The sequence below is a fragment of the Cysteiniphilum sp. 19S12-1 genome, assembly GCF_052030685.1.
In the GTDB taxonomy this organism is placed as follows: domain Bacteria; phylum Pseudomonadota; class Gammaproteobacteria; order Francisellales; family Francisellaceae; genus Caedibacter.
Genome location: NZ_JBQAJM010000021.1, coordinates 1 through 44,846, shown reverse-complemented (window position 1 = coordinate 44,846; position 44,846 = coordinate 1). Strand labels below are relative to the sequence as shown.

The 44,846-nt window shown below is 39.8% G+C and carries 64 protein-coding genes and 3 tRNA genes; 39 read left to right on the top strand and 28 right to left on the bottom strand.

Translation table 11 applies throughout. The features are described from left to right. The first annotated feature begins 103 nt into the window (after window positions 1–103). Window positions 104–1,507, top strand: a complete 1,404-nt coding sequence (locus tag ACTS4L_RS08150) for a sugar porter family MFS transporter (RefSeq protein WP_440616822.1) — start codon at window positions 104–106, stop codon at window positions 1,505–1,507. Between the two features lie 7 nt (window positions 1,508–1,514). Here the strand turns inward: ACTS4L_RS08150 and crcB are convergent, their stop codons facing one another. Beyond that, entirely contained in the window at window positions 1,515–1,901 is a 387-nt protein-coding gene (gene crcB / locus ACTS4L_RS08145) for a fluoride efflux transporter CrcB (RefSeq protein WP_440616824.1), read from the bottom strand. A 294-nt stretch (window positions 1,902–2,195) separates the two neighbouring features. Here crcB and ACTS4L_RS08140 point away from each other — a divergent pair, with 294 nt between their 5' ends. Continuing rightward, the gene (locus tag ACTS4L_RS08140) at window positions 2,196–2,894 is read left to right on the top strand and encodes a response regulator (protein WP_440616825.1); all 699 of its coding nucleotides are present in this window, start codon (window positions 2,196–2,198) and stop codon (window positions 2,892–2,894) included. Next, window positions 2,891–3,910, top strand: coding sequence for a phosphate regulon sensor histidine kinase PhoR (phoR, locus tag ACTS4L_RS08135; RefSeq protein WP_440616826.1), 1,020 nt, complete (start codon window positions 2,891–2,893; stop codon window positions 3,908–3,910). Before ACTS4L_RS08140 ends, phoR begins: the two co-directional genes overlap by 4 nt. Here phoR and panD read toward each other — a convergent pair. The 9 genes from panD to rplM all read right to left on the bottom strand — a co-directional run bounded on the left by panD (window position 3,907) and on the right by rplM (window position 9,232). Then, window positions 3,907–4,284: an aspartate 1-decarboxylase gene (gene panD / locus ACTS4L_RS08130; protein WP_440616827.1), complete on the bottom strand. Its 378-nt coding sequence runs from the start codon at window positions 4,282–4,284 to the stop codon at window positions 3,907–3,909. The two genes, phoR and panD, sit on opposite strands and share 4 nt — an antisense overlap. Next, window positions 4,281–5,072, bottom strand: a complete 792-nt coding sequence (gene panC, locus ACTS4L_RS08125) for a pantoate--beta-alanine ligase (protein WP_440616829.1) — start codon at window positions 5,070–5,072, stop codon at window positions 4,281–4,283. The genes panD and panC overlap by 4 nt, the downstream gene beginning before the upstream one ends. Window positions 5,073–5,086: 14 nt before the next feature. Continuing rightward, on the bottom strand, window positions 5,087–5,911 hold the full coding sequence (gene panB / locus ACTS4L_RS08120; RefSeq protein ID WP_440616830.1) for a 3-methyl-2-oxobutanoate hydroxymethyltransferase: 825 nt from the start codon (window positions 5,909–5,911) through the stop codon (window positions 5,087–5,089). Further along, window positions 5,898–6,653: a DUF2520 domain-containing protein gene (locus tag ACTS4L_RS08115; protein ID WP_440651921.1), complete on the bottom strand. Its 756-nt coding sequence runs from the start codon at window positions 6,651–6,653 to the stop codon at window positions 5,898–5,900. The genes panB and ACTS4L_RS08115 overlap by 14 nt, the downstream gene beginning before the upstream one ends. Window positions 6,654–6,826: 173 nt before the next feature. Next, a complete protein-coding gene (locus tag ACTS4L_RS08110) occupies window positions 6,827–7,210 on the bottom strand; it encodes a hypothetical protein (protein WP_440616832.1) in 384 nt (127 codons plus the stop codon). A gap of 2 nt (window positions 7,211–7,212) precedes the next feature. Next, on the bottom strand, window positions 7,213–7,617 hold the full coding sequence (locus ACTS4L_RS08105) for a ClpXP protease specificity-enhancing factor SspB (protein WP_440616834.1): 405 nt from the start codon (window positions 7,615–7,617) through the stop codon (window positions 7,213–7,215). An 11-nt stretch (window positions 7,618–7,628) separates the two neighbouring features. Then, window positions 7,629–8,237, bottom strand: a complete 609-nt coding sequence (locus tag ACTS4L_RS08100; RefSeq protein ID WP_440616835.1) for a glutathione S-transferase N-terminal domain-containing protein — start codon at window positions 8,235–8,237, stop codon at window positions 7,629–7,631. Between the two features lie 158 nt (window positions 8,238–8,395). Next, window positions 8,396–8,788, bottom strand: coding sequence for a 30S ribosomal protein S9 (gene rpsI / locus ACTS4L_RS08095; protein ID WP_440616837.1), 393 nt, complete (start codon window positions 8,786–8,788; stop codon window positions 8,396–8,398). Window positions 8,789–8,803: 15 nt separating this feature from the next. Next, a complete protein-coding gene (rplM, locus tag ACTS4L_RS08090; protein WP_117001431.1) occupies window positions 8,804–9,232 on the bottom strand; it encodes a 50S ribosomal protein L13 in 429 nt (142 codons plus the stop codon). A gap of 259 nt (window positions 9,233–9,491) precedes the next feature. Between rplM and ACTS4L_RS08085 the strand changes: the two genes are divergently transcribed. Further along, window positions 9,492–9,579 (top strand) — tRNA-Ser (locus ACTS4L_RS08085). A gap of 1 nt (window position 9,580) precedes the next feature. On the opposite strand, the gene ACTS4L_RS08080 is transcribed toward ACTS4L_RS08085, so the two are convergent. From ACTS4L_RS08080 to ACTS4L_RS08045, 8 genes are all read right to left on the bottom strand, one after another. Beyond that, window positions 9,581–10,231, bottom strand: a complete 651-nt coding sequence (locus tag ACTS4L_RS08080; protein WP_440616838.1) for a YoaK family protein — start codon at window positions 10,229–10,231, stop codon at window positions 9,581–9,583. 81 nt (window positions 10,232–10,312) lie between these two features. After that, a complete protein-coding gene (gene rpmG, locus ACTS4L_RS08075; protein WP_119328291.1) occupies window positions 10,313–10,468 on the bottom strand; it encodes a 50S ribosomal protein L33 in 156 nt (51 codons plus the stop codon). A gap of 29 nt (window positions 10,469–10,497) precedes the next feature. After that, a complete protein-coding gene (gene rpmB, locus ACTS4L_RS08070) occupies window positions 10,498–10,734 on the bottom strand; it encodes a 50S ribosomal protein L28 (RefSeq protein ID WP_117001429.1) in 237 nt (78 codons plus the stop codon). A 195-nt stretch (window positions 10,735–10,929) separates the two neighbouring features. After that, window positions 10,930–11,715, bottom strand: coding sequence for an amidohydrolase (locus ACTS4L_RS08065; protein WP_440616840.1), 786 nt, complete (start codon window positions 11,713–11,715; stop codon window positions 10,930–10,932). Beyond that, complete coding sequence (locus ACTS4L_RS08060) at window positions 11,703–12,836, bottom strand: aminotransferase class I/II-fold pyridoxal phosphate-dependent enzyme (protein WP_440616842.1); 1,134 nt, start codon at window positions 12,834–12,836, stop codon at window positions 11,703–11,705. Before ACTS4L_RS08060 ends, ACTS4L_RS08065 begins: the two co-directional genes overlap by 13 nt. A gap of 28 nt (window positions 12,837–12,864) precedes the next feature. After that, complete coding sequence (locus ACTS4L_RS08055) at window positions 12,865–13,941, bottom strand: NAD(P)H-dependent flavin oxidoreductase (protein WP_440616843.1); 1,077 nt, start codon at window positions 13,939–13,941, stop codon at window positions 12,865–12,867. A gap of 137 nt (window positions 13,942–14,078) precedes the next feature. Further along, window positions 14,079–14,171, bottom strand: a tRNA-Ser gene (locus ACTS4L_RS08050). A 194-nt stretch (window positions 14,172–14,365) separates the two neighbouring features. After that, the gene (locus ACTS4L_RS08045) at window positions 14,366–15,544 is read right to left on the bottom strand and encodes a mandelate racemase/muconate lactonizing enzyme family protein (protein ID WP_440616845.1); all 1,179 of its coding nucleotides are present in this window, start codon (window positions 15,542–15,544) and stop codon (window positions 14,366–14,368) included. A 158-nt stretch (window positions 15,545–15,702) separates the two neighbouring features. On the opposite strand from ACTS4L_RS08045, the gene ACTS4L_RS08040 reads away from it, so the two are divergent. Genes ACTS4L_RS08040 through ACTS4L_RS08030 form a run of 3 tightly spaced genes read left to right on the top strand, consistent with a single transcriptional unit; the run spans window position 15,703 to window position 16,711 of the window. Next, window positions 15,703–16,020, top strand: a complete 318-nt coding sequence (locus ACTS4L_RS08040) for a hypothetical protein (protein WP_440616846.1) — start codon at window positions 15,703–15,705, stop codon at window positions 16,018–16,020. Then, window positions 16,020–16,226: a hypothetical protein gene (locus ACTS4L_RS08035; protein WP_440616848.1), complete on the top strand. Its 207-nt coding sequence runs from the start codon at window positions 16,020–16,022 to the stop codon at window positions 16,224–16,226. Before ACTS4L_RS08040 ends, ACTS4L_RS08035 begins: the two co-directional genes overlap by 1 nt. Then, on the top strand, window positions 16,220–16,711 hold the full coding sequence (locus tag ACTS4L_RS08030) for an aspartate/glutamate racemase family protein (protein WP_440616850.1): 492 nt from the start codon (window positions 16,220–16,222) through the stop codon (window positions 16,709–16,711). The genes ACTS4L_RS08035 and ACTS4L_RS08030 overlap by 7 nt, the downstream gene beginning before the upstream one ends. Here ACTS4L_RS08030 and grxB read toward each other — a convergent pair. The 6 genes from grxB to ACTS4L_RS08000 all read right to left on the bottom strand — a co-directional run bounded on the left by grxB (window position 16,708) and on the right by ACTS4L_RS08000 (window position 22,399). Beyond that, complete coding sequence (gene grxB / locus ACTS4L_RS08025) at window positions 16,708–17,364, bottom strand: glutaredoxin 2 (RefSeq protein WP_440616851.1); 657 nt, start codon at window positions 17,362–17,364, stop codon at window positions 16,708–16,710. The two genes, ACTS4L_RS08030 and grxB, sit on opposite strands and share 4 nt — an antisense overlap. Before the next feature lie 15 nt (window positions 17,365–17,379). Next, window positions 17,380–18,240 carry a LysR family transcriptional regulator gene (locus ACTS4L_RS08020; protein ID WP_440616853.1) on the bottom strand — a complete coding sequence of 287 codons (861 nt, stop codon included), beginning with the start codon at window positions 18,238–18,240 and terminating at the stop codon, window positions 17,380–17,382. A 69-nt stretch (window positions 18,241–18,309) separates the two neighbouring features. Then, a complete protein-coding gene (locus ACTS4L_RS08015) occupies window positions 18,310–19,236 on the bottom strand; it encodes a methylenetetrahydrofolate reductase (protein ID WP_440616854.1) in 927 nt (308 codons plus the stop codon). Further along, the gene (locus tag ACTS4L_RS08010; RefSeq protein ID WP_440616855.1) at window positions 19,229–20,392 is read right to left on the bottom strand and encodes a trans-sulfuration enzyme family protein; all 1,164 of its coding nucleotides are present in this window, start codon (window positions 20,390–20,392) and stop codon (window positions 19,229–19,231) included. Before ACTS4L_RS08010 ends, ACTS4L_RS08015 begins: the two co-directional genes overlap by 8 nt. 1 nt (window position 20,393) lies before the next feature. Beyond that, entirely contained in the window at window positions 20,394–21,194 is an 801-nt protein-coding gene (locus ACTS4L_RS08005) for an amino acid kinase family protein (protein WP_440616857.1), read from the bottom strand. 2 nt (window positions 21,195–21,196) lie between these two features. Then, window positions 21,197–22,399 (bottom strand): trans-sulfuration enzyme family protein, encoded by a 1,203-nt coding sequence (locus ACTS4L_RS08000; protein WP_440616858.1) that lies wholly within the window; start codon window positions 22,397–22,399, stop codon window positions 21,197–21,199. 370 nt (window positions 22,400–22,769) lie between these two features. On the opposite strand from ACTS4L_RS08000, the gene ACTS4L_RS07995 reads away from it, so the two are divergent. The 3 genes from ACTS4L_RS07995 to ACTS4L_RS07985 all read left to right on the top strand — a co-directional run bounded on the left by ACTS4L_RS07995 (window position 22,770) and on the right by ACTS4L_RS07985 (window position 23,839). Continuing rightward, complete coding sequence (locus ACTS4L_RS07995) at window positions 22,770–23,060, top strand: DUF1778 domain-containing protein (protein ID WP_440616860.1); 291 nt, start codon at window positions 22,770–22,772, stop codon at window positions 23,058–23,060. 80 nt (window positions 23,061–23,140) lie between these two features. Further along, entirely contained in the window at window positions 23,141–23,560 is a 420-nt protein-coding gene (locus ACTS4L_RS07990; RefSeq protein WP_440616861.1) for a GNAT family N-acetyltransferase, read from the top strand. Between the two features lie 129 nt (window positions 23,561–23,689). Next, complete coding sequence (locus ACTS4L_RS07985; RefSeq protein ID WP_440616863.1) at window positions 23,690–23,839, top strand: YdcH family protein; 150 nt, start codon at window positions 23,690–23,692, stop codon at window positions 23,837–23,839. Window positions 23,840–23,942: 103 nt separating this feature from the next. On the opposite strand, the gene zapE is transcribed toward ACTS4L_RS07985, so the two are convergent. The 3 genes from zapE to ACTS4L_RS07970 form a co-directional block, all read right to left on the bottom strand. Next, window positions 23,943–24,989 carry a cell division protein ZapE gene (gene zapE, locus ACTS4L_RS07980; protein ID WP_440616865.1) on the bottom strand — a complete coding sequence of 349 codons (1,047 nt, stop codon included), beginning with the start codon at window positions 24,987–24,989 and terminating at the stop codon, window positions 23,943–23,945. A gap of 9 nt (window positions 24,990–24,998) precedes the next feature. Next, window positions 24,999–26,492: a glycosyltransferase family 39 protein gene (locus ACTS4L_RS07975; protein ID WP_440651919.1), complete on the bottom strand. Its 1,494-nt coding sequence runs from the start codon at window positions 26,490–26,492 to the stop codon at window positions 24,999–25,001. Between the two features lie 67 nt (window positions 26,493–26,559). Then, window positions 26,560–27,876 (bottom strand): MFS transporter, encoded by a 1,317-nt coding sequence (locus ACTS4L_RS07970; RefSeq protein ID WP_440616869.1) that lies wholly within the window; start codon window positions 27,874–27,876, stop codon window positions 26,560–26,562. A 279-nt stretch (window positions 27,877–28,155) separates the two neighbouring features. Between ACTS4L_RS07970 and ACTS4L_RS07965 the strand changes: the two genes are divergently transcribed. The 29 genes from ACTS4L_RS07965 (at window position 28,156) to ACTS4L_RS07825 (ending at window position 44,021) form a co-directional block, all read left to right on the top strand. Further along, the gene (locus ACTS4L_RS07965) at window positions 28,156–29,691 is read left to right on the top strand and encodes an NAD(P)H-hydrate dehydratase (RefSeq protein ID WP_440616870.1); all 1,536 of its coding nucleotides are present in this window, start codon (window positions 28,156–28,158) and stop codon (window positions 29,689–29,691) included. Between the two features lie 782 nt (window positions 29,692–30,473). Beyond that, the gene (gene rplC, locus ACTS4L_RS07960) at window positions 30,474–31,118 is read left to right on the top strand and encodes a 50S ribosomal protein L3 (protein ID WP_440616871.1); all 645 of its coding nucleotides are present in this window, start codon (window positions 30,474–30,476) and stop codon (window positions 31,116–31,118) included. Between the two features lie 14 nt (window positions 31,119–31,132). Further along, window positions 31,133–31,756 carry a 50S ribosomal protein L4 gene (gene rplD, locus ACTS4L_RS07955; RefSeq protein ID WP_440616872.1) on the top strand — a complete coding sequence of 208 codons (624 nt, stop codon included), beginning with the start codon at window positions 31,133–31,135 and terminating at the stop codon, window positions 31,754–31,756. Next, window positions 31,753–32,049: a 50S ribosomal protein L23 gene (gene rplW / locus ACTS4L_RS07950; RefSeq protein WP_440616874.1), complete on the top strand. Its 297-nt coding sequence runs from the start codon at window positions 31,753–31,755 to the stop codon at window positions 32,047–32,049. The genes rplD and rplW overlap by 4 nt, the downstream gene beginning before the upstream one ends. 17 nt (window positions 32,050–32,066) lie before the next feature. After that, complete coding sequence (gene rplB, locus ACTS4L_RS07945) at window positions 32,067–32,891, top strand: 50S ribosomal protein L2 (RefSeq protein ID WP_440616898.1); 825 nt, start codon at window positions 32,067–32,069, stop codon at window positions 32,889–32,891. Window positions 32,892–32,907: 16 nt separating this feature from the next. Continuing rightward, a complete protein-coding gene (gene rpsS / locus ACTS4L_RS07940) occupies window positions 32,908–33,186 on the top strand; it encodes a 30S ribosomal protein S19 (RefSeq protein ID WP_117001410.1) in 279 nt (92 codons plus the stop codon). Between the two features lie 12 nt (window positions 33,187–33,198). Beyond that, window positions 33,199–33,534 carry a 50S ribosomal protein L22 gene (gene rplV, locus ACTS4L_RS07935; protein ID WP_119328266.1) on the top strand — a complete coding sequence of 112 codons (336 nt, stop codon included), beginning with the start codon at window positions 33,199–33,201 and terminating at the stop codon, window positions 33,532–33,534. 10 nt (window positions 33,535–33,544) lie between these two features. Beyond that, a complete protein-coding gene (gene rpsC, locus ACTS4L_RS07930) occupies window positions 33,545–34,246 on the top strand; it encodes a 30S ribosomal protein S3 (RefSeq protein ID WP_440616875.1) in 702 nt (233 codons plus the stop codon). Then, window positions 34,246–34,659, top strand: a complete 414-nt coding sequence (gene rplP / locus ACTS4L_RS07925) for a 50S ribosomal protein L16 (RefSeq protein ID WP_440616876.1) — start codon at window positions 34,246–34,248, stop codon at window positions 34,657–34,659. The genes rpsC and rplP overlap by 1 nt, the downstream gene beginning before the upstream one ends. Further along, on the top strand, window positions 34,659–34,868 hold the full coding sequence (rpmC, locus tag ACTS4L_RS07920) for a 50S ribosomal protein L29 (protein ID WP_440616878.1): 210 nt from the start codon (window positions 34,659–34,661) through the stop codon (window positions 34,866–34,868). The genes rplP and rpmC overlap by 1 nt, the downstream gene beginning before the upstream one ends. Before the next feature lie 2 nt (window positions 34,869–34,870). Further along, window positions 34,871–35,122, top strand: a complete 252-nt coding sequence (rpsQ, locus tag ACTS4L_RS07915) for a 30S ribosomal protein S17 (RefSeq protein WP_192484762.1) — start codon at window positions 34,871–34,873, stop codon at window positions 35,120–35,122. Between the two features lie 139 nt (window positions 35,123–35,261). Beyond that, complete coding sequence (gene rplN, locus ACTS4L_RS07910; protein ID WP_192484761.1) at window positions 35,262–35,630, top strand: 50S ribosomal protein L14; 369 nt, start codon at window positions 35,262–35,264, stop codon at window positions 35,628–35,630. A gap of 18 nt (window positions 35,631–35,648) precedes the next feature. After that, window positions 35,649–35,972 carry a 50S ribosomal protein L24 gene (rplX, locus tag ACTS4L_RS07905; protein ID WP_117001403.1) on the top strand — a complete coding sequence of 108 codons (324 nt, stop codon included), beginning with the start codon at window positions 35,649–35,651 and terminating at the stop codon, window positions 35,970–35,972. 10 nt (window positions 35,973–35,982) lie between these two features. After that, window positions 35,983–36,522, top strand: coding sequence for a 50S ribosomal protein L5 (gene rplE / locus ACTS4L_RS07900; RefSeq protein WP_440616880.1), 540 nt, complete (start codon window positions 35,983–35,985; stop codon window positions 36,520–36,522). 14 nt (window positions 36,523–36,536) lie between these two features. Then, entirely contained in the window at window positions 36,537–36,842 is a 306-nt protein-coding gene (gene rpsN / locus ACTS4L_RS07895; protein ID WP_440616882.1) for a 30S ribosomal protein S14, read from the top strand. Between the two features lie 17 nt (window positions 36,843–36,859). Continuing rightward, window positions 36,860–37,252, top strand: a complete 393-nt coding sequence (rpsH, locus tag ACTS4L_RS07890) for a 30S ribosomal protein S8 (RefSeq protein ID WP_440616883.1) — start codon at window positions 36,860–36,862, stop codon at window positions 37,250–37,252. Between the two features lie 15 nt (window positions 37,253–37,267). Continuing rightward, entirely contained in the window at window positions 37,268–37,804 is a 537-nt protein-coding gene (rplF, locus tag ACTS4L_RS07885; protein WP_440616885.1) for a 50S ribosomal protein L6, read from the top strand. A gap of 11 nt (window positions 37,805–37,815) precedes the next feature. After that, window positions 37,816–38,169: a 50S ribosomal protein L18 gene (gene rplR, locus ACTS4L_RS07880; protein WP_192484756.1), complete on the top strand. Its 354-nt coding sequence runs from the start codon at window positions 37,816–37,818 to the stop codon at window positions 38,167–38,169. Between the two features lie 16 nt (window positions 38,170–38,185). Further along, on the top strand, window positions 38,186–38,686 hold the full coding sequence (gene rpsE / locus ACTS4L_RS07875; RefSeq protein ID WP_192484755.1) for a 30S ribosomal protein S5: 501 nt from the start codon (window positions 38,186–38,188) through the stop codon (window positions 38,684–38,686). 5 nt (window positions 38,687–38,691) lie between these two features. Continuing rightward, a complete protein-coding gene (rpmD, locus tag ACTS4L_RS07870) occupies window positions 38,692–38,877 on the top strand; it encodes a 50S ribosomal protein L30 (protein ID WP_117001396.1) in 186 nt (61 codons plus the stop codon). A gap of 5 nt (window positions 38,878–38,882) precedes the next feature. Then, window positions 38,883–39,314 carry a 50S ribosomal protein L15 gene (gene rplO, locus ACTS4L_RS07865; protein WP_440616887.1) on the top strand — a complete coding sequence of 144 codons (432 nt, stop codon included), beginning with the start codon at window positions 38,883–38,885 and terminating at the stop codon, window positions 39,312–39,314. A 7-nt stretch (window positions 39,315–39,321) separates the two neighbouring features. After that, entirely contained in the window at window positions 39,322–40,653 is a 1,332-nt protein-coding gene (gene secY, locus ACTS4L_RS07860; protein WP_440616889.1) for a preprotein translocase subunit SecY, read from the top strand. Window positions 40,654–40,677: 24 nt separating this feature from the next. After that, on the top strand, window positions 40,678–40,791 hold the full coding sequence (rpmJ, locus tag ACTS4L_RS07855; protein ID WP_440616890.1) for a 50S ribosomal protein L36: 114 nt from the start codon (window positions 40,678–40,680) through the stop codon (window positions 40,789–40,791). 109 nt (window positions 40,792–40,900) lie between these two features. Next, complete coding sequence (gene rpsM, locus ACTS4L_RS07850) at window positions 40,901–41,257, top strand: 30S ribosomal protein S13 (RefSeq protein WP_440616891.1); 357 nt, start codon at window positions 40,901–40,903, stop codon at window positions 41,255–41,257. 30 nt (window positions 41,258–41,287) lie between these two features. Next, window positions 41,288–41,674, top strand: coding sequence for a 30S ribosomal protein S11 (gene rpsK / locus ACTS4L_RS07845; protein WP_117001392.1), 387 nt, complete (start codon window positions 41,288–41,290; stop codon window positions 41,672–41,674). Window positions 41,675–41,692: 18 nt separating this feature from the next. Then, complete coding sequence (gene rpsD, locus ACTS4L_RS07840) at window positions 41,693–42,313, top strand: 30S ribosomal protein S4 (protein ID WP_440616893.1); 621 nt, start codon at window positions 41,693–41,695, stop codon at window positions 42,311–42,313. Between the two features lie 21 nt (window positions 42,314–42,334). Then, entirely contained in the window at window positions 42,335–43,309 is a 975-nt protein-coding gene (locus tag ACTS4L_RS07835; protein ID WP_440616894.1) for a DNA-directed RNA polymerase subunit alpha, read from the top strand. A gap of 29 nt (window positions 43,310–43,338) precedes the next feature. Further along, a complete protein-coding gene (gene rplQ / locus ACTS4L_RS07830; RefSeq protein WP_440616895.1) occupies window positions 43,339–43,782 on the top strand; it encodes a 50S ribosomal protein L17 in 444 nt (147 codons plus the stop codon). A 163-nt stretch (window positions 43,783–43,945) separates the two neighbouring features. After that, window positions 43,946–44,021: transfer RNA gene (locus tag ACTS4L_RS07825), tRNA-Lys, on the top strand. Here ACTS4L_RS07825 and ACTS4L_RS07820 read toward each other — a convergent pair. After that, complete coding sequence (locus ACTS4L_RS07820) at window positions 44,022–44,783, bottom strand: MFS transporter (RefSeq protein ID WP_440616897.1); 762 nt, start codon at window positions 44,781–44,783, stop codon at window positions 44,022–44,024. Between the last annotated feature and the right edge of the window lie 63 nt (window positions 44,784–44,846).

The window sequence follows — 44,846 nt, the reverse complement described above, 5'->3', positions numbered from 1 at the left end:
CTGCCAATCACAATGCCATAAGTCGATTAAAAATAGCCAGACACAATAAAAAATTAATCTGAAACTCTAAACTTCAGTAAATGTTAAAAACGGGGAGAATTCAATGACTGTCAATGTCAATGCAAAAAAAGAGTATAAAAAACTCGTCTATATGATCTGCTTAATTGGAGCATTAGGTGGTTTATTATTTGGGTTAGACCAAGGGTTTATTGCAAATTCATTATCAACGATTGACCATGTTTATGGTTTAACGACACAACAAGGTGAACATTACTCGGCAGTTTTAGCATGGGGAGGTATTCTGGGCGCTTTGCTCAGTGGATTATTTGCACGTGCCTTAGGACGTAAGAAAGTACTTGTTTTAGCAGGTTTTCTATTTACTGCTTTTTCATTGGTTTCAGCGTTTTTACCGCCATTGGCTGTGCTTACAGCTTGTCGTTTTGGTTTAGGCTTTGCGGTTGGTATTGCTTCATTTACCGTGCCGCTTTATCTATCTGAAACCGCGCCAAAAGCGATTCGTGGCGGTATGGCAACACTTTTCCAGCTAATGATTACTATTGGTATATTCTTAATCGCGGTAACAAATGTCTTTATTGCCAAGGCGTTAGGGCATGTTGAAATTTCATTGACCTTGATGTTTGGTGTGATTGTCATATTTGCATTTGTCATGTTTTTAGGAAGTGTTTTCTTGCCAGAAAGTCCTCGTTGGTTGCTGTTAAAAGGCAAAGAGACTCAAGCTATTTCGGTACTAAAGCGTGTACGTTCATCACAGCAGGAAATTGATGATGAGGTCAATGAAATTAGAGAAAGCATTTCAATTAATAAAGGCGTTGGTTTTAATATGCTTTCTAAAGGCTTTTTCTGGAAAGTGCTTATTGTTGGCGTGATATTGCAAATGTTTCAACAATTAGTTGGTATTAATATGATGATTTACTACGCGCCAACCATCTTTGGTTATGCCGGTATGACGGGAATTATAGCCCTTCTTGCTATTCCAACGGTTAATATGCTTTTTACTTTCCCGGCAATTAAATGGATTGAAAAGTGGGGTCGCAAGAAACTACTTTATGTTGGAGCGGTCGTAATGATGGTGTCAATGTTTGCGGCGGGCTTTGCTTTTTTATCAATGGCAGGTAATGCGTCACCTAGTGGATTATCAAAAACTGTCTTATTATTGTCAGCCGTTGTTTATATTTTTGGTTTTGCCTGCTCTTGGGGGCCCGTTGCTTGGGTAATTTGTGCCGAGATTTTCCCATTAAAGGGACGTGAAATTGGCATGACCGTAACGACAATGGTGAACTGGACATTTGCAGGCGTTGTGATGGCAAACGCATTAAGCTTTATGAAGCTTTATGGTAATGCCTCGATATTCTTTGTGTTTGGAGGGTTTTGTATCTTAGCAATGATCTTCTTGAAGTTCTTTGTGCCTGAAACAAAAGGTGTGAGTCTTGAACATATTGAAAAGAATTTAGAAAATGGGGTTCCGCTTAAAAATCTGGGTGAATAAATAAGTCCTAGTACTTCTCAACTAAATAAAAGCCAACAAAAACGGCAATCATCGAAATAAAAACACTAAGCATGATATAAATAATTGCCTTTGACCATTCACCTTTTTGTAGAAGCGTTAAGGCATCTAGACTAAAACTTGAGAAGGTTGTAAATCCACCTAAGAAGCCGGTGATTAACAGGGCTCTAAAGTGAGGTGTGAGAAAGTGCTCAAGCAAGCGCTCTTTTTGAAAAAAAGCAGCCAATGCACCAATAATAAGGCATCCTAGGATGTTGACAATCAAAATGCCATGCGGAAAGGATTTTCCAAATACTTTGTAAATAAACTCAGATAAACCAAAGCGGCTGATTGAACCTAAACCACCACCTAAACCAACTAATAATAACGTCAACATCGTTGTAATTCTCCTTTAAGTTCTCATTATATAGACGTCATCAATCTTAAAGGATAGTTTAAGTGTTTGCTCGAGATAATCACTTGTACACTTCGGAAGAACGTCATTTCCTTAGCGCCAAACTATAACATAATAAATAATGAAATCAATATGTACTAAAATGCTGAGCTATTAAATACTCTAATATGACTTATGATGGTTGTCTCACTAGAATTTTGACAGAAAGCATTTGTGGGTTAGCTATATATAAGTTAGGATTTGACAGTGAATGTTCAGTAGAGGCTTGATAATCACATGGCAAAAATATTAATTGTGGATGATGAACCGCCAATACGGCAGTTATTGCATTTAACATTAACGCGACAGCAATACGATGTTGTCATGGTTGAGAATGGTGAGCAAGCATTAAAAGCACTAATAAGTGATTCTAGTATTGACTTGATCTTATTAGATTGGATGTTGCCAGATACCAGTGGGATTAAGCTATTAGCGCAAATCAGGCAAACCAAGCAGCTTGAGACTTTACCTGTGATTATGTTAACGGCTAAGGCTGAGGAGGGTGATGTTTTAAGAGGGTTTGGTATGGGCGTTGATGATTATGTCACTAAGCCATTCTCACCTAAAGAACTGATTATGCGTATTCAAGCTTTGTTAAAGCGGACAAAGGGGGTAAGTGATGATAAATCAAAACTCACTTTTCGAGAGCTTAATGCTGATTTACAAAGTCACGTGTTGAGCTGTAAGGGGCAAATAATCAAATGTGGGCGACTTGAATTTAAGTTAATAACGTATTTAATGAAACATGCAGGTAAAACATTATCGCGTGCACGTATTTTGGATCACGTTTGGGATACAGATAAGGAAGTCACTGAACGAACCGTTGATGTACATATTGCGCGAGTTAGAAAACTCTTAGCTTCCTGTCATTATGATATTTATTTGCGTGCGATTCGTGGAGAGGGTTATCAACTCATTGATCAAGAGATTGTATGAAGATGATAGATGAACACAATAAAATTGGCTTGCTTTGGGCAAAGACTTTCGCTCAAGGTATTACTGATGCCGTTGTCATCATTGACCAAGAAGGGGTGATGCAATGGTTTAATCAACCGGCCAAAAATTTCTTTCAATTATCCAGTGCGCAATTGACGCAAAACATTACTGAAGTTTTTGAGTTTCCTGCTTTGTTGACTTATTTGCGACAAAAAAACATGAGCACCTTTGAGTTGCCATTACCCAAAACACCCGATCAGATATTGTCTGTGGTACTTATTCCCTATGACCAGCATTTCTTGCTTATTACTCAAGATGCCGGTTTTCGGCACCATATTGAGCGTATGCGTCAAGACTTTGTCGCCAATGTCTCACATGAAATGCGCACACCATTGACGGTTATTCGCGGTTATTTAGAATTGATGCAGCCAGATGTTGCTGAGCATTTAAGTCAATGGCTACCTTATTTTGAGCAAATGCAGCAACAAATGATGCGTATTGAATGGCTTATTGAAGATTTGTTATTATTATCTAAAGTTCAAAGCCATCAAGTGCAAAAAGGTGAACTAGAGACGTTGAATGTTGCACCAATGCTCATTGAAATTATCGAATCGACAAAAACACTAGGTACAGATAAGCATCAGTTTGTTTTAGATATTGACGAAAAGTTGCCACTTCAGGGCAATGAAAAAGAAATCAATAGCTGTTTTAGTAATTTGATTATCAACGCGGTACGCTACTCCCCAAATGGCGGAAGGATTACGATTGCTTGGTATCAGGATAAACATGGTAAGCACTTTTATGTCAAAGATGAGGGCTTAGGTATTGAGCAAAAGCACATTCCGCGCCTAACTGAGCGCTTTTATCGCGTGGATAAAGGACGCTCCCCAGAAACAGGAGGTGCTGGTCTTGGGTTGGCAATTGTCAAACACGTGCTTATTCGCCATAAAGCATCATTGAGCATTCAAAGCGAGCTTGGTAAGGGCAGTATATTTCGTTGTGATTTCCCTAGCTAATGATTAATGGAAGAATCTAAATAGCGCTTGATTTCAATCACGTCATTTTGCTTATCAACAAAGACAAGATGTGGGTTGTGATCGATTAATTCATGGGTCTCATATTCAGCGTAAGATGCAATAATCACGGTGTCCCCTGTGGCGACATGACGTGCTGCGGCACCATTAAGACAAACTTCACCTTTATCGCCTAAGATGACGTAGGTGGCAAAGCGTGCACCATTGTTACAGTTGTAAATTTCAACGCGCTCAAAAGGGATTAGGTTTGCCTCTTTACAAAGCGCGCGATCAATGCTGATTGAACCGTAATAATTAAGATTTGCTTCTGTGACAGTTGCCATGTGTATTTTAGATTTTAATAGTGTGCGTTTCATACATTTTCCTTGGTAAGCTGAATGATTTTAGCAAGTGGGAGGTTATCAATAAGGCGAATATCATCAATAATCACTGCAGCAAAGCGGCGGTTATCAATATCCTCTAGATAATCAATTTTGATATGGTTGGCTATAAGTTTGTTCTTGACTTGTTCAATATCATGATTCTGACGAATCGTTTGGGCAAAATAGCCTGCCTTGTTGCGAGCGCTTTTATTTAAACGTAAATTTCTTGAGCTAAAAGCAAGTCCATCTTTTTCACGGATAATTGGACAGCTAACGATGTTGGTCTGTATAAAGAATGCTTGTGTCATGCCTTTGATTAGCTGAAATTGTTGATAATCTTTTTCGCCAAAGTAGGCATTGTCTGCTTGAGCAATATTTAACAGCTTCATTACTATGGTGAGCATTCCCTCAAAATGGCCAGGACGTGAAGAGCCACATAATATCCGACTTAAATGGTTTTCAATGATTTGATAATTATAATTATCCGGATAAAGCATCTCTTTATGTGGCGATAGTAGAAAATCAACACCTTCCGTCGTCAGTAGATCAACATCTTGTTGCCATGTATTTGGATAATCGTCAAAATCGCCTTGATTATTGAATTGTGTCGGGTTGACAAAAATGGTTACCAATGTGTAATCATTGTCTTGTTGGCTTTGCTTGATTAAACTCAAGTGCCCTTTATGCAGTGCGCCCATAGTCATTACAACACCTAGAGTCTTGTTAGTTGCAATGTGCTGACGTATTGTTTGCCAAGAGACTATATCATTAAAAATCTTCATTAGAAGTCCTTAGTTTATGCAATTTTAATATCGTAACTTTCTTGCTTATTAGGGTAGTCACAGCTCTGTACTGCATGATGATAAGCGTCAAATGCTGCTTTGATATCACTAAAACCATTGAGAAAGTGGCGCACAAATTTTGGTTGAAGGTTGTTGTTTAAGCCAAGCATATCTTGAAGAACAAGTACTTGACCATCAACATCATTGCCAGCACCAATCCCAATTACTGGAGTGCTAAGCATTTGACTGATTTCCTTGGCAAGCTCACTAGGTACACATTCCATGACTAGACTAAAGCAGCCAATTTCTTGAAGTTGCAGCGCTTGTTCTTTTAAATTCTTGGCAGCTGCTTGATCTTTGCCCTGTACCTTGTAACCCAAGCTATGCACTGATTGCGGTGTCAATCCAATATGCCCCATCACGGGGATGCCGGATTCAACAATATGTGCAATAACCTCTTGATGCCCATTAATGCCCTCGATCTTTATGGCATTGGCGCCACATTTAATTAATCTGTCGGCATAATGTATGGCATGCGCTATACCTTGGCGTTGTGCAAGAAATGGCATATCAGCAATGATAAGTTTATCAGGCGCGCCTTTAACAACAGCTTGTGTCATAAAACACATCATATCAATTGTCGCATGGGTTGTGTCAGGATAGCCAAGTTGCGTCATCACGCCGCTATCACCAACAAGCAGCATGTCAATGGCTGTCTCATTCATGATTTGCGCAAAAGTAAAATCATAACAAGTCAGCATCGATAGCTTTTGTTGCTTGAGCTTTTTGCTTTGAAGGTCGCTAATGCTTTGTTTTTTAATTAAGTTATGCGTGCTCATGTTGCTCTCCCGTTTTATTATCCAAATTTGCCTGATAGACGTCGACAAATGCTTGGTAAATTTTGACAAAACCATCTTCTTCAAGTGCTTCTAAGTTGCGCTTAATCGTCTGCAAATCTTGGCGCTTTAAAGGTCCTGTTAGGGCGTTGTTATAATCGCTGTCAATATTAAGCAGTGTTTGTTTAAGATAGGGTTTAATATCATTTAATGATGCATTAAAGGTTGTTGTCATTTCATTAAAAAACTTTTGCCATAAGAGTGTGGTGAAGTTATTCGCCATTACACAAAGCGCGTGATAATAAGCTTTTTTTGCTTGAGGAATTTGAATAGATGGATTAGTCAATTGTGGAAAAATAGTACTAAAAGCGGGTGCCTTCTCCTCGCCAACAAATAGTATTTTTTGATAAAAATCAAAATCATATGGTTGTGAGGGAAACGTCATTAAAGGGTGATATGATAAGGCATTTTGGCTTACTAATGTGCCTGAAAAGTGCACGCATAGTTTATCATTCAATTGTCGATGATTATCTAAAAATGAGTCTATCGCATCGTCACTAATTGCCAGTAGAATAATGTCGCTTTGATCAAGCGTATTTTCTGGAGGTTCTGCTTGCTGACGGTGCCATAGCGTATGTGGGATATTTTTGAGCTTAAAATAAAATTGTATATGTCGCGCAAGTCGACCATTGCCAATAATGCCATAGCTAGGATTGGCGCCTAATGAATGAGATACCTGTCGCATTGGATCAAGTTCCTTGTTGTCTGTGTTTTTATGTTGTATCAGTTTAAGTTGTTGACGTTTGTATTTTCCCAATAAAGAGTAAAATCGCACGTTTACAACTTGGGTGTTATTCTAGGATAACATTATGCTTGAAGCAATGGAGGGTATTGGTTTATTGACTTTATGTTAAGAGGTCAGTGTGTCTTTTTCCAGCGATAAGGGTCGTTATAATCTTTTTCCAGTTGATCGATATTTTTTTGCAAACGATCAAGGCAAAATTGCATGCTTTCTGGGCGTGATAAGTTACGATTTGCGAGTCCACGAATCGTAATGCCAGCTTTTTCAATTGCCGGCATATTAAGTCCTTCAAGCAAAGTGTCTTCGATTTCTTTGTTTAATAAGCCACTGCGTTGTAGGTTGGCGCTGGCAACGAGCTTTTCAGTGACTGAGGTTAAAGCAAATAAACGTTGTTCACGTTGCATTAGGATGATTTTAAACTGTTTACGTAAGCGGAATATGGTGTAAAAGCATATAATGCTGCCAATGCCAAGTCCGATAAGAAAGCTATAATCTAACATGGTTAAACCAGATGTAACCCGCCACTGCCTTTTTGTGCGCTATTCTTTGAAGGGTTAACATCATTATCATCACCCTCATTAACATCAATGCCATAACCAAATTCGCGAGCATAAAGACCTTGCGCTGTCTCACCTGCGTAAAGCTCAAGCACTGCTTCAACAGGGATTTGCAATGACATCGCCTCGCCATCAAATGTAGCATCAAAGCGAATAAATTGATCATCACAGTCAAAACGCTCAATTGCTTCAGGGGCAATATTAAGTAGCATTTTACCGTCTTCATCGATATGACTTTCGGGTAAGATCACCCCTTCATATTCGGTATCAACAAGCAAATAAGGTGTTAAATCATGATCGATCATCCAGTCATAGGTTGCTTCAACTAAGTAAGCGCGTAACATTGCCATGGTGGTATTCCTTATTGAGTTCTAATACTTTTTCTAAATGAATTACGTGCAAATAAACGTTTTGCATATTTGATGAGCGGCATTGCTTTTTCAGGTAAGCGGATATCTAACTTGGGTAAATTATATAGGATCACGGCCAGAGAGCAATCCGCAATGGTGAAGTCATCACCAAGCAAATAAGATTGTCGACTGAGGGTCGGAATCAATGAAAAAAGTGCCTTAAGTAGCGCAATCTTGTTGGCTTGTCGAATGTCTTCATTATCAGCGTTTAATGCGTTGATGAGATAAGGCATCCATTCGTTGTCAATTTTTTTGCATAACATACGCGCTTGAGCACGCTCAAGTGGAAAAACAGACAACAAAGGTGGGTAGGGGAATCTCTCTTCAAGATACTCAAATATGATATTTGGCTCATATACAATTAGATCTTTTGTCATTAATGTTGGCACGCCGCCATAAGGGTTAAGCTCATAAAGCTCTTCTAATTTATCTTCAGCAACAACATCAATAATATCTGCACTAATGTCTTTTTCCGCAAGAATCATTTTAATGCGATGACAAAAAGGGTCATTACCGTTGGTGTATAAAGTCATTGATGATCGTTTGTTTTGAGCAGACATTTATCCCAATTTTCCTTATTCAATATTAGCTTCAACATTATATACTACTGATTAGCCATTTTGCATCATAGAAGTCGTAGTAATAACAAAAAAGCCCCACTGAGACTTCAGTTGGGCTTTTATTAAAATGTATAAAAAATAGAAAGTAGGTGTATTGATTAACGCTTAGAGAATTGACGTTTTCTACGTGCTTTTCTAAAGCCAACTTTCTTACGTTCAACTTTACGTGGGTCACGCGTGATAAAGCCTGCTTGACGTAACTCAGGTTTTAAGTTCTCATCAAAGTCAACTAAAGCGCGTGCGATACCTAAACGGATTGCGCCAGATTGACCAGTTTCACCACCGCCATGAACGTTGATTTTGAAATCAAAGCTTTCTAAGTTGTTAGTTAAATCAAGTGGCTGACGTACAACCATGCTTGCAGTCTTGCGACCAAAATAATCATCTAGTGGCAAACCATTAACAATAATGCTGCCAGCGCCTTTTTTCATAAATACACGAGCAACTGAGCTCTTGCGACGACCAGTACCGTAATTGTATGCTTGAGTCATTTTCCTATCCTATTCTTATATTTCTAAAACAAGTGGTTGTTGCGCTGTATGCGGATGAGATTCACCTGCATAAACTTTTAACTTTTTGTACATCGCACGACCTAAAGGATTTTTAGGAAGCATGCCTTTAACAGCAGATTCGATCGCACGCTCTGGGTGTTGTGCAATTAATTTCTCAAAAGAAACAGACTTAAGACCACCAATATAACCTGTGTGGTGATAGTAAATTTTATCTTTTTGTTTGTTGCCAGTTACAGCAACTTTCTCAGCGTTGATCACAACAATGTAATCGCCTGTGTCAACGTGAGGTGTATATTCAGCTTTATGCTTACCACGAAGACGTCTTGCAATTTCGGTTGCAAGGCGACCTAAAGTTTTACCATTTGCATCGATCAAAAGCCATTCTCTTTTGACTTCATCACTCTTAGCGCTAAACGTTTTCATCTTTGTTACCTTAATATTTATTATTAACTACTCAGTTTTGCTAATTTCTGTGTGGGTTGTTCCCAATCCATAAAAATTTAAGCGTGGCGATTCTATCATAGTGACTGATTAAAAAGAAGTACTAAGTTTATGTTTTGCATGTTTTGGCGACTGATTGAGTAAAAAATATACGTTCAAATATTTTTGATTAATTTTTTTCTAAAAAAACAAAAACACCTCTTTCTATTTGCGAAAATGCCGTTATAATTAGCCCTCGTTCGGAGAGATGGCTGAGCGGTCGAAAGCGGCGGTCTTGAAAACCGTTGACTGTAACAGGTCCGGGGGTTCGAATCCCTCTCTCTCCGCCACTTATTTTTTGCTTACAAATATCATTACCAAATAAATCGCTATCGAAGCAAATAACGCTGCTTCATGAAGATGCGTAAAAGCAATTGCGCCAATGATTGATCCTCCCAAAAAAGATAGAATCAAGATCGAGTATAATTTTAACTTCCAGATAGCAATGTTTTTCCTTTTTATCCAATGCGCAAGCAAAACACCAAGGTCGGTTGTGGTTCCAGTCATGTGTGTGGTGCGAATAAGCGCTGAGCCATAATGTGTGGTCATTGCGTTTTGTAATCCCATGGTTGCAGCCAATAAGTATTCACAGTAGAGAATATCAAGATGCATGAGTCCTATGGAAGTTAAGATGAGTGCTAGTTGTAATATTAGAATGACACGATAGCGTTGATCTTTATGGTAATGCTCATTTTTGATTAACAACCCACTGATGATTGCACCCGTTAAGAAAGCAAGCACTAATGCGATCATGCGTAAAAATGCGGTATAGTCACCCTCAGCAAAATGAGTGCCTGCAAAGGTTAAATTTCCTGTTACATAGCCAACGGGGTTGTGTAAGAAGCTAATGAGCGTTGCAGCGTTAATAAAGCCACCATTGAATGGTAAGAGGATTGCTGAAATATAAATCCAAGCGGATGATTGAGGAATGCTATTTTTCATGTTTGATTCAAAATACCTCAGCTTTAGATGTTTGTGTTTCGTTTAAGCTGCTAAGGGCGAAAAGAGTTTTAGAGTATAAGCTTATTTGATTTTAGCTTCTTTATAAAGAACGTGTTGACGAACAACTGGATCAAATTTTTTGATTTCCATCTTGTTTGGCATAGTGCGCTTGTTTTTAGTTGTTGTATAATAATGACCTGTGCCAGCGCTTGAAACTAATTTGATTTTATCACGCATATTAAATTACTCCTGAAGTATCTAGTGAATTAGAATTTTACGTTACGTGCACGTAAATCAGCTAACACAGAATCGATGCCTTTTTTATCGATAATGCGCATACCTTTTGAGCTGACGCGTAGACGAACATAACGATTTTCGCTCTCAACCCAAAAACGGTGTGAGTGCAAGTTAGGTAAAAAACGACGCTTAGTTTTGTTTTGTGCGTGCGATACGTTGTTGCCAGTCATCGGGCGCTTGCCTGTAACCATACAAACTCTAGACATGTTATCCTCCAGTCAATTGCTGTAAATTAAATAGTTATAATTATTAAATTCTCAAGGGGCAACTTTATAGCAAAAAAATGACGCAAAGGCAATCAGAATTTATAACATACTTTCAATAAGCTGCCAGATCATGACAATTCGCTGCGCATTCTATCATTGTCATTAGCGCCTTACAATTGCCAAGTGGTCGATATTTTAATTTGTGGTCAAATTTAAATTAAATTTATCTTGTGATGCCAGAACTTTGAAGTTGTTTCGATAGTTGCCTAAAGTACCTTTGTCAAATGTATGATATAAAACGCCTGATGTGTACGCTGCAATATCTTGTTTAATTTCGCCATCAAAGTGAATACACAGACTATCGCCACTGTAATCGAATCCTAGCCCGTCATGACCAATGCGATTGCAGCCGATAACATAAGCTTGATTTTCAATCGCGCGAGCTTGCAATAATGTGCGCCAATGTGCGCGACGCTTAGCAGGCCAGCTCGCGATATTTATCAATAGGTCATAGTCATTGTTATTGCAGTTAAAAACAGGGAATCTTAGATCAAAACAAATGCTTAAGAGAATGTTAAAACCTTTGTAGTGCAAAATCTTACGCGTTTTGCCTTCAGTAAGTAGTTTATACTCATCAGATAGTACAAACAGATGGCATTTATCATAATGAGAAACTAAACCTTCGGGCGTGACAAAAAACAAACGATTCACTGGTTTTTGCATATCATTCAATACAACAACGCTACCGATAATCGCTGCGTTTTTGTACTGTGCTTGGCGCTTTAGCCAGTTAATGATTTCATCCTCTGGAGTAATAGCTTTATCCATGTTCGGTGTGAAGCCCACGTTAAACATCTCTGGTAGCACGATCAGGTCGCAAGGCTCAAGATCGGCAATAATTTTTTCAAAGTGAGTATAGTTTTGATGCTTGTCTTCCCATGCGATATCAGACTGAATGACGGCGACCTTTAAACTTGACATAGTCGTTTGGCTCCTTGTAATAAGACATCATCATATTTGGCAAAGCACAAACGCACCAATCCCTGCTTAGGTGTTTCATATAATGATGAAATCGGCACCAGTCCAACACCGTGCTCATGAATCAAACGTTGGCAAAAACTAAAGTCATCCTCATCAGAAATCGCGGTATAGTCAAGTATCTGAAAAGGTGAACCTGACCATGGCAGTATCTTAAAGCGGCTACTGGTAAGACCGTTGATTAGCTTTTTGTGCTGGGTTTGATAAAGTTTGGGTAAGTCCTGCCAATACTCAGGATGTGCATTAATGCCATCAGCTAGTGCTAATTGCATCGGATGTGGTGCGCTGAAGCTTGTGAATTGTTTCATAGCATTTATCATTTGGATAATTGCTGGTGGCGCAATACAAACACCTAGGCGCCAACCGGTAAGGTTATAAGTTTTGCCAAGAGATTGAACAACGATAAGTTGATCTTTTAGCTCAGGAATTTGTAAGGCGCTGGTATAAGAATCTCCTGCGTAAATATGCTCATATACCTCGTCACTAAGCAATAGAATATCCCGACCTTTGATCAGTTTTGCGATTTCTTGATATTGCGCTTTTGTGATCACACTACCCATAGGGTTGTGAGGCGAATTAAGAATGATGAGCTTGGTTCTAGCATTAACCGTTTGTGCTAGTCGCTCAAGGTTGATATCTCCGTTTGGCAATAAGGGAATACGTCGACTAATGCCTTGATTGAAGTTAACAATCGAAGGGTAGGCATCAAAAGCAGGATCAAAGTAGATCACTTCATCACCCTTACTAATGCACGCGCTAATTAGCGCAAAAATTGCCTCAACGGCACCTGAGCTAATAGATACACTATCCTCGGGATTAATATCTACGTCGTAACTCATCTTTACTTTATGTGCGATCGCTTGTTTTAAGCTAGGCGCCCCAGGAATCGGTGCATATTGATTAAAGCCATTTTGCACATAATAATTCAAACGATCGACTAACCAATCAGGCGTTTTAAAATCAGGCGCACCTTGCGTGAGGTTAATGGCATTATGGGCTTTTGCCATTACCGACATTTTACCAAAAATGGATGGCTCGGTGTTGATGTAGGGTTTAAATGGCATAGATATAACTTCCTTTGAGGTTTCCAGATTAGGATTCGGCATGTAAACATTCTTTAATGTCATTAATAATCGTGGTTGCCGAAATGTCACGACAATGCGCTACGCCACGCCCTGCCCATAGCGACATATACTCTTTATCAGCAGTTTCTTTTGCTTTAGCTCTGATGCTTTGAGTTAAAGCGTGTTGTTCAGGGTATGGCAATATATATTGTGAGCGTAGAGTGTGGTTATCAACACTTGCCATTTTTTCTATGAAGCGATTAGGAATAGCTCGTGCAATTCGTCCTGAAAATGCTTGAGTCAAGGTGGTGGTATCACTCGTTTGACAGAGAAGTTCCTTTTTATATGTGGGGTGAGTCCCTGCTTCTTTGGTGGTTAAAAAAGCGGTGCCCATTTGCACAGCTATAATGCCTGGCTGTGAGAGCATGTGTGCTACATCTTGAGGTGTCATAATGGCACCTGCGGCAATAATCAAATCATCCTCTCTAAGGCGGCGTATATTTTGAATAATGTGGAGTTTGTTGCAATTGTTAACGATGTGGTTTGAAAAACTGCCGCGATGTCCTCCTGCTTCTTCACCTTGAACAGTGAATGCATCTACCTGAGATAGTCTTAATATGTTTGCTTGTTCAGTAGAGGTGCTTGTGCCAATAATAAATGTGTTATTGCTCTTGAGTTTTGCTGTTAGGGTGGCATTAAGTGACCCGAATGTATAACTAAATACTGGTATCTTATAGTCTAAAATGACTTGTATCTGCTCATTAAAATCAGGTAGCCATGGTGTCTGAGCTTCTGGTATAAATGTGGTAAAACCATTGCACGCCTTGCTAAGTGCTGTAATTGCATGGCTTTGATCACTTGCTTTTTGGTGGGGTTCTGGGATGAAAAGATTAACTGCAAATGGCTTTGCAGTAAGTGATTTAATTTTTCTAATGGCTTTTTCAATGTCGCTAGGTTGCATGTAGCCTGCACCTAAGGAACCAAGTGCTCCAGCATTTGATACAGCAGCAATCAGTTCAGGTGTGGTGATCCCGCCTGCCATCGGTGCTTGGATAACAGGGATGCTTATGCCAAGGCGCTGCGTTAATAAGTTTCCTTTAAACATGTTGAATCCTCACAGTGTGGTGTGGATGAAGGTATTAAACAGTATATACCCATCGCAAAGCATTTTGCAGAATTTCTTCCTTAGCAATTAAGTGTTTTGAATATTTTGGATACGGAAAAAGTTGAATTGTTTGAGTGTGGCGGAGAGAGGGGGATTCGAACCCCCGATGGAGTTATTAGCCCCATACTCCCTTAGCAGGGGAGCGCCTTCAGCCTCTCGGCCATCTCTCCGCGGTACTGCGACAATTTATCGACTTGACCTTTCTATGTCAAGTGGTTAATGCCGATATTTTGAAATCGAATTAAATCAGATTAAAAAACAGCAAAATAAACTGAAATTATACCCATCGTAAATCATTTTGCGGTGGGTATGAAATCAGAAAAAATCAAAATGAGTTATGAAATTATGCAGTAAAAAGTGGGTTTTATTTAATAATCATCCTAGGGGATTTCATTACTACTTCATCGTTTAACTCAATCCCAAGTCCTGGCGTTTCTGGAGCTTCAAAGAAACCATTAACAGGTTGTGGGTCTTGTATACAAAGCTCGCGATTAAAATCTTTTAAGGCGTAGGTGTGATGTTCATGGATAATGAAGTTGGGGATTGCGGTTTCCAAGTGCAAACTAGCAGCGGTTGCTACGGGACCACCGCAGACGTGGGCTTGGATTTTGACATCATACATATCGGCATAATCACAAATTTTCTTTGCTTCAGTTAAACCACCGCAAAGCCCAATATCAGGTTGTAAGACATCAACGGTTTGTTTCTCAAGATATTCACGTACGCCATGGCGTAGATACAAACGCTCACCGGCAGCAATAGGCACGTTTAATTTTTGCTTAAGTGGTTCGTGTAACTTGCTATTTAAATAATTAACGGGTTCTTCAAAATATAAGCAGTTAAACGCCTCTGCGATTTCACCAAGTTGCAACGCGGAGGTGAGCCCAGGCAAACTATGACACTCAAAAATAATATCACCATTTTCACCCAATACATCGCGAATTGCTTGCATGCGGGCTCGAATGAGATTCAAATGATCGCGGCGAAACGGCAAGGTGCAGTCATAAATTGTATCCCCCTTGTGATCAAACATCATTGGGTCAACTTTAACTGCATCATAGCCTTCAGCCACTGCTTTTTCAGTCGCTTTGGCATAGTCCTCGGGTTTAAATAGTGTCTTACGTTCATAACAGTCCCAGTCAAATTGCAGCTGGCTGGCATAGGTACGCAGTTTTTTATTGGTTTTGCCGCCTAATAATTGATAGACGGGAACACCAAGTGCTTTGCCTTTAATATCCCAAAGAGCGGTGTCAATCGCACTCATCGCAGCGTAAACGACAGGTCCTCCTCCTAAACCCCAGAAGCTTTCTCTGAGCATACGATTCCATAGATTTTCAGTATCAAATGGGTCAATGCCAATCAGCATTTCCTCACTAAATTCTTTGATCATATGTGCCGCAGCGGAATGTCCTAAATCATAGGCAAGACCCGCTTCACCGACGCCAGTTAACCCCTCATCAGTATGAATGCGCACAAATACGGGTGACCATGCTGGACGCTTGGGGCAGTGAATATCAAAAATTTCAATATGGGTGATTTTCATCAATTACTATCCTTAATCTTATTGTTTCGTAGACGAGAGTAATCCTCTTATCTGTATGCAATATGTTATCGGCAAAGTTTTAAGGTGTCATGTTCTTTTACAATGAATGCGGCATGTTATAATCTCGCCAATTAAATTAACTTCGGAAGAAAGAATAAATGCCACATATTGAAATAAAATGCTCAAGTGATATTGAACTAGATTGTGATGTAATATTTAAAGACATTGAAACACAGATCAATCAGTTTGACCTAAGTTGCGGTGATTGCAAGTCACGACTTTACCGTACAGAAGAGTATAGACATTCACATATTAAGGTTGATGCACATTTTTTGGAGAAACCTAATCGTGATCAGCATTATATTGAAACCATGCTTAAAATCATTGATGGTGTTATAAGACCGCAAACTCCCACAGGCACGTGGCTATCGATTGAATTTCATTTTTCTAAGTACTACATTACCGAGAAATTGTAATGATAGGTGTTTTGGCGGGTATGGGACCCATGTCAACGGCACCATTTATCGACTTGTTAATGAAAAGTTGGCAGAAAAAGTTTAGTGCGTTTAACGATATTGAGTTTCCACATGTTGTAATTTATTCATTGCCAACGCCTTTCTACATCGATAAGGCACTTAATCATGTTGAAATGGAGCGCGTGTTATTAGTGAAGGCTTGTTAAAGTTACAGGGTTGGGGTGCTAAGTTGATTGCAATTTCTTGTAATACGGCGCATTTATATTTTGAGCAGTTACAACAGCACTTGGATGTGAAATTACTAAACATTATTCATGAGACAGTTAAGCTGGTTCCAAAAAATGCAAACAGAGTAAGTTTGCTTTCAACACAGTCAACATTCGATAGTAATTTATATCAACTGGCAATTGAAAAAGTAGCAAAAGGATTTATTTTTGAGCCTCATTGGCAGCAAGAAATCAATGCTTTAATTCGGGCAGTTAAAACAAGTGCAGATAGTGTTTATGAGGAAGCCTATGTGTTATTGTTGACACTAACCAAATTAAAAGTCGATATGGTAATAATTGGTTGTACTGAGTTAAGTGAGATTATCTTACGTGTTAGAGATGATCAGAAGCTACCTATGAGGATAGTTGACTCATCAAAAGCATTGGTAGATGCAGTTCTTCGTGATAGTAAAGAAGGTGATTAAAGCGTGTTGTAAAGCTCAATATCTGTTTCATGTGCTAAGTGTTTGACATAGCGTTTAATATTCTCAGGAATATTGATGAGATGGCTGATAATACCTAGATTACGTAATATCGGGAAAACCATAATATCATCCCAAGACAACTGGTTACTGCTAGCATATGTAAATGTCATAAGCGGATCAAGCTCATTTAAAATCGCTTGCGTGCTTTCAATGGCAGCATCTGGGAAGCGTAGATTTGCCTTAAAGCAACCAATGTATTTTTCTTTCTTACGCTCAAAATAGTCTTTAGCGCCTTGGGTTGGGAAGTCGCGTTGATTCAGTGGGTGATCCAAAAAACTTGGGTAGACCAGTGATTTACTGGCATTACTCAGCAGTGTCGTTAATTCAATGAGTTTGGAGTTTGTCGTGATTTCGTCACTTAATATTGGCTCGTCGTCAAAATTGTTGAGATGTTGACAGATATCCAAACTTTCAACCAAAAAGCTACCGTCATCTTTTTGTAAAAAAGGTACTTGTTTTTTGCCGATCAGATCAATATGAGATTTTTCATCATCATTGGCAAGGTAAACCAGCTCAAGTGGGATTTGTTTTAGTCCTGAGATAATGCATGGACGGATACAAAAAGGGCAGTGTTCATAAATATAAAGTTTCATCAAATTTCCTTGTTATTATTTTAGATAGGTTTGTGCTTGTGCCACTAGCCAATCATGTACAATTTTTTTATTGGTAGAATGTCGATGCGGTTGGTTGTCTACTAGGTAATAATATTGTTGTAGTGGCAAATGGTCTTGCCAAATACTAAGACGTTTGTTTTGAATTAATGCATAAACAAGCGGCAAGTGTGTAACAAAGCTACCCAGTCCATTTTCAACGGCTTGAAGCGCATGAATAGTTGTGGCAACGGAGATCTTTTTGCTAGGCATTTGCAAATGAGTAGACTGACAAAAAATCTGCCAGTCTTGTTCACGCAAGGGATGATTTACGATAATCGCAGGACTGCTTTGTATCTCGTTGGCTTTAATGATCTGTGGGTTGTAGACAAGCACCAGTTGATTTTGCCATAACTTAACTGCTTTACTGCTTATATCTTCTAATCCCAATTGAATGTTCAGATCAGCATTTTCAACATCGTGTGTTTTTAACTCAGTCGATGTCATCATATTGAGATTGATATCTGGATGTTTTAGATAAAGGTCACTTAATCGTGGGATTAGCCACTGCACGGCAAGTGTTGAAAAAATACGTAGTTGTACAGTGTCTTGACTAATTGGTTTAATCTGACTTGTTGCTTGTTCAATATGGTTTAGTGCAGCTTCAATTTCTTTGTAATAACGCATGCCGTCATGTGTTAATTCAACGTGTTTTGTGTCACGGTTAAAAAGCGTTGTCCCAAGATATTGCTCTAATTGTTTAATTTGTTGACTAATCGCGCCGGCAGTAAGATTAAGCTCGGCAGCAGCCTGAGCAAAGTGCTTGTGCTTGGCAACAGCAATAAAATAGGGCAAAGATTTTAATGGTGGCAATTGCATAAGAAGTTATGACTCTCATTGATTTGTGCTTATGGTACGTCGAACGCCTGTGGCTGTAAAGCTGAGTGATTAATGAGATGTCGAATGAGAAACTGCTGTAAATGCTAGAGCTTGTTGATTCCTTTGGTTTTTTTGTTGCTCCAAGATGCTTTGTATTTTAGAACTTTTAGCAATCACGGCATTGGTTGCGGACATTTGATTTAGTGTATAGAAATGAAGCCCATGTACACCAAGATTAATTAAGTCATCACACAGTTTAGCGACAACATCACTGGCAAAGTCTTGCAATGCAACAGAGTCATGTGCATAAGCGGCAAGACGTTTATCAAGCCACTGTGGAATATCAGCATGACAAATTTGTGAGAAGCGTTTTAGCCCTTGATAATTGGCAATGGGCATAATCCCTGCTGTAATTGGAATATTGATTTGGTGATCATGACACATTTGTAAGAAATGATAGAAAGCATCAATACTATAAAAATATTGCGTAATGGCATGATTTGCACCTGCATTAACCTTTTGTTTTAGATTATCGATATCTTCTTGTAAGGTCTTGGAGCTGGGGTAGAACTCAGGATATGCTGCAATCGTAATATCAAACTGCTCACCACTGATTTGACGAATATAATCAATCAATTGGTAAGCATAATTAAAGCTTACATTCGTTTGTTTTTGGATATTTTGTGGTAGATCCCCACGAACAACAACAAGGCGATTAATGCCAAGCTTAATATACGCTTGCAAAAGATTACAAATCGCTTGCTTATCAAGATGAAAGCAGGTGATGTGTGGCACAACGTCAATATGTTGTTGACGTAAATAGCGAATAAGTATTAACGAATTAGCGTAAGATTCGGAACCGCCAGCGCCAAAAGTGACGGATACGTATTTAGGTGCATGAGGCTTTATTTCATCAATGGCTTGGTAAAGCTTGCCATTGTCAAGATGAGCTTTGGATGGGAATAGTTCAAAACTAATATGGCTGTGATTAGGCATGGTGTTCACTCGTAAAAGACGTTGTTATTTCATGGTTTAAGGCTTTCTCAAGATCGGCAATCAAATCATCAGGGTCTTCGATGCCAATGGATAGTCGAATAAGACTTTCTGGAATATTGCGATTGCTACTATCAATTGCGGCATGTGACATCTGACAAGGCAAGCTAATAAGACTCATTAAACTGCCGAAGCTTACTGAGATAGTAAAAAGTTGTGTCTGATTAACAATGTGTTTAGATAGTTCAAATGATTCAGTGGTAAAGCTCAATACCGAACCAGCGCCTGTTGTTTGAGCCTGCATAATATTAAATCCACAATGTGTTGGCAGTCCTGCGTAGTAAACTGTAGTCACTTTGGGATGGTTCTCTAGAAATTGTGCAATTTTAAGCGCGCTTTGTTGCTGCCGTTCGATACGTAAACCAAGTGTTTTGACTCCTCTTAATAAAAGCCATGCTTGCATAGGGTCAAGTGCATTACCATTAGCATTTTGTAAGAATTTAAGCGCTTGTGCTAAATGTTCATGATTAGTGACAACAATACCTGCAGAAACATCGCTGTGTCCTGCTAAATGCTTAGTCGCTGAATGAATCACAATATCAGCACCAAGATCCAGTGGTTTTTGTAGCCACGGTGATAACAAAGTATTGTCGACGGCAAGAATAATCTCTTGTGGTAGCTTTAATCTTAAGGCGTTGATATCAGTGATTTGTTGTAGTGGGTTAGTTGGTGTTTCTAACAATACCAACTTAGTATTCGCCGTTAATGCTTGTTTTAGTGCTTGCTCATCATTGAAGTCAACCTGTGTGCATTGAATATTAAAACGCGTTAATACTTTGTGAATAATGCGGTGTGTACCACCATAAATATCCGTACCAATAATGATATGATCGCCTGCGTTTAATAGTTGCAGCACACAACTAATGGCTGCCATACCACTACTAAATGCCAGACCATATTGCGCATTTTCAAGCTTGGCAATGTAAGCTTCAACGTACGTTCGTGTCGGATTACCACTTCTTGAATAATCATAGGTGTTATCAGGATGCTCAGCGTCATCTTGGGCGAACGTAGCCGTTTGATAGATAGGTAAACTATTGGCGTGATGAGGGTCGTTATTGTTAATATTTGGATGAATAAGGCGAGTCCACTGATCCATATTATGCAACCTCGTAAATTTTAGCTTGACTCAGCGTTTGAGCTACCTGCTTTGTTTCTAAGGTGCCAACGGTTGTGTAATTATTGCCATTGAGTTTACCAATTTGAAATGTCAGACAATGCGCTTTAGCCCAAGTGATCGCTTGCGGCTGAATGACTTGCGTTGCTTTTTCTTTCGCGCAGTCATACGTAAGTGTCTCGTAGCGAATAGCTTCTTTAAATTTATTGGGATCCAAATGATAAACACCATCGACATCTTTAAGCAAAATACAGCGCTTGGCCTGTAATTGATGCGCAATAAAAAGCGCGCTTAGATCTGAACCGCCGCGCCCTAAAAGGCAAGGTTCATTGTCTTTATTCTCGGCAATGAAGCCAGGTACAACGATGGCTTGTTGTGTATTCAATAGCGCATGAAATAATGATTGATTGATGCAAAGTGGTGTGGCATTAGCATAATCGCCTTCAGCAACAATGGGACGGGTGATGAAATTACTTTGGATACCGTGCTGTAGTAGTGTTTGTGTGAGATAGGCGACGGATTGTAGCTCACCAGTGGAAAGTAATAAAGCACGGGCTTTAGCGATTGTTTGATTGTTACTTAAATCCAATGCACTTTGATTTTCTAAAGTATCAGTGGTATTACCAATAGCAGAGACAACGGCAATGACTTTATATCCTTTATCAACAAAGCGCTTTACTTCAACAGCAGCATCTTTGAAGTGATCAAAAGATTCAAGGATTGAGCTGCCAAACTTAAGCACAATCACTTCGGCTTGAAAACTACTACAGCGATATTGTGTCATGATTAAGATACCTTTTGTTTATTTTGTTGTTCAGTGGCAGCGGTTAATGCTTGATCTAGATCTTGAATGATATCAAATGGATCTTCTAAGCCAACAGATAATCGAATTAAACCGTCATGAATGCCTAGGCGTTTACGTTCATCTGCGGCAATTGGACCATGTGTCATCGTCGCTGGATGGGTGATTAATGTTTCAATCGCACCAAGGTTCTCAGCCAATGCACAAAGTTTAACAGAATTAATAAAGCTTATCCCATTTTGAATATCACCTTTAAGCTCAAAGGCAAGCATTCCACCGTGTGCGCCTAGGTGCTGCTTTTCAGCCAGTGCGTGCTGTGGAAAGCTATTTAAGCCAGGGTAGTAAACGTTCTTGACGGCCTCGTGTGTTGCTAGAAAACGCGCGACTGCTAAGGCATTGTCAGAATGTTGTTTCAAACGAAGCGGCAATGTCTTGATGCCTTGTAAAATAAGCCATGCCTCAAACGGCTTTTGAATTGATCCTAAGCAGTTACGGGTATAGCGAAAGCGCTCATTAATTGCTTCATCTTTTGCAATTAATGCACCACCAACAGTCGCGTTGTGTCCGTCAATGTATTTTGTGGTCGAGTAGATACTAATATCCGCATCCAGATCAAGTGGCTTTTGCAGTGCTGCTGTCAAGAAAGTATTATCCACTGCAAGCAGAATATTATGTGCCTTAGCAATATCAGCGATTGCTTTGATGTCAGTTAATTTAAGCGTTGGATTGGCTGGCGTTTCAATCAAGATTAATTGCGTGTTGTTAGTAATTGCATGTTTGACATTTTGTGGGTTACTGCTGTCAACATAGCTCACATCAACACCAAACTTTTTAAGCACTTCATTAAATAAACGCACGGTGCCACCATAGACAACATCTGAGCAGACGACATGGTCACCTGCTTTGAGTAAAGTGCAGGCAAGCGCGCTAATGGCAGCCATGCCTGTAGCAAAGCATGCGCTACTAGGTGCTTTTTCAAGCTTGGCAAGTTTATCTTCTAATACGCTAACTGTAGGATTAGATGAACGGCTGTAAGTGTGACCTTTGTGATTGCCTACACTTTCTTGTAAGTAGGTTGTTGTTTGGAAAATAGGTGTTAATAACGCGCCATTATTTGGATCTGCTTGGATGCCTGAATGAATGCATTGCGTGTTGAAGTGTTGCTCATTTGTAAATTGATTTGCCATTTTGAACCTCTTTAAGCTATTTTTGCGCTTGGGGTCGCTGGCAAAGAGCCAGTGCCTTGGGATCCTAGGCACTGGAATTGGCATTTAAATCGCTTGTTCGCGCTTAAGCAAACGATTTAAACCCAACCTCGACAACAGTGCCTAGGTTGGGCATCATCATTCGTTTGTAACAAGCGTATTTAAGCATAATGACTTCACGAAAAAATTAGTAACTTGAACTTAAACTACCAGAAGTTTTTAAAGGCTGTCAATTGTGATTTGCATTTTTTTTGTGATTTACGCTATGGGCGGTATATATGATAACCTTGTTTTGATTTTGGTGCCTTTTTGACGTACACTTAGGTTGTGTTGAAAGTATGTGGAGTTCAAAATGCGAAGCGAGACAATGAATCTTAAACAAGAACGTATTAATTTGAGATTGAATAATATGGCAAAAACAGTTCTCGAACGCGCCGCAAGTTTTGAGGGCAAAAGTGTAAGCAGCTTTATCTTACATTGCGCATTAAGACAGGCTGAAAAAACGATTCATGCGCATGAAGTGATGCAATTAGATCAGGGTGATGCAATGGCTTTTCTAACAGCGTTATCGCAACCAGTACAGTTTAATGATAAGTTGCTTCAAGCATTTGATGAGCATAATGTGCGTGTTGATAGTAAATGATAAGCTATTCAAACATAGTTATTTCAACCCTGGATGGTAGTATTCACAATCGTTCCCATTTTTGCTGTGGGGTTGAGGTATTGGACCATTATATTCAAAAGCAAGCAACTCAAGATGATCGGCGCAATATTGCGCGTACGTTTGTTGCAACATCTAAAGAAGATATAGCGACTATTGTTGGCTATTATACACTTTCCACATTGTCAGTAGATGTAAGTGCTTTACCTGAGGAAGTGGCGCGTAAATTGCCACGTCACCCAATCCCTTGCGCTTTAATTGGGCGTTTGGCGGTCAGTGAAGATGCACAAGGCTTAGGTGTTGGTAAAATGCTCTTAGTCGATGCGATTAAGCGCACACTTGGCGTGAGTGAGCAAATCGCTGTCTACGCCATGATTGTTGATGCAATTGATAAAAAAACAGTATCTTTCTATCAGCAGTTTGGTTTCAGGGTGTTTCACTCGGAGGAGCACCGCCTATTTTTGCCCCTAAAAAATATATAAAAGATGACATAGATCATTTTTTTAGTATCTATCGAAGTTTTTTGCTGTAAACGCGCATGACGCCTGGTTTTATGATTGTTAGACTCAGATTGGAATGTGTAGTATTAATCGTAAATGTAGGAGTCAATAATGTTAGAGCATCACCCACTAGTTAAAGAGTTTCCTGAGCATGCGGAAATAATCCATAATTTAAAAGAAACGGATAATCATTTTAATAAGTTATTCGATGAATATGAAGCGCTTGATAAGGAAATATTTAGGATTGAAGCTAATCAATAAGCGGTAACAGATAATGAGTTAACAAACCTTAAAAAGCAGCGTCGCCGTGTCAAAGATATGCTTTACAATCAAGTGTTACAAACGAAAGAAGTGGTTTAGTTTCTTACTGTTGCATCTCATGTAATCGGCTTTTAGTGCGTTCAAACTCAAATTTAAGTTTTTCACCTTGATAAATATCATTAAAATCAGTATCCGCTGCGATAATAACGTGTTTATCTTCATCATAAAACTCATCAATCATGGCGATAAAGCGTCTGGTTTCACTTTCATCTTTTATCGTTAATATCGGCATATCACTGATATAAATCATATCAAAACGCTTGGCAAGAGCAATGTAATCACTGACTCCGCGACCATCACCGCAAATACTAGAAAAATCAAACCAAATAGCATTTTCATCAACGGCTTTGACTTTCACAAGACGATCTTCAAGGATGATATCAGTATCATACATAACGTGAGTTGATGCATTTTGTTTAAAGCGATTGGCAAGATCAAGTGTGGCTTGTGGAAGTGGGTAGAAGTAGTTTTGATTGCGCGCTTGTGCTAGCTGTCTATAATCAGTACCTGAATCAAGGTTAAGAACGGTGACATGCTTGATAAGGCAGTCGATTGCAGGAAGGAAAAGCTCACGTTGCAATCCGCCTTGATAAAGACGCTCTGGCGGGATGTTGGATGTTGCAACAAGGGTGACACCAAGCGCAAACAATTGAGTAAAAAGATTGCCAAGAATCATTGCATCAGCAATGTCTTCGACAAAGAATTCATCAAAGCAAATAATGCTATATTGATCTGCAATATTGTGAGCAACCATTTGTAAAGGATTTTTTTGACCTTGAAAGCTACGCAATGATTGATGTACCTGCTGCATGAAGTGATTAAAGTGCAAGCGTGTTTTTTTCTGCGTATTTAACGCATCATAAAACAAATCCATAATAAAGGTTTTACCGCGACCAACGCCACCCCACATGTATAGGCCTTTAATAGGGTCAGGTTTTTTTTTAAATAAACGCCATGACTTAGCTTTTATGACTTTGTTATCTAGCTGATCAATAACTTGTTGTAGAAGGTCGATTGCCTGTAATTGCAATGGATCCTCGCTGTAGTGATGTCCTTTAATATAGCTTAGGTAGTTTTCATGTAAACTCATAATTTCTCACTAAGCTTTCGGTGGTAAAAAGGCGATTTGAAAGCGCATCGGCTGTTGATCAGGTTTGGCACGTTTCCAAGGGGTTTCCTGATAAGGCGTGATGACTAAATCAGGAAATTGTGCTAATACTTCTTGCGGAAACTTGGAAGTTCCTTCCATCTGTGGCACAAGAATAAACACGGCACCTTTCTGGCGTAAATCATGCATATCAAGTGCTGGATTAAGCGCTGGATTAAAAGCGATAAGCGCCATGGGATGATCTGTTGAATAGCGTGTAATATAGCTGATCGGCTTGTTAAAGCCCGCGATATATTGAAGCTTAGTATTATAACGTTGATGCCATTCATTGGTAACGATTTGCGCGATTTCGCGCGCAGGGTAATTGGCGCTACTGGTTTTGCTGCGTGACAATGAAATACTGTAGCCGACAAGCAATAAAATAGTAATAAAGCTAGCCATGGCGATAAGGCGTTTCAGTTTGCTCGTGGTTAAAATAGGCTTTGTTAATGCGACTAAAATTAATCCCCACAAGCTCAATAATGGGATGCCCCACATCGTGTGGATATTCCAACCACCAATAATTGAGATCAATAGTGTAATTAATGTTGGACAAAACCCAACAAAGAATAAAAATTTGGCATCAAATAAGCTGATAGCCGTTTTGGTGTTGAGTGTTTTTTTGCCTTTTGATTTGCCAATAAACCCGAATAAAAACAAAGCAACTGCACCCATGAATGTGCCTAGTTGGGCAAGGAAGAAGTGTAGCGCATAACCAAAATGTTTTTGCAGAATGCTCTCGTGCATATGACTATCGACTTTATCCATTGAATAATGAATGGTGATAAAGCCATAATTTATAAGCCAGACGATATGGGGAATGCAGATGATAATTAAAATAATCAAGCTTAAATAAAGTTTCCAATTGACTAAATGGCGATGTAATGATTTCTCAAAAATGATAAATAACAACATGGTAACTAAGGGCACGGCGGTGTAGTACTTTGCCATCATTGCAAGCCCCGCAATGACGCCAAGCAGCAGCCAATGTTTTAAGCGATTTGTTGTCGCACTACGATAAAAATACAAAGCCATTAACGGCCAAAGTCCAAGTTCACAGGCGTTGTCATTGAAATCAATAATCGCAAGGTTGTAATATTGGATGGCAACTAAAATAATTACCGCAAATAAAGCAAGATAGTCGTTTTTAAAAATTAATTTTCCTAAGCGCCATACCGACCAAAAAGCAATAAGTGCCATTAACTGTGAAAATAGATAAATACTCCAATCTTGATTGCCACTAATAATGAGTGCGATTTTGGTTAATAGCGCATTTAGCCAAGGGTCACGCGGATACCCCCATTGTAAGGTATGTGCCCACATTGCCCCTTCTGTTGCATCCATGGGTGTGACAAAGCGCATTAACGAAGGAGCTAGTGTCCATAAAAATACATAGCTTATAAAAAAAATCCAAAAAAGGTGACTTGCTTTAATTGTTTGCTTCATTGCATCGGTAAATATTGTGGCAATGCGCATCATCATAGCAGAAATAGCCTCTTAGAAAATGTTTTTATTAAACATCATCACTTTGCTCTTCGCTATTATCTTTAACAAAACATAATAAGACAAAAGAGAGAATCATGCTGAGTGTTAAAATAGAGAACGCCATATGGTAAGAGGAAACATCAAAGTGTTTAACTGCATTAGCGGGTGCCAAACCCTGCGCGTAATGCACAATTTGCCCAGCACTGTTGATATAATTGCCTTGCCACGTTAGTTCAAGGAAATAGCCGATCAATGGGTCAAAGATAGCACCAAAGATTGGCTCACCGGTATTGATCAATGCGGCAACAGTGGCAGTTACAACGATAGGGTTAATGCGCCGACCGATAGCGAAGCTCAGCATATATATACCTAATGAAAAACCAAAAATAAATAAGCAGATAGAGGCAGTCAGTGGCGTAGTTTTCATAGTGAGAACAATGGCAAGGCTTATGGTGGCAATAACATGAAAACAAAGCATTAAACGCTTAGTATTATAGTATTCTGATAGCTTGCCGATAACCGGAGAGCCAATTGCCATGCCAAGGAAAATCATTGAAATCATACCCGCAGCATGCTCGGTTGATACACCATATTGTTCACGGAAATAATTGTTCCCCCAAAGACCGGCAAAGGCATCAATCGCCGTAAAGCTTAAGCCTGAATAAAAGGTCAGTAGCCAATTGTTACGATTGAAAAGTACCGTTTTGATCGATGCCCATTCAAGACTACTATCTTTGGTCGAAATCTCTTTTTGCTTAGGATTGTGATCACGTACAATTAGGAAGTACAAAAAAGCGCCAACAAGACCTGCGAAAGCGCAAATTACCAATGCTTTTTGCCATGAGCCGGTATGTGAAATTAAATAAGATAATGGGGCTTGTCCAATGATTGCTCCTAGCATTGCTGCAGTTGCTAAAAAACTTGAAACAAACGCAAAGCGGCGTGGTGAGAACCACACGGATACGGCTTTAATATAGCTAACGGTCGCAAAAGAGATACCAACACCTATTAAAATGCGCCCAAGATATCCCAACCAAAGATCGCCATGATTAGCGCCATAAATAAATACAAGCAATCCTATTGCCGAGCTTACTAGGGAGAGTGAGCTAATAATGCGAAAACCAAATTTATCTAAAATAACACCTGAGAATAGTTGGGTAATAACAATGGTCCAAAAAGTGATTGCGACCAATGATCCTGCTTCAGCTGGAGAGATGCGAAAAGAAGACATGATGTCATTAGCGATAAGGCCTGGGAAAACCTGCATAATATACTTGTAGAATAGTAAAAAGGCGCTTAGCACCACAACGAAAATAACATAACCTTTGATTTTGTGAATTGCCATATATGTTAGAGGGTTATCTAGGGGGTGAAAACATATTAACGATTTGATTGAAAATTAAAAGTAAAGTGTCGGGATTTATCGGCTTTTTAGTATGCTTTAGCTGAAGTGATAGGTATAGTATGTAGCTAAACAAATAAGTTGAGCCTTTTTTACCTCACCTTTTGTGGGGGAGATCGCGTAGCATGAACTCATGCGGGTGAGGGGTTATTGAGTTTTCATTATTACTATGGAGTTTACATTGAGTAAACAGGCTGAAGGCAAAAATAAGGATAAACAGCAATGAGTCAAATTTTACCTTTTGAATCTGAGCTTTACAATGCCGAACAATCGCAAAAAATCGATCAGTTCATTATTGGTCAACTGGGAGTTGGCAGCCTTGATCTAATGTCAAAAGCAGCATTTGCTTGTTTTGCTGAAATCCAAAAAGGCAATTATAAAAAGGTTGCTGTCGTATGTGGTGTTGGCAATAACGCAGGTGATGGCTTGATGATTGCCGCCCTTTGTCATATGGCGGGGTTGAGCGTGGAGGTCTTTTTATGTTCGGCGCCGGAGAGCCTTTCCCAAGATAGTCAGTATATGCTTAAGCATGCGCAGTCAGTCGGTGTTGTTGTTACGAAATTAGACGTTGTTAATGAGTCGTTTATTATCTCAATATCACAGGCGGATGTAGTGGTTGATGCGATTTTAGGTACCGGTGTCAATCGCAATGTTGAGGGTCTCTTTGCGTCAGTCATAAATACGATGAATAATCACAGTAAAAACACCTTAAGCGTTGATGTTCCATCAGGTATTTGTGCCACGACTGGCAAGGTATTTAAAGTGGCGATTGTTGCCAATAAAACAGTGAGTTTTATCTGCAAAAAGCTAGGGTTATATACTGCAGCGGCGCCTGACTATGTAGGTGAGATGGTGTTCGCCCCACTTGTTGATTGGGGAAATTTTAAATTTGAGCTTGCTGAAAAGTCTCAGGCTAAGCTTCTGGATAAAAAGGGTTTGCCAGATTATTTGAATTTATTACCGCGAGCTAAAACGATTAATAAAAGTGATAAAGGTCATGTGGCGATGATTGCTGGCGATAAGGGAATGTTCGGTGCGGCAGTAATGTCTGCCTATGCAGCGTTAAAAGTTGGCGCAGGGCGCGTTAGTCTTTTTACTCATCCGCAAAATAATTGTGATGCATTAAGCGCTGCATATCCTGAAATCATGTGTCATAAATTGCATTCAGCGGAGGCGTTTTTAAAGCAAGCAGATCAGTTTGATGTAATTGCCGCGGGCTGTGGCATGTCGATTAATCAGCCGTGGTCAAAGAATATTTTGCCAAGTATTTTGCTTGTTGATAAACCAATGGTAATAGACGCTGGGGCTTTGGATTTTTTAAAGAGTCTCAAGCAATGTGACTTTACTTTTCAGCGACTCATCACGCCACATGAGGGCGAAGCCTCAAGGCTGCTTGGTATTGAAGTCGAATATATTCGTGAGCATCGAGTTCAAATAACAAAGGAGTTGGCAGAAAAATACAATCTATCTGTCTTGCTCAAAGGTTGCGGCAGTTTGCTTTACAGTAATAACACAATGTACTTAAACCCATATGGTGCGAATATTCTCGCTACCGCAGGATCAGGTGATATATTCACGGGCGTCATTGCTGGCTTGGCAGCACAAATAAAGTGTATGCAATCGTCAGCGCTATTTGCGTTATTACTACAAGGGGTTGCCGCTGAAAACCATGTCGCAAAGCATGGAATGCATGGGTTTGTCGCATCGATGCTTTTGGATGAAATTGTTGAGGTGATGAATGGTGGTTATAGCTATTGAGCTTTGTCATTGTCAAGCACCATCTGGGAGTGATTAAGCCAACAGCAAATTCTTTGGTGCATGAATTTCAAAAAAGAGGTGTGCTAAAAGAAATTACAGGTTATGAGCGTAATAAACTTTTTGTTTTTGATAGGTATTTAATGATCTATGGTAAAACTTGAGGTTCTAAATTTAACTAAGGAATTTTATAGTCAGAGTTAGCGCTTCAAACTTGACTAAGGAATTTTATAGTCAGAGTTAACGCCTCAAACTTGACTAAGGATTTCTATAGTTCGAGTTAAGGCGCTAAACCGAACTAAGGATTCTTATAGTTCAAGTTAGCGTGCCAGACCGAACTAAGGGTTCTGTAGCCTATGTTGAAGTCAGCTGTGCAGTCTCATTTTGATGATTTTTAATTTGATTCAATTCGGTTAACAAACTAATTGCAATCACGCTGTTGATGTTTAAACCAGTATGCGTTAGAATGCGCTACTATTTTCCTAGGCTCAGGCGGCTTTGGTGCGCGCTGAAGAGGTGGAAAATGCTGATTTTAGACGGTTTTTAGCGTCTTTTTTGCGAGTTGTTTTAAGTTATCTTCAAACGGGGTTTTGGAGGTGAGTTAAAGGAGCTTGTCCTTGGGTAAGTGAAAGATTTTACAGTGAAAGCTGTGAAAAATTGCCAAAGCAGTATCGCCTTAATAAATAAAGGTGGCGTTTTGGTTAAAGCTGTGTGAGCAGTAAAAATAAGTGTTTCGTGGTCAATTGTAATCGCGGAAGTAAATAATAATAAAATGAGGATAAAAGATGTCTTTAGGTATCGTAGGTCGCAAATGCGGCATGACTCGTGTCTTTACTGAAGATGGAACATCTATCCCTGTAACGGTTATTCACGTGGAGCCAAACACGGTTACACAAGTAAAAACTAATGATACAGATGGATATAGCTCTATTCAGGTAACAACAGGTCTTAAAAAGCGCTCTCGTCTAAACAAAGCGGAAGCTGGTCATTTTGCTAAGGCAAATGTTGAACCAGGCCGTGGTTTATGGGAGTTTCGTCTAAGTGCAGAACAAATTGCAGAATATGAAGCTGGTAAAACAGTTGATGTTTCTATGTTTGAAGCTGGTCAAAAAGTAGATGTAACAGGTACTTCTAAAGGTAAAGGTTTCCAAGGTGGTGTTAAGCGTCATAATTTTAGAACGCAAGATGCAACGCATGGTAATTCCCTGTCTCATCGTGTGCATGGTTCAACAGGTCAAAACCAAACCCCAGGGCGCGTTTTCAAGAATAAGAAAATGGCAGGTCATATGGGTAATGTTCAAACCACTATGCAAACTCTTGAAGTTGTTAAAGTAGATGTTGAAAACGGTTTGTTGTTACTAAAAGGCGGCATTCCTGGCGCAACAGGCGGTGATGTTGTCGTAACACCTGCTATCAAAGTTAAAGCTTAAGAGGGGAATTGCACGTGGATTTAAATATTAAAACATTGGCTGGTGAAAACACTGGCGTGCTGAATGTGGCAGATAGTGTATTCTCTAAAGACTATAACGAAGCGTTGGTTCATCAGGTCGTTGTGGCTTATATGGCTGGCGCGCGTCAAGGTACAAAAGCACAGAAAACACGCTCTGAAGTATCAGGTGGTGGTGCTAAGCCTTGGAGACAAAAAGGAACAGGGCGTGCGCGTGCTGGTACTATTCGTTCTCCAATCTGGCGTAAAGGTGGTGTTACATTTGCTGCTAAGCCTCGTAGCTATGAGCAAAAAGTTAACCGCAAAATGTATCGTGCAGCAATTCAGTCTATTTTGTCTGAGCTGTTAAGAAGTGATCGTCTGCTAGCGGTTGAAGGCTTTAAGCTTGAAACGCCAAAAACAAAAGAATTCGTCCAGTTGTTAAAGCAGTTAGATGTCAGAGAAGCTTTGATTGTTGTAAGCCCTGAAGAGTTTACTGAAGAGCTATACCTTGCTTCAAGAAACATTAAGAATGTAGCTGTTGTTGATTCGCATGAAATCAATCCTGTTGCGTTAATGTGCTTTGACAAAGTAATTATGACTCAAGAAGCAGTTAAGCAAGTTGAGGAGCGTTTAGTATGAATCAAGAAAGATTGCTTAAGGTGTTGCTAAGCCCGCATGTGACAAACAAAGCATATGAGGTCGCTGAGCGTGCTTCTTATGTTGTTTTCAAAGTCGCTACGGATGCAACTAAAAAAGAAATTAAAAAAGCAGTTGAGATGCTTTTTGAAGTACAAGTTGAAGATGTAAAAACTGTCAACGTTAAAGGTAAAGCGCGCCGTTTTGGTCGTATTGAAGGTAGAACTAAAGACTGGAAGAAAGCCTATATTAGACTTCAAGAAGGTCATGACATCAATTTTATTGGTGCTGAATAAGTTAGCGGTGAGGATAGATAATGAAAATAGTTAAAGCAAAACCAACCTCTCCTGGTCGTCGCTTTGTTGTTCAGATCCAAAACCCTGAGCTTCACAAAGGTAGACCTTTTGCTGGATTAGTTGAGAGTAAGTCTAAAAACGCAGGTCGTAACAACCAAGGTCGTATTACTGTTCGTCATCAAGGTGGCGGTCACAAGCAAAACTACCGTGTTATTGACTTTAAGCGTGTTAAAGATGGTATTCCTGCTAAAGTTGAACGTATCGAGTATGATCCAAATCGTACAGCAAATATCGCATTATTGTTGTACAAAGATGGTGAAAGAAGATACATGATTGCACCAAAAGGCTTAACGGCTGGTATGGAAGTTATTTCTGGCGAGCATGTCTCAATCAAGCCGGGTAACTGTATGCCAATTCGTAACATCCCGCTTGGTACGGTTGTTCATAACGTTGAGTTAAAGCCTGGCAAAGGTGCGCAAATGGCGCGTTCTGCTGGAACTTCAGTTCAAGTTGTTGGTAAAGATAATGCTTATGCGATCGTGCGCTTGCGTTCAGGTGAGATGCGCAAAGTATTATTGGGTTGTCGCGCGGTGATTGGAACTGTTTCTAATTCTGAGCATAACTTAAGATCAATCGGTAAAGCAGGTGCTAATCGTTGGCGTGGTATTCGTCCTACTGTACGTGGTGTTGCGATGAACCCAGTTGATCACCCGCATGGTGGTGGTGAAGGTCGTACTTCTGGTGGCCGTCATCCTGTAACGCCTTGGGGTGTGAAAACTAAAGGTAAGAAGACACGTACAAATAAGCGTTCTAACAAGCTAATTGTACAAAGACGTAAATAATTAAAGGGAGAATACTGTGGCTCGTTCATTAAAGAAAGGACCTTTTGTAGATCATCACCTATTAAAGAAAGTGTTTGATGCGCAAGAGTCTAATTCAAAAAAGCCAATCAAAACTTGGTCTAGAAGATCAATGATTGTGCCAGATATGATTGGTTTAACAATCGCTGTGCATAATGGTCATCAGCATGTTCCAGTTCTTGTAACTGAAAACATGATTGGGCACAAGTTAGGCGAGTTTGCTGTGACACGTAACTACCGTGGTCATGCAGCAGATAAAAAAGCTAAGAAAAAATAATTGAGGTTTTCAATGGAAGTTCAAGCTAAATTAAAACATGCGCGAATTTCAGCTCAAAAAGCACGTTTGGTCGCTGACCAAATCCGTGGTTTGCCAGTTGAAAGAGCGTTAAACCTTCTTTCTTTTAGCAATAAAAAAGCTGCTGAATTGATCAAAGGTGTCTTAACGTCGGCTATCGCTAACGCTGAGCATAACGATGGGTTGGATATTGATGAACTGTATGTTTCTACAGTACACGTTGATGAAGGTTCAACCATGAAGCGTTTTGAAGCTCGCGCTAAAGGTCGTGGTAATCGTATTTTAAAACGCACTTCTCACGTTACTGTGAAAGTGGCAGAAAAGAATTAAGGGGCACTAAATGGGTCAGAAGGTTCATCCTACCGGTATACGCCTAGGTTTTATTAAAGACTGGCGTTCAGTATGGTATGCAGATGCAAAAGATTATGCAGATAAGTTAAACTCCGATATCGAAGTGCGTAACTATCTTCATAAAAAACTAGCCAATGCTTCAGTAAGTAAGATCAAGATCGAGCGTCCAGCGCAAAATGCTAAAGTGACTATTTTCACTGCGCGTCCTGGTATCGTAATTGGTAAGAAAGGTGAAGACGTTGAAGTGTTGCGCAATGAATTAACTAGCAAAATGGGCGTGCCTGTTCAGGTTAATATCGAAGAAATTCGTAAGCCTGAGCTAGATGCTCAATTAGTGGCTGATGGTATTGCTCAACAACTAGAAAAGCGTGTTATGTTCCGCCGCGCTATGAAGCGTGCGATTCAAACCGCTATGAAAATGGGTGCTGAAGGTATTAAGGTATCGATTGCTGGTCGTTTGGGTGGTGCGGAGATCGCGCGTACTGAATGGGCAAAAGAAGGTCGTATTCCACTTCATACGTTCCGTGCTGATATTGATTATGCAACATCTGAAGCTTTAACAACTTACGGTATCCTAGGTGTTAAAGTATGGATATTCAAAGGTGAAGTTCTTCCAGGTCAAGAGCGTAAAGTTGATGCATCGACTGAAGATAAAGCACCAAAGAAAGCAAAAAGAAGAGGGGCTAAATAATGTTACAGCCTAAGCGTACTAAATTCCGTAAACAGCAAAAATTGCGTAACCGTGGTCTTGCTTTGCGTGGCAATAAAGTCAGTTTTGGTGAGTATGGTTTGCAAGCGACTGCTCGTGGTCGTATGACAGCTCGTCAAATCGAAGCAGGGCGTCGTGCGATTAACCGCCATGTCCGTCGTGGTGGTAAAGTTTGGATTCGTGTTTTCCCAGATAAGCCAATTACTGAAAAACCATTAGAAGTTCGTATGGGTAAAGGTAAAGGTAATGTTGAATACTGGGTGGCGCAAATCAAGCCAGGTAAGATGCTTTATGAAATCCAAGGTGTGAGTGAAGAAATGGCTAGAGCCGCCTTTGCGCGTGCTGCAGCTAAGCTTCCTTTTGCAACTACATTCGCAGAAAAAACGGTGATGTAATGAAAGCTAGTGAAAAAATAAAAGAATTAAAAGCAAAATCAGCTGAAGAGTTGAAAGCGCATAAGATTGATTTGTTAAAAGAGCAGTTCAACTTGCGTATGCAAAAAGGAACTGGGCAATTAACAAAAAATCATATGTTTAAAAACATTCGTCGTGATATTGCTCGCATTAATACGATTTTGTCTGAAAAACAAAAAGTGGGTAACTAAAGATGAGTGATAAAATAAGAACGTTACTTGGTAAAGTAACTAGCGATAAGATGGATAAAACGATCACTGTCGTTGTGGATCGTAAGGTTAAGCATCCGCTATATGGTAAGTTCGTAACTAAATCGACTAAATACCATGCGCATGACGAAACAAACGAGTGCAACGAAGGTGATACGGTTGAGATCACTGAAACAAGACCTTACTCAAAAACTAAAAAGTGGCGTTTGGTTTCAATCGTAGAGCGTGCAAAATAATAAAAATGTAATGATAAACAGTTTGTGTAAAGCGCTTATTCTTTGCGCAAATTGTCAAATTGCAATTTTGATTTTTGTTGTTATAATAGTGCGGCTTTTGACGCCACTATTTAGAAATTGACGTAAGTGAGGTATAAAAATGATTCAGATGCAAACTGAACTTCAAGTTGCTGATAATAGTGGCGCTCGTAGGGTAGAATGTATCAAGGTGTTGGGTGGTTCTCATCGCAGATACGCAAGTGTTGGTGATGTGATTAAAGTGACTGTTAAAGAAGCGAACCCACGCGGTAAGGTAAAAAAAGGAAGTGTACACAGTGCAGTTGTGGTTAGAACAGCGAAAGGTGTTCGCCGTCGCGACGGTTCTGTTTTGCGCTTTGATGGTAATGCTGTTGTTCTTTTGAATAACAACAACCAACCTATTGGTACGCGTATATTCGGTCCTGTGACACGTGAGCTACGTAGTGAACAATTTATGAAGATTGTTTCACTTGCCCCTGAAGTGTTATAAGTTGGAGTATAACAGAGAATGAATAGACTGAAGAAAGGCGATGACGTTGTAATTATCGCTGGTAAAGACAAAGGTCGTAGAGGAACAATAGTCACTGTGCTTTCTGAAGAGAACCGTGTAGTGGTGGAAGGTGTTAATCTTGTCAAGAAACATGTAAAGCCTAACCCAAATAAAGGGGTTGAGGGTGGCATTATCGAGAAAGAAGCATCTATTCACGCATCTAATGTTGCTTTATATAACCCTGCTACAAAGAAAGCTGATCGTGTTGGCGTTAAATTTGTAGAAGATGGTAATAAAAAAGTTCGCTATTTTAAATCAAATGGCGAATTAGTAGATCTATAGGTAGTAAAATATGGCAAGGCTAAAAGCTTTCTATCAAGAAAAAGTAGTTCCACAGCTTAAAGATGAGCTAGGTGTAGCTAATGTGATGGAGATTCCACGCATTACTAAAATCACGCTTAATATGGGTGTTGGTGAAGCTGCAAAAGATAAAAAAGCGTTAGAGCACGCGGTAAGAGACTTAGAAGCAATTGCAGGTCAAAAAGCTGTGATTACTAAAACAAGAAAATCTATCGCTGGCTTTAAGATTCGTGATGGTTGGCCAATTGGCGCAAAGGTAACTTTGCGTGGCGAACGTATGTATGAGTTCTTAGATCGCTTGGTATCGATTGCAATCCCTCGTGTCCGCGATTTCCGTGGTTTAAACCCTAAATCATTTGATGGTCGCGGTAATTACAGTATGGGTATGCGCGAGCAAATCGCTTTTCCAGAAATTGATTACGACAAAGTTGATAGTATCCGTGGTTTAGATATCACGATTACGACAACAGCTAAGAGTAATGAACACGGTAGAGCGCTATTGACAGCGTTTAACTTCCCGCTGAAATCTTAAGGAGTAACCTTACAATGGCAAAAGTTGGAATGGTCCAAAGAGAATTAAAACGACAAAGATTAGTTGCTAAATATGCTCAAAAAAGAGCTGAGCTTAAAGCAATTATTCTAAGTCCAGATGCCACTGATGATGAGAAGTGGGATGCGCAAATTAAATTGCAAAAGCTTCCAGTGAATTCATCTTCTTCACGTTTACAAGCACGCTGCCGTATTACTGGTAGACCGCATGCTGTTTACAAGAAGTTCGGTTTGTGCCGTAATAAGTTGCGTGAGCACGCAATGGTTGGTGATGTTCCTGGCTTGAAAAAAGCTAGCTGGTAATAGAAGGATTAAATTTTATGAGTATGCAAGATCCTATTGCAGATATGCTAACAAGAATTAGAAACGGTCTGTCTGCACATAAGACAACGGTTTCTATGCCTTTATCAAAGAAGAAAAAAGCAATTGCTGAACTTCTTGTTGAAGAAGGTTTTATCAAGAGCGTTGGTGTTTCTGAAGAAAGTAATGGTACGCTTAGTGTTGAGCTTAAGTATCATCAGGGTCAACCTGTAATCGAAATGCTTAAGCGTGTAAGTCGCCCTGGTCTTCGTATTTACAAGACAGCAGCTGAACTTCCTAAAGTTTACGGTGGCTTTGGTGTGGCTGTGATTTCAACTTCTAAAGGTCTGATGAGCGACAGAAAAGCGCGTTCAGAAGGTGTTGGTGGTGAAGTAATTTGCTACGTAGCATAAAACAGGAGATTTTTAATGTCTAGAGTTGGTAAAAAGCCTGTTGCTATTCCTAGCGGTGTTACAGTTACAGTAGCAAATGATAACCTTGTTACCGTTAAGGGTGCCAAAGGCGAACTAGTTAAAAAAATTAATAATGCAGTGACGATTGAAATTGCAGATAAGATTATCAACATTAAACCAAATGATGAGTCTAAAACTGCAGTTATGCAATCAGGCACTGCGCGCTCAGTGATTAACAACATGGTCGTTGGTGTTAGTCAGGGCTTTGAGAAAAAGTTGCAGTTGGTAGGTGTTGGTTACCGTGCTAAAGCGCAAGGTAGCAGCGTAAACTTAACGCTTGGCTTTTCTCATCCAGTTGATCATGCGTTGCCGCAAGGTGTGACAGCTGAGACACCTTCACAAACTGAAATTGTTTTGAAGAGTGCGAACAAAGAGCTACTTGGTAAAGTTGCAGCAGATATCCGTGCTTATCGTCAACCTGAAGCTTATAAAGGCAAAGGTGTTCGTTATGCGGATGAAAGAGTAATCACCAAAGAAGCTAAGAAAAAATAAGTGAGTAGAATATGAATAAGAAAATTGCTCGTTTACGTCGTGCAAAACGTACACGCATTAAGCTCAAAGAGCTAAATCAAGTTCGTTTATGCATACATAGAACACCTAAGCATATGTATGCTCAAATTATTTCTGGCGATGGTAATCAAGTTTTAGCGCAAGCTTCAACACTTGAACAAGCTGTGAAAGGCGATTGTTCTTACACTGGGAACGTTGCTGCAGCCACAGTTGTTGGTAAGGTAATTGCACAGCGCGCTGTTGAAAAAGGCATTGAGCAGGTTGCTTTCGACCGTTCAGGCTTTAGATATCACGGTCGCGTAAAAGCGCTAGCTGATTCAGCTAGAGAAAATGGTTTGAAATTTTAATTAAAGGCGACTGATAATGGCAGATAATATGCAAAAAACTGACGGCTTGATCGAGAAGTTAGTCAGCGTAAAAAGACATGCCAAAACAGTTAAAGGCGGCAGAATCATGAGCTTTGCTGCTTTAGTTGTTGTTGGTGATGGAAATGGCCGAGTCGGCATTGGTAGAGGTAAATCTCGTGAAGTACCTGTGGCAATCCAAAAAGCAATGGAAAACGCACGTCGCAATATGGAAACGGTTAACTTAAATGGTGATACTTTATGGTATCCAACAACCGCTAACCATGGCGCGTCTAAAGTATTCATGCAGCCAGCATCTCAAGGTACAGGTATTATTGCCGGTGGTGCGATGCGTGCGGTATTTGAAGTGGTAGGTGTTCATAACGTATTAGCTAAGACTTATGGTTCCACTAACCCAATCAACGTTGTTCGTGCAACTATCAATGGTTTAAGCAGCCTTAAATCTCCTGAGGAGATTGCAGAGAAGCGTGGCTTAAGCGTTGAAGCAATTCAAGGGTAAGTACGATGACTGATAATAAGACTTTTAAAGTAACGTTGACGAAAAGCCTAATTGGTCGCCAAGCGTCACACAAAGCGTGTGCAAGCGGTCTAGGTTTACGTAAAATTCGCCAAAGTGTAGAAGTGATTGATACGCCTGCTAATCGTGGTATGGCAAACAAGATCAACTACATGGTGAAGATAGAGGGGTAATTTCAATGAGATTAAATACAATTTCTCCAGCGCCAGGCTCAAAGCCTGCTGCAAAACGCCTTGGACGTGGTATCGGTAGTGGTCTTGGTAAGACTTCTGGTCGTGGTCACAAAGGTCAAAAAGCACGCTCTGGTGGTTACCATAAAGTTGGTTTTGAAGGCGGTCAAATGCCTTTACAAAGAAGACTACCTAAATTTGGTTTTACTTCACAAAAAGCAAGATATGTTGCTGAAATCAGATTGCATGAACTAAATGTAATTGAAGCAGATGTAGTGACTTTGGATGTGTTAAAGCAGTCAGGTCTTATACGTAAAGATATGCTTGAAGCGCGTATTATTGCAAGTGGTGAAATCAATAAACCAGTTACTATTAATGGTTTGCATTGCACAAAAGGTGCAAAGGCAGCTATTGAATCTGCTGGTGGTAAGGTAGAGTAATATTGCTATGGCAACACAAAATCTTAAAAAAGGTGGCGGACTTAAAGAATTAAGACAACGCCTTCTTTTTGTCTTATTAGGCATTATTGTCTTTAGACTAGGTGTCTATATCCCAATCCCATACATTGATGCTGATCAGTTGAGCAAGTTAATGTCAGCGCAATACGCTGGTGGAAACGGGCTTTTGAGCATGTTTAACATGTTCTCAGGTGGCGCACTTGAAAAGTTAAGTATCTTCGCGTTAGGTGTTATGCCTTATATTTCAGCGTCGATTATTTTCCAGATGATGAGCGCGGTTTCACCAAAGCTGATGGAGCTCAAAAAAGAAGGGGAATCAGGGCAGAAGAAAATAACGCAATACACAAGATATGCAACTTTGGCGCTCGCGTTAGTGCAATCATTTGGTATCGCAGTTTATACGTTCAATCAGCCTGGACTCGTGGATATTGACTCAAGATTTTTGTTTTATTTTGCCGCAATTATCTCAATGACAACAGGTAGTATGTTTTTGATGTGGTTGGGTGAGCAAATGACTGAGCGTGGTATTGGTAATGGTATCTCATTACTAATCTTCTCTGGTATTGTTGCTAACCTGCCATTTGAAATTAGCACAACGATTTCACAAGCCAATCAAGGTGCAATTTCATATCTCACGGTTTGGGTGTTGCTAGTTATCTTACTAGCGGTTGTTGCTTTTGTTGTTTTTGTCGAACGTGCTCAACGTCGTATTACGGTTAACTATGCTAAACGTCAGCAAGGTCGTAAGATGATGGCGCCACAAACAAGTCATTTACCATTAAAACTAAATATGGCGGGTGTGATTCCGCCTATTTTCGCATCATCTATTTTGATGGTTCCTGGGATGCTTTCTAATTGGTTTGCATCTTCACCGTCATTAGGATGGTTGGCTGAAATTGGTGAAGCGCTTCAACCAGGTAGCTTGCTGTATACATTGATTTTTGCAGCAGCGATTATTTTCTTTTGTTTCTTCTATACGGCGCTTGTTTTCAACCCGAAAGAAACAGCAGATAATCTCAAGCGTTCTGGTGCTTTTATTACTGGGGTTAGGCCTGGTGAACAAACAGCAAAATATATTGACTCGGTCATGAGTAAGTTAACACTTATTGGTTCGATCTATATTACCGCAATTTGTTTAATGCCAATTTTCATCATGAACTTTTTTGGTCATGGGTTGTCGTTTACATTTGGTGGAACATCACTATTGATCGTCGTGGTTGTGATCATGGATTTCATGGCGCAAGTGCAATCACATATGATGTCAACTCAGTATGACTCACTGTTGAAGAAAGCCAATTTGAGTAATTACGGTAAATTATAATTTTAACAAGAATGAGGTAATCAGATGAAAGTCAGAGCTTCTGTGAAGAAGATGTGTAGAAACTGTAAAGTGATCAAACGTAATCGTGTGGTTCGTGTGATCTGTAGTGATCCAAGACACAAACAGCGTCAAGGTTAATAATTAAGCATGGCGGCTTGCTTTTTCATAAAAAAAGCGTTATATTCGTCCGCCGTGCCAAATTAACTAATAATTTTAAGATATTAATAAAGTAAATGGAGTATTGTAAATGGCTCGTATAGCTGGGATTAACGTTCCTGATCATAAGCATGCTGATGTTGCCTTAACAGCGATTTATGGTATTGGGCGTCCACGCGCAATTAAAATATGTGCTGCGTGTAACATTGAATCAAGCAACAAAATCAAAGACTTGACAGAAGAGCAGATCGAGTTATTGAGAAGTGAAGTTGCCAAATTTACAGTGGAAGGTGATCTTCGTCGTGAAGTATCAATGAACATTAAGCGTTTAATGGATCTAGGTACTTATCGTGGTCGTAGACATCGCCGTAATCTTCCTGTAAGAGGTCAGCGTACTAAGACGAATGCTCGTACGCGTAAAGGACCAAGAAAGCCAATTAGGGCATAAGTACAATTATAACAAATAGGAATCAAACTTATGGCAAAAGCTGTAAAGCCTAAGAAGAAAATCAAGAAGAGCGTTCCGGATGCGATTGCGCATATCCACGCTTCTTTTAACAACACGATTATCACTATTACGGATCGTCAAGGTAATGCGTTGTCTTGGGCGACTTCTGGCGGTAGTGGTTTTAGAGGTTCTCGTAAGAGTACACCTTTTGCAGCACAGGTTGCCGCTGAAAGAGCAGGTGATGTTGCGCTTGAGTATGGTGTGAAAAACGTAGATGTTTTGGTGAAAGGTCCAGGACCTGGTCGCGAGTCTGCGGTACGCGCTTTAAATGCAAAAGGCTTCAAAGTGACGAGCATTACGGATGTAACACCGTTACCGCATAACGGTTGCCGTCCTCCGAAAAAACGTCGTGTATAAGATTTTAAGGTAAGTAAAATGGCTAGATACTTAGGACCTAAGTGTAAGCTTTCTCGTAGAGAAGGTACTGATCTTCAGCTAAAAAGCGGTGTAAGATCAATCGAAGAAAAATGTAAAATTAACACGCAGCCTGGTCAACACGGTGCAAAAAGAGCGCGCCTATCTGACTATGGTTTACAATTGCGTGAAAAGCAGAAAGTGCGCCGTATTTATGGTGTGCTTGAGAATCAATTTAAGCGTTATTATGTTGAAGCAGCAAGACGCAAAGGCAATACAGGTGCAAATCTTTTAGAGCTTTTAGAAGGTCGTTTGGACAATGTTGTTTTCCGTATGGGCTTTGGTTCAACACGTGCAGAAGCACGTCAGTTAGTGACGCACAAAGGCATTTTGGTTAATGGCAAGGCATGTAATATCCCTTCATATGCTTTACAAGCAGGTGACGTTGTTGCCGTTCGTGAAAAATCTAAGAAGCAATTGCGTATCCAAAGTGCATTAGAGCTTTCTAAGCAGCGCGGTACTTTATCTTGGATTGAAGTAGACGAAACAAAGCTTGAAGGTGCTTTTAAGTCTAAGCCAGAGCGTGCTGAATTATCTGCTGATATCAATGAGCAGTTGATTGTCGAATTGTACTCTAAATAATAAATAAACGGAGAGCAGTTAATGCATACTTGTCCAACTGAAGCTTACAAACCACAAATTGGCAGTGTTACTGAGGTTAAACATAACCACTTTAAAGTGGTTGTTGAGCCATTAGCTGTTGGTTTTGGTCATGTAATGGGAAATGCTCTCAGAAGAATTTTATTATCTTCTATACCTGGCTCTGCAGTAACAGAAGCGCAAATTGAAGGCGCTTTACATGAATATTGCACCGTCGAAGGTGTACAAGAAGATGTTGTAGAAATTCTGCTTAATCTAAAAAAGTTGGCTATTAGTTTACAAGATGAAACAGAAGAAGCGTATTTGACAATCACCAAAGCAGGTCCTTCAAAGCTGTTAGCGAAAGATCTTGAAGTCAGTGGTAATGTTAAAGTATCAGATCCAAATTATGTGATTGCTAACTTGAATGAAGGTGGCAAGCTTAATATGTCGCTAAAAGTGACCAAGGGTCGTGGATTTGTGCCATCAACGGTTTATACACAAGCAGCAGTTGAAGAATTGTTGGTTGGCTATATTCCGCTAGATGCGGCTTATAATCCTGTTTTAGATGTTTCTTTTACCGTTTCAGCTTTAGATGATAATAGCGAGAAATTAGAAATTTATATGCGTACTAAAGGTACGATTAAGCCTGAGGTGGCAATTGAATTAGCGATGACTTATTTTTATGAGCAGATCGCTGTGTTTGTAGATTTAAAAGCACCATTAGGTCGTAAGTCTGCACAAGATGCCCCTGAAATCGATCCTTTATTGCTTAGACCTGTTGAAGACTTAGAATTAACAGTAAGATCAGCGAACTGTCTAAAAGCTCAGAATATTCGTTATTTGGGTGATTTAGTACAATTTCCTGAATCAGACTTAATGCGCATTCCAAATTTGGGGCGTAAGTCTTTGAATGAAATAAAAGCTGTGTTAGCTGAAAGAGGCCTTTCTTTAGGTGTCAGAATTGACAACTGGCCGCCAGAGCAGCTTAGTAAGTAATATATAATTTTAACTAGAAGGAAATTACTATGCGTCATCGTAAGAGTGGTCGTAAGTTTAATAGAACAAGCAGCCATCGCAAAGCGATGTTTAGAAACATGTCAGCTTCATTGTTAAAGCATGAACTGATCAAAACAACTTTGCCTAAAGCAAAAGAGTTAAGAGGTTTTATTGAGCCTTTAATTACGCTTGCAAAGCGTGAAGTTGAGCTGCGCAAATCAACAACTGATTACGACAATAATGAGTTCAAAGGTCAAGTAGTAGCTTTAAGACGTCAAGCTTTTAATTACCTACGTAATAAAGAAGCGGTTAAGAAGCTATTTGAAGAAATCGGACCACGTTATGAAGCTCGTCCAGGTGGTTATACCCGCGTACTTAAGTGTGGTTTCCGCTTTGGTGATAAAGCACCTATGGCATTTATCGAGCTAGTTGATCGTCCACAAGTAGAAGTTGAAGAAGTAGCGGAAGCTTAATCTATAACTTTTATCACTACACTATCAAAACCTGCATCTGCAGGTTTTTTCATATCTAAAAAGCTCATTTCTGATTATGAAAAGAGTACATATAAGAAACGCTAGAATTAATTGAAAAAAGCCCTTGCAATAAGGGGTTTAGCCGTTATAATAGCTCCTCGTCGGGTCGTTAGCTCAGTTGGTAGAGCAGTTGGCTTTTAACCAATTGGTCGCAGGTTCGAATCCTGCACGACCCACCATCAAGATTGATTATATCTTTTTAGAAAAATCCCTGAAATTATATTGATAGCGATGAATGCAATAAGTATCAGACTAAATTGCAGTGCGCTGTTTCCAGGTAAATAACCCATAATAATGACTGCTAGCATTGCTGAACCCATATTCATAAAACTCATCATTGACGAAGCAGATGCCTTATCACTAATGGCAGATGAAGCAAATAGTGTCGCACAGGGAAACAAGAGTCCGCTGAAATAATACAATACTGCGCAAATAACAAAGAACACTAATGCCCCAGTGTTAAGTGCTACGCTAAGATAAAGCGATATTGCGCCAATAAAAATAATAGCAATGGCAAACATAATAATCTTATTGGCATCAAATCGATGCAGAATGCGTGGTGCGGTTAAGCCGCTGATCAGTGTGCCAGCTAGGGCGATTAAATTCCAGTAGCCATACTCGCTAGGTGTCAAATGCAGCATGTGTTGCGCGATCATTGGTGCCGCTGCCGCGTAGCCATAAGATACTGTTGAACATAAGCCAATAATTAAAGCGTAATGACGTAAACGATGATTTTTAAGTGCATGGGCGTATCTTTGGGCAATGGTTATCGGATGCAATGAGTACTTTTCTTGCAATGTTTCATCGAATAAGAACGTTGATAAATAGGCGAGCGCGCCATGAATAAACAAGATAAAGAAAAGATCCTGCCACTGTAAGTATTGCGTGACAACACCACCGAGGGTGACGGCAAAACCGATACCAAGCTGTAGCGTCCCCAACTATTTGGCGTTGATAGTCCCACGGTGAATGCGGGAGTTTTTTTGACTACTTTAAGGCCTTAT

Bases quoted from the DNA above. Each gene is read 5' to 3' on its own strand.
- grxB (WP_440616851.1), bottom strand. From the start codon at position 17,364: ATGAAACTTTATATTTATGAACACTGCCCTTTTTGTATCCGTCCATGC.
- ACTS4L_RS08080 (WP_440616838.1), bottom strand. From the start codon at position 10,231: ATGAAAAATAGCATTCCTCAATCATCCGCTTGGATTTATATTTCAGCA.
- panB (WP_440616830.1), bottom strand. From the start codon at position 5,911: ATGAGCACGCATAACTTAATTAAAAAACAAAGCATTAGCGACCTTCAA.
- ACTS4L_RS08045 (WP_440616845.1), bottom strand. From the start codon at position 15,544: ATGAAAATCACCCATATTGAAATTTTTGATATTCACTGCCCCAAGCGT.
- rpmG (WP_119328291.1), bottom strand. From the start codon at position 10,468: ATGCGTGATAAAATCAAATTAGTTTCAAGCGCTGGCACAGGTCATTAT.
- ACTS4L_RS08040 (WP_440616846.1), top strand. From the start codon at position 15,703: ATGCCACATATTGAAATAAAATGCTCAAGTGATATTGAACTAGATTGT.
- rpsE (WP_192484755.1), top strand. From the start codon at position 38,186: ATGGCAGATAATATGCAAAAAACTGACGGCTTGATCGAGAAGTTAGTC.
- ACTS4L_RS08100 (WP_440616835.1), bottom strand. From the start codon at position 8,237: ATGTCTGCTCAAAACAAACGATCATCAATGACTTTATACACCAACGGT.
- rplO (WP_440616887.1), top strand. From the start codon at position 38,883: ATGAGATTAAATACAATTTCTCCAGCGCCAGGCTCAAAGCCTGCTGCA.
- ACTS4L_RS07995 (WP_440616860.1), top strand. From the start codon at position 22,770: ATGCGAAGCGAGACAATGAATCTTAAACAAGAACGTATTAATTTGAGA.
- ACTS4L_RS08055 (WP_440616843.1), bottom strand. From the start codon at position 13,941: ATGTTTAAAGGAAACTTATTAACGCAGCGCCTTGGCATAAGCATCCCT.
- ACTS4L_RS07835 (WP_440616894.1), top strand. From the start codon at position 42,335: ATGCATACTTGTCCAACTGAAGCTTACAAACCACAAATTGGCAGTGTT.
- rpsI (WP_440616837.1), bottom strand. From the start codon at position 8,788: ATGACTCAAGCATACAATTACGGTACTGGTCGTCGCAAGAGCTCAGTT.
- rplQ (WP_440616895.1), top strand. From the start codon at position 43,339: ATGCGTCATCGTAAGAGTGGTCGTAAGTTTAATAGAACAAGCAGCCAT.
- rplR (WP_192484756.1), top strand. From the start codon at position 37,816: ATGAATAAGAAAATTGCTCGTTTACGTCGTGCAAAACGTACACGCATT.
- panC (WP_440616829.1), bottom strand. From the start codon at position 5,072: ATGAAGATTTTTAATGATATAGTCTCTTGGCAAACAATACGTCAGCAC.
- rpmD (WP_117001396.1), top strand. From the start codon at position 38,692: ATGACTGATAATAAGACTTTTAAAGTAACGTTGACGAAAAGCCTAATT.
- rpmJ (WP_440616890.1), top strand. From the start codon at position 40,678: ATGAAAGTCAGAGCTTCTGTGAAGAAGATGTGTAGAAACTGTAAAGTG.
- rplX (WP_117001403.1), top strand. From the start codon at position 35,649: ATGAATAGACTGAAGAAAGGCGATGACGTTGTAATTATCGCTGGTAAA.
- rpmC (WP_440616878.1), top strand. From the start codon at position 34,659: ATGAAAGCTAGTGAAAAAATAAAAGAATTAAAAGCAAAATCAGCTGAA.
- ACTS4L_RS08105 (WP_440616834.1), bottom strand. From the start codon at position 7,617: ATGGCAATGTTACGCGCTTACTTAGTTGAAGCAACCTATGACTGGATG.
- rplM (WP_117001431.1), bottom strand. From the start codon at position 9,232: ATGAAAACGTTTAGCGCTAAGAGTGATGAAGTCAAAAGAGAATGGCTT.
- ACTS4L_RS07965 (WP_440616870.1), top strand. From the start codon at position 28,156: ATGAGTCAAATTTTACCTTTTGAATCTGAGCTTTACAATGCCGAACAA.
- ACTS4L_RS08000 (WP_440616858.1), bottom strand. From the start codon at position 22,399: ATGGCAAATCAATTTACAAATGAGCAACACTTCAACACGCAATGCATT.
- secY (WP_440616889.1), top strand. From the start codon at position 39,322: ATGGCAACACAAAATCTTAAAAAAGGTGGCGGACTTAAAGAATTAAGA.
- zapE (WP_440616865.1), bottom strand. From the start codon at position 24,989: ATGAGTTTACATGAAAACTACCTAAGCTATATTAAAGGACATCACTAC.
- ACTS4L_RS08015 (WP_440616854.1), bottom strand. From the start codon at position 19,236: ATGCCTAATCACAGCCATATTAGTTTTGAACTATTCCCATCCAAAGCT.
- ACTS4L_RS07985 (WP_440616863.1), top strand. From the start codon at position 23,690: ATGTTAGAGCATCACCCACTAGTTAAAGAGTTTCCTGAGCATGCGGAA.
- ACTS4L_RS08060 (WP_440616842.1), bottom strand. From the start codon at position 12,836: ATGCCATTTAAACCCTACATCAACACCGAGCCATCCATTTTTGGTAAA.
- ACTS4L_RS08035 (WP_440616848.1), top strand. From the start codon at position 16,020: ATGATAGGTGTTTTGGCGGGTATGGGACCCATGTCAACGGCACCATTT.
- rpsD (WP_440616893.1), top strand. From the start codon at position 41,693: ATGGCTAGATACTTAGGACCTAAGTGTAAGCTTTCTCGTAGAGAAGGT.
- ACTS4L_RS08010 (WP_440616855.1), bottom strand. From the start codon at position 20,392: ATGGATCAGTGGACTCGCCTTATTCATCCAAATATTAACAATAACGAC.
- rpsC (WP_440616875.1), top strand. From the start codon at position 33,545: ATGGGTCAGAAGGTTCATCCTACCGGTATACGCCTAGGTTTTATTAAA.
- phoR (WP_440616826.1), top strand. From the start codon at position 2,891: ATGAAGATGATAGATGAACACAATAAAATTGGCTTGCTTTGGGCAAAG.
- ACTS4L_RS08115 (WP_440651921.1), bottom strand. From the start codon at position 6,653: ATGCGACAGGTATCTCATTCATTAGGCGCCAATCCTAGCTATGGCATT.
- ACTS4L_RS07975 (WP_440651919.1), bottom strand. From the start codon at position 26,492: ATGAAGCAAACAATTAAAGCAAGTCACCTTTTTTGGATTTTTTTTATA.
- ACTS4L_RS08110 (WP_440616832.1), bottom strand. From the start codon at position 7,210: ATGTTAGATTATAGCTTTCTTATCGGACTTGGCATTGGCAGCATTATA.
- rpmB (WP_117001429.1), bottom strand. From the start codon at position 10,734: ATGTCTAGAGTTTGTATGGTTACAGGCAAGCGCCCGATGACTGGCAAC.
- crcB (WP_440616824.1), bottom strand. From the start codon at position 1,901: ATGTTGACGTTATTATTAGTTGGTTTAGGTGGTGGTTTAGGTTCAATC.
- ACTS4L_RS08140 (WP_440616825.1), top strand. From the start codon at position 2,196: ATGGCAAAAATATTAATTGTGGATGATGAACCGCCAATACGGCAGTTA.
- rplE (WP_440616880.1), top strand. From the start codon at position 35,983: ATGGCAAGGCTAAAAGCTTTCTATCAAGAAAAAGTAGTTCCACAGCTT.
- rplF (WP_440616885.1), top strand. From the start codon at position 37,268: ATGTCTAGAGTTGGTAAAAAGCCTGTTGCTATTCCTAGCGGTGTTACA.
- rplN (WP_192484761.1), top strand. From the start codon at position 35,262: ATGATTCAGATGCAAACTGAACTTCAAGTTGCTGATAATAGTGGCGCT.
- panD (WP_440616827.1), bottom strand. From the start codon at position 4,284: ATGAAACGCACACTATTAAAATCTAAAATACACATGGCAACTGTCACA.
- rplC (WP_440616871.1), top strand. From the start codon at position 30,474: ATGTCTTTAGGTATCGTAGGTCGCAAATGCGGCATGACTCGTGTCTTT.
- rpsN (WP_440616882.1), top strand. From the start codon at position 36,537: ATGGCAAAAGTTGGAATGGTCCAAAGAGAATTAAAACGACAAAGATTA.
- rplP (WP_440616876.1), top strand. From the start codon at position 34,246: ATGTTACAGCCTAAGCGTACTAAATTCCGTAAACAGCAAAAATTGCGT.
- rplV (WP_119328266.1), top strand. From the start codon at position 33,199: ATGGAAGTTCAAGCTAAATTAAAACATGCGCGAATTTCAGCTCAAAAA.
- ACTS4L_RS07970 (WP_440616869.1), bottom strand. From the start codon at position 27,876: ATGGCAATTCACAAAATCAAAGGTTATGTTATTTTCGTTGTGGTGCTA.
- ACTS4L_RS08065 (WP_440616840.1), bottom strand. From the start codon at position 11,715: ATGTCAAGTTTAAAGGTCGCCGTCATTCAGTCTGATATCGCATGGGAA.
- rpsK (WP_117001392.1), top strand. From the start codon at position 41,288: ATGGCAAAAGCTGTAAAGCCTAAGAAGAAAATCAAGAAGAGCGTTCCG.
- rplW (WP_440616874.1), top strand. From the start codon at position 31,753: ATGAATCAAGAAAGATTGCTTAAGGTGTTGCTAAGCCCGCATGTGACA.
- rpsM (WP_440616891.1), top strand. From the start codon at position 40,901: ATGGCTCGTATAGCTGGGATTAACGTTCCTGATCATAAGCATGCTGAT.
- ACTS4L_RS08020 (WP_440616853.1), bottom strand. From the start codon at position 18,240: ATGCAATTGCCACCATTAAAATCTTTGCCCTATTTTATTGCTGTTGCC.
- rpsQ (WP_192484762.1), top strand. From the start codon at position 34,871: ATGAGTGATAAAATAAGAACGTTACTTGGTAAAGTAACTAGCGATAAG.
- ACTS4L_RS08150 (WP_440616822.1), top strand. From the start codon at position 104: ATGACTGTCAATGTCAATGCAAAAAAAGAGTATAAAAAACTCGTCTAT.
- rpsH (WP_440616883.1), top strand. From the start codon at position 36,860: ATGAGTATGCAAGATCCTATTGCAGATATGCTAACAAGAATTAGAAAC.
- ACTS4L_RS08005 (WP_440616857.1), bottom strand. From the start codon at position 21,194: ATGACACAATATCGCTGTAGTAGTTTTCAAGCCGAAGTGATTGTGCTT.